Here is a 57,671-nt window from a genome sequence, read left to right as displayed (position 1 = left end):
TGTATACATTTTATTTACAAAAAAGTAACCAAGATGTTACGTTGTTTACAAGAACAGCTAAGCAAGCTGAAGAGTTAAATGAAACAGGTGTAACTTGTATTAGAGATGGAAGATGTGAAACAGTATATCCAGCTGTTTTACCGATAGAAAGTATGGTAGCGCAAAATTTAGATTATATATTTATTGCTGTGAAGCAATATCATATAGATGACATACTACCGTTTGTGGAAGGTGCATCATCATTAATCTTTTTGCAAAACGGAATGTCGCATCTTCCAAAGATGCTGCAAATAGGGAGTGAAAATATAGCTGTTGGTATTGTAGAACATGGTGCGAAAAAAGAGGGAGGGCACATCGTTCATCATACTGGAGTAGGTGTAACGAGATTTGGAGTGGTTTGTGGCCAATCTATACATTTTAAAAAAATATTTCATTCTTTTCCGGTTGCTTATTTTCCAGTTCAAATAGAAACAGATTGGGAAGAGATTATGCGCAAAAAATTAGTAGTAAATGTATGTATCAATCCGTTGACAGCGTTATTGGGAGTTAAGAATGGTGAATTAATCACGAATCGTTTTTTTTATCAAATGATGGAGCAAGTGTTTCAGGAGGTCGCATTTCTTATTAGAGGAGAAAAAGAAATGGTATGGCAAATGGTACGAAATGTGTGTGAAGGAACGTCTCGTAATACATCCTCTATGTTAGCGGATGTAAGAGCGAATAGACAGACGGAAATTAATGCGATTGTTGGGTATGTATTAGAAGAGGCTAAGAAACAGCAACGACCAGTTCCGATACTTCAATTTTTGTTCGATGCAATAAAGGGGTTAGAAACAAGAGTATAAGTGTTATTCTTTGCTTTTAAGTGAAACATTGACTACAATGTGGATTGGTGAGAGAACTGGATACGAAAGGAAGAATTATATGGAGATAAAAGAAATCTCTGTTCCGCAACAAGGTGTTGTAGCGGACTATATGAACGGTAAAAAAGAGATACAGTCATGTTTTGATTATATGTTAACAGAAGATGCTTTTAAACAACGTTTACATGATTTGCGTGAAAGGGAGTTTTTCCGCCAAGATTTAGTAGCGCATTTATTAGAATATAATACAAAATTACAAGCGGGAGAATCTACACTTCAAAATGTAAAAGCGCTTGGAGATGAAAATACATATGTTGTTATAGCTGGACAACAAGCGGGGTTATTAACTGGACCGCTTTATACAATTCATAAAGTTATTTCAATTTTACAGCTTGCAAAGGAAAAGGAAGAAAGTTTAGGAGTTAAAGTTGTCCCTGTCTTCTGGATTGCGGGTGAAGATCATGATATGGATGAGATTAACCATACTTTTGTAGCGAAAAATAAAAAGATGAAAAAAACTATTTTTTATGATCGTAATCCGAAAAAGGCGAGTGCTTCTGAGTCTGAACTTTCTGTTGAAGATTGTAGAAGTTGGATTGAAGAGATTTTTAAAACATACCCAGAAACAAATTTTACAAAGGATGTATTAAAATTTGTTGATGATGCTTTGAAAAAATCGAATACGTATGTAGATTTCTTTGCTCATCTTATTACGAAAATCTTTGCTAATTCTGGTTTAATCCTTGTTGATTCACATCATCCTGAATTAAGAAAGTTAGAAATTCCATTTTTTAAGCGAATTATAAGTAAGTATAAAGAGGTGCAAGAGGGGCTTCGTAATCAGCAGGAAGTAATTAAAGAACTAGGATACAAACCGATTATTGAAACGAAGTCTCATGCAGTGCATATATTCATGGAAATAGATAATGAACGAGTATTGCTTGAAGAGCATCAAGGTAAGTTTGTTGGAAAGGATGGGGCGCATTCCTTTTCATATGAAGAGTTGATTGAAGAAATGGAGAGAAATCCGGCACGTTTTAGTAATAATGTTGTAACGCGTCCTCTTATGCAAGAGTATGTATTTCCTACGCTCGCATTTATTGGAGGTCCAGGGGAATTAGCTTATTGGAGTGAATTACAACAAGTATTCCATACTGTCGGTTTTCAAATGCCACCTGTCGTTCCTCGTCTTACAATTACTTATGTGGAGAGAGATATAGCGACAGATTTATTCGATCTGCAATTGAGAGAAAGTGATCCGTTTTTAAATGATGTCGATAAACTGCGTGAAAACTGGTTGTCTAATCGAGTAGAGGAACCGATTGATGATCATTTTGAAAAGGCGAAAAAAGAAATTGCCGATATTCATATATCTTTACAGCAATTTGTAAAGAAAATAGAGCCAGGATTAGGTGCGTTTGCAGGGAAAAACGAATTGAAAATTAATGAACAAATTGAACTGCTGGAAAGAATGTTGAAAAGAAATGTTGAGAAAAAGTATGAGGTTCAGCTAAATAAATTCCGCCGTATACAATTCGCACTTCGTCCATTAGGTGCGCCGCAAGAACGTGTGTGGAATGTATGTTATTATTTAAATCAGTTTGGTTTGGATTTCGTTGATCGTGTAATGGAAAACCCTTTTTCTTGGGACGGAAAACATCATGTTATAAAACTATAAAATCTTGCTCTTTGGAGCAGGATTTTATTTTTATTCCGTTGAATTTACTGTGAAGTGATTTTTTTCTGAATTATCAATCAAAAAATTGTTGGATATGGTAATTGTGTTGGATACTTAAATATATGACAAAATAGCACAAAATGTAAACGTATTATTCGCTTTTTCGACAGTTTTTTATTTAAATTCCCGCAAAAGATGATAAAATTTAGTATATAATAAAAGAAAATAGCGATTTGTATAGTATGTTGCCTTTGTTGGTAAGTTAAATGAGTCGTTCTTTCGTATTATTTCATTCTCTAAGCGTGAAATATGTGCTTAGAGGAAGGGATACATTCAACATAATTAATTGGAAAAAGAGTAGGTGCAACAATGTTTAAACACGTAACAGTGCTTTTAAAGGAAACAGTAGACGGCTTAGATATAAAGCCAGATGGTACATATGTAGATTGTACACTGGGGGGAGGAGGACATAGTTCTTATTTATTATCCCAATTAACTGAAGGTGGAAAATTAATAGCGTTTGATCAAGATGAGATAGCGATTCAAAACGCGAAAGAAAAGTTCTCTTCATACGGTGAACAGTTTATAACAGTAAAGAGTAACTTCCGTTATTTAGCTGAAAAACTGCAAGAAATAGGTATAACAGAAGTAGACGGTATTTTATTTGATTTAGGTGTTTCATCCCCACAATTAGATACACCAGAACGAGGCTTTAGTTATCATCATGATGCACCGCTAGATATGCGGATGGATCAAGATGCCCCATTAACAGCGTATGATGTTGTAAATAGCTGGTCATATGAACAACTTGTAAGGATTTTCTTCCAATACGGTGAAGAGAAATTTTCAAAACAAATTGCAAGAAAAATTGAAGCTTATCGTGAGAATAAAGCTATTGAAACGACAGGAGAATTAGTAGAGCTAATTAAAGAAGGTATTCCGGCTCCTGCTCGTAGAACTGGTGGGCATCCTGCTAAGCGAGTGTTTCAGGCAATTCGTATAGCTGTAAATGATGAATTAAAAGTATTTGAAGAAGCATTGGAATCTGCTATTGAGGTGGTTAAGCCAGGTGGAAGGGTTAGTGTTATAACATTCCATTCATTGGAAGATCGTATTTGTAAAACAACGTTTAAGCGAAATAGTACAACGCCACAATTGCCGCCAGGATTACCGATTATTCCTGATGAATTTAAGCCGAAATTAAAGCTTATTACAAGAAAACCGATTTTACCTTCTGATATAGAGTTAGAAGAAAATAATCGTGCGCGTTCTGCGAAGTTGAGAATCGCTGAAAAACGATAAAAGGGAGAGAGAGGTATGACTAATTTAGCTGTAAAGTACAAACAACAAGCGCAAGAAGAGGTGCAAATTCAAACGCCCCCACAGCAGATGGCTAAGCCAAAGGTTAAAGCGAAAATTACAAGAATCGAAAAACTGTTGTATGTAGCGTTTATTGGCTTTTTATTATATGCCTGTGTCGCGTTTATTGGAAATAAAGCAGGCCTTTATCAAGTTAATGTAGAAGCAGCGACGATAGAAGAAAAAATTGTACAGCAGCAAAAAGAAAATCAAGAATTACAAGCTGAAGTAGAGAAGTTAAGTCGCTATGAACGAATCGCTGAAGTTGCAAAAAAACATGGGCTAGAAATTAATGCGAATAATGTGAAAGGCCTCAAATAAGGCAATAGGTGTGAAGGAACGATGAAGAAGAATATGACTAAATTTCATACCAATAAGGGAGCAGGTTATTTTATGATATTTTTCCTCCTGCTCTTTTTGCTGTTATTAGCCCGATTTTTTTACATACAATCAACAGGAACAGTTCATAATCAGGATTTAGATGCACTTGCTAAACAAAAGCATAGTAAAAAAGGAGTTCTTGAAGCGAACCGAGGAACCATTTATGATCAAAACGGTCATGTGTTAGCACAAGACGCAAACTCTTATAAAATAGTAGCTGCGCTAAAAGGTGCTAACTCTGTTGAGAATAAAGAAGATACTGCAAAGAAAATTGCAGGAGTACTTGGAAAAGGCGAAGAGGATATTTTAGCTTCTTTAAATAAGGAAGGTAGAAGTCAAGTCGAATTTGGAACGTTAGGCAAGGATTTGACGAAAGAAAAGAAGGAACAAATAGAAGCGTTGAAATTGCCGGGAATATCTTTTATTACAGAAAATGCAAGGGTGTATCCAAACGGTGATTTTGCATCTTACGTTATAGGTCATGCAAAACCAAATGAGAATGGAACCTCGGTAGGTCAATTTGGCATAGAAAAAAGCTTGGATAAATACTTAAGTGCTTCTAATGGAGAAGTAGCGTATACAGGTGATCGTAAAGGTGTATCCCTTGATGGTGGAAAAGTTAATGTAAAGGCACCTAAAAATGGAGATAACGCTTATTTAACAATTGATCAACGTGTCCAAAGTTATTTAGAAGACGCGATGAAAGCAGCAAGTAAGCAATATGAGCCAGAAAGTTTAATAGGGATTGTTGCAGATCCGAAAACCGGAAAAATATTAGCGATGTCTACTAAACCTAGTTATGACCCTAATGATCGTCAAATTAAATATTTCTTCAATGACGCAATTGCCAATGCATTTGAACCTGGATCAACAATGAAAATTTTCACGTTAGCGGCAGCTATTAATGAAGGTGTGTACAAAGGGCAAGATTATTATCAGTCCGGGACATATCAAGTCGGAAATAGGAAAATAAAAGATCATAACGGTGGTGCTGGTTGGGGCTCTATCACGTTTGATGAAGGGGTAGAGCGTTCTTCAAACGTAGCGTTTGCAATTTTAGGAGATCAAAAACTTGGTCCAGAACGTTTCCGAAAATATATTCATAGTTTTGGATTAGATGAAAAAACGAACATTGATTTATCAGGTGAAGGATCGAATACAATTTTATTTGATCAGCAAATACAACAAGTGACAACAGCTTTTGGACAAGGTTCCACTGTAACACCAATTCAGCTTGTACAAGCTGCAACGGCCATTGCAAATGATGGGAAAATGATGAAACCTTATGCAATTGATAAAATTGTAGATCCAATAACAGACAAAGTAAAATTAGAACATAAGCCAGAAGAAGTAGGAAAACCTGTTACAAAGGAAACAGCAGCGCAAGTAAGACAGTTATTAGAACGTGTTGTTACATCTCCGAAAGGTACAGGGACAGCTTATAAAATTGATGGATATTCAGTTGGTGGTAAAACAGGGACAGCGCAAATTCCGGATGGAAAAGGCGGCTATATGACAGGAAGACAGAATTATATATTCTCATTCTTAGGTATGGCACCAATGGACGACCCACAACTTGTTGTGTATGTAGCTGTTAAACAGCCGAAATTAAAAGATGATGAGAACGGTGCACAGCCTTTAGCTGATATTTTTAAATATGTAACAAAAAATAGTTTAGAGTATTTAAAGATTAAGCCAAATGAAGTGAAAGATCCGAAAAAACATCTGAAAGAACAACAAACTACTGTTCCGGATGTAACTGGTAAAACGATGGCTGAAGCGGGGAAAGCAATTGATAAAGCAAAACTTCGTCCAATCGTACTAGGTGAAGGGAAAGTACAGCAACAAGTACCAAAAGCGACTGAACAAACATTGAAAGGCGACCGAGTCTTCTTGGTAGGAGATAAGCCTACAATGCCAAATATACAAGGATGGGCACTGCGTGATGTTATGAATTTAGCGAAGACATTACAGCTTAACTTGAAGCCTTCTGGTACAGGATACGTAACAGAGCAAAGTGTGGCGGAAGGAACATTATTACAACCTGGTACAGAATTAGGTGTCACACTCGTACCGCCACTCGAACCACAACAAGAAGCAGAAAAGCCGTAATGGTAAAAGAGAAGAAGTTCTAATTAAATAAGTACAAGCATATATTGGAACAAGCTAGGCGTAAGGGAGGCTTGTTCCGATATGCGTGTATCAAATGTAACAGTTAGAAAACGACTTATTTTTATACTTATATCAGGTATACTTATTTTCACTATTATCGATATTCGTCTTGGATATGTGCAATTTTTTCTTGGGAATATGTTAACGGATCGTGCGAAAGATTCATGGAGTCGTAATATTACTTTTGAACCCGAACGTGGGAAAATTTTAGACCGAAATGGTGTGGAACTTGCCACGAATAAAAGTGCTCCAACTGTCTTTGTTGTACCGAGGCAAATTGAAAAACCAGCAGAGACTGCAGAGAAGTTAGCTGCAGTATTAGGTGTGGAAAAAGATGAGATTTATAAAAGAATTACAAAAAAAGAATCGATTGTAAGGTTAGATAAAGGCGGAAGGAAAATATCACATGACAAAGCGAAAGAAGTACGAGGATTAAGTTTGAAGGGCGTGTATATCGCAGAGGATTCTATCCGGTACTATCCATTTGGAAACTTTTTATCACATGTATTAGGTTTTGCAGGTAGCGATAACCAAGGTCTTATGGGGCTAGAAAAATATTATGATAAAGAGCTAAATGGGGACAAAGGTCATGTTCGTTTTTTTGCAGATGCGAAAGGACAAAGGATGCCTAATGTTGGTGATGATTTCAAAAAGCCAGAAGCCGGTTTGAATTTAGGATTAACAATCGATGCGCGTATTACAAGGATTATGGAAAGAGAAATGAATATTGCGGAGTCAACTTATAATCCAGACGGTATGATTGCAATTGCAATGAATCCTAAAAATGGTGAAATTTTAGGTATGTCTAGTCGGCCGAGTTTTGATCCAGCGGATTTTCAAAGTGTCTCTCCAGAAGTGTATAACAGAAATCTACCTGTGTGGAGTACGTATGAGCCTGGTTCAACATTTAAGATCATTACACTAGCTGCAGCATTGAATGAAAATTTAGTAGACTTAGAGAAGGATACGTTTTATGATGATGGAGCAGCTGAAGTCGGTGGAGCTAGATTGAAATGCTGGAAAGCAGGAGGTCATGGCAGTCAAACGTTTTTAGAAGTCGTTCAAAACTCATGTAACCCGGGATTTATTGAACTTGGTGATCGCCTTGGTAAAGACCGATTATTTAAATACATTCGTAATTTTGGTTTTGGGCAGAAGACTGGGATTGACTTGCAAGGTGAAGGCAGTGGGATTTTATTTAATTTAGATAAAGTTGGTCCAGTAGAGCAAGCGACAACTTCATTCGGCCAAGGGGTTTCTGTTACACCAATTCAACAAGTAGCAGCTGTAGCGGCGGCTGTAAATGGTGGAACATTGTATCAGCCGTATATAGCTAAGGAGTTTATTGATCCGAAAAATAATCAAGTTGTTAGTAAAAAGACACCTGTTGAGAAAAGAAAAGTTATTTCCAAGGAAACTTCAGAAAAAGTTCGTTATGCATTAGAGAATGTTGTAGCGAAAGGTTCTGGTAAAGGTGCTTATATTGATGGATATCGTGTAGGTGGAAAAACGGGTACTGCTCAAAAGGTGAAAGATGGTAAATATTTAGAGAATAATTATATTGTATCTTTTATCGGATTTGCTCCAGCGGATGATCCAGAGATTGTTGTGTATGTTGCTGTTGATAATCCAAAAGGGGTTACACAGTTTGGTGGAGTGGTAGCAGCTCCAATTGTCGGGAATATCCTTCGAGATGCGCTTCCTGTTATGGGAGTGAAACCGAGAAAAGAACAAGTTGAAAAAGAATATAAATGGGGCGATACACCAACTGTGGAAGTTCCGAATTTAATTGGAATGAAAAAGAAAGATTTACAAACACAACTCGTCGATTTGCAGCTTGATATAAGTGGAGATGGAGAGAAAGTAATTAAGCAATCACCAGAAGCGGGAGCTAAAGTAAAAGAAGGCTCAAAAATTAGAATTTACTTCGGGAATTAAAGGTAACATAGTACGTTTTATGGTACAATTGGTGGAAGTGAGTTCTTTATAGAACAGTTACTTAACTTGAGACAATAAGTGTCTCAGTCATAAATAGGCCAGTAGCACTTACCTCCTTATATAGGAGGTAATGTGTTGCTTACTGAAAAAAAGATAAATAAACAATGTAGAGAGGGTTTAGTGAAATGAAGTTGCATACACTTTTATCATGTTTGCATGATTTTCCAGTTGTTCCAAAAGAAAATCCAGAAATCACATCTATAGAAGCTGATTCACGTAAAGTGAAAGAAGGAAGCTTATTTGTATGTATGAAAGGACATACGGTTGATAGCCATGATTTTGCTAAGCAAGCAGCGGCACAAGGAGCGGCTGCTATTGTTGCGGAAAGACCAATTGATGTTGACGTTCCAGTTGTACTTGTGAAAAATACTTTTCGTTCGTTAGCGGTTTTAGCTGATTATTTTTATGGTCAACCGACACACAAGTTACATTTAATCGGAATTACAGGTACAAATGGAAAGACAACAACATCGCATATTATGGATGAGATTATGCGAGCACATGGTCATAAAACAGGGCTAATTGGAACGATTAATATGAAAATCGGTGATGAAACATTTGAGGTGAAAAATACAACACCAGATGCACTAACACTTCAACAGACGTTTTCAAAAATGGTTGAACAAGGTGTGGACAGCACGGTAATGGAAGTTTCGTCACATGCGTTAGATCTTGGTCGTGTACACGGATGTGATTACGATGTAGCGGTGTTTACGAACTTAACACAAGATCATTTAGACTATCATAAAACGATGGAAGAATATAAACATGCAAAAGGGTTACTATTTGCACAGCTTGGCAATAGTTATAATCATAATCGTGAAAAGTACGCTGTGCTGAATAGCGATGATAATGTAACAGAAGAGTATATGAGAAGTACTGCAGCAACTGTTGTAACATATGGTATTGATACAACAAGTGACATTATGGCAAAAAATATCGTTATGACGAGTGGCGGAACTACATTTACCCTTGTCACACCGTATGAAAGTGTAAATGTTACGATGAAATTAATAGGTAAATTTAATGTATATAACGTACTTGCAGCAACAGCAGCAGGACTTGTTTCGGGTGTGAAATTAGAAACAATCATTGCTGTTATAAAGGAACTAGCTGGGGTTCCAGGGCGTTTTGAAGTTGTTGATGGAGGACAAAATTATACAGTTATTGTTGATTACGCACATACGCCGGATAGTTTAGAAAATGTATTAAAAACTGCAAAACAATTTGCAAAAGGTGATGTGTATTGTATCGTTGGTTGTGGTGGCGATAGGGACCGAACGAAGAGACCGATAATGGCAAGTGTTGCAACAAAATATGCAACTCATGCAATTTACACATCAGATAATCCAAGAAGTGAAGATCCAGCGGCTATTTTAGATGATATGGTACATGGTGCAAGTGGAAATAATTATGAAGTGATTATTGATAGAAAAGAAGCGATACACCATGCAATCACTAAAGTGAAAGCAGATGATATCATTATTATTGCTGGTAAGGGTCATGAAACGTATCAAATTATTGGTAAAGAAGTTCATCATTTTGATGATCGAGAAGTTGCGAAAGAAGCAATTACAGGGCGTTTAAACAACGAAGAGTAACAACGTGAGAGGAGGACTACATGTGCTTGAGCAAGGTTTATTAGTAACGGCTGGGGTAGCATTCTTAATTTCTGTTGCCCTTTCGCCATTGTTTATTCCATTTTTAAGAAAATTAAAGTTCGGACAGAGTATTCGTGATGAGGGACCAAAGTCACATCAAAAAAAATCAGGGACACCGACAATGGGTGGTATCGTCATATACGTATCTATGATGGTAACTTCACTTATTATGGCGATTAAGTTTAATTATTTAGGTGCAGAGGTTTCGTTATTACTATTAGTGACGTTTGGTTACGGATTAATCGGATTTTTAGATGACTACATAAAGGTAGTTAAGAAGAGAAATCTTGGTTTAACATCAAAACAAAAATTAGTAGGGCAGCTTGTTATTGCTATTGCATTCTTTTTAATTGGAAAAGGGCAAGCGTTCCACACATACATCATGATTCCGGGAACGGATGTTAAGTTTGAATTAGGTTGGGCGTATTTTGTACTTGTACTATTTATGCTTATTGGTGGATCAAATGCAGTTAACTTAACTGACGGTTTAGATGGTTTATTATCAGGAACAGCTGCTATTGCATTTGGAGCATTTAGTATTATTGCTGTGGCACAAGAGCAATTTGGAGTAGCGATATTCTGTATGGCAGTGGTAGGAGCTGTACTTGGATTTTTAGTATTCAATGCGAATCCAGCAAAAGTGTTTATGGGAGATACAGGTTCATTAGCTTTAGGTGGAGCCATTGCAGCTGTAGCGATTTTATTAAAACAAGAATTGCTACTTGTAATTATTGGCGGAGTATTCGTCATGGAAACTTTATCGGTTATTATTCAGGTCATTTCATTTAAAACAACAGGAAAACGTGTCTTTAAAATGAGTCCATTACACCATCATTATGAATTATGTGGTTGGTCAGAGTGGCGTGTTGTTGTGACGTTTTGGTCTGCAGGATTTTTATTAGCTGTGTTAGGAATTTATATCGGGGTGTGGATGTAATTGAAAACTGTAACTGAATTTCAAAATAAGAATATTCTTGTATTAGGCATTGCAAAAAGTGGTTATGCAGCAGCTACATTGTTACAAAAGTTAGGGGCGAATGTCATTGTAAATGACGGAAAGCCTTTAGCAGACAATGTACTTGCTGCAGAATTACAAGCAAAAGGAATGGACGTTGTATGCGGTGGCCATCCTTTAGAATTATTAGAGAGAAATATTTCTCTTGTCGTTAAAAATCCAGGAATCCCGTATTCTAATCCAATATTAGTTGCTGCGAAAGAAAAGCAAATTCCAATTGTTACGGAAGTTGAATTAGCATATCGTATTTCAAAAGCGCCATTTGTTGGAATTACAGGATCTAATGGTAAAACGACGACAACAATGCTGACATTTGAAATGTTAAAAGAAGGACAAAAGCATCCTGTTATTGCAGGGAATATAGGAACTGTAGCTTGTGAAGTAGCACAGGATGCAAAAGAAAATGAAGTTGTAGTTACAGAACTTTCATCGTTCCAATTGATGGGAGTAGAATCGTTCCAACCTAAAATTGCAGCGTTCTTAAACTTATTTGAAGCCCACTTAGATTATCATGGGACGAAGAAGGAATATGGTTTAGCAAAAGCAAATGTTTTTAAAAACCAAACAGAAAACGATTATAGTGTAATAAACGTGGATGATGCAGATGTGATGGCTTTATCTGCGGATACTAAAGGTCAAAAAATCTTGTTTTCGACAACGAAAGAAATTGAAGAGGGCGCGTGTATAAAAGATAACGCTCTTTATTTCAAAGGTGAAAAAGTTGTTGAAGTAAGCGATATCGTTTTACCTGGTCAACATAATCTAGAAAATATTTTAGCTGCGATGAGTATTGCGAAATTATTAGGTACTTCTAATGAAGCAATTACGGTCGTGTTAAAACGTTTTACGGGTGTAAAACATCGTTTAGAATATGTAACAACGATTAACAACCGTAAGTTTTATAATGACTCAAAAGCAACGAATATGTTAGCGACTGAGAAAGCACTATCTGCGTTTACACAACCGATTGTGTTACTAGCAGGTGGGCTTGACCGCGGAAATGAATTCGATGATTTAATTCCGTATTTCAAAAATGTAAAAGCGATTGTAACATTTGGACAAACAGCTCCCAAACTAGTAAGAGCGGCAGAAAAAGCGGGATTAGATATAATTGAAAGTGTCGATACTTTAGATGAAGCAGTGGTGAAAGCTTATGCTCATTCTAAAGAAGGTGATGTTGTTCTTCTTTCTCCAGCGTGTGCAAGCTGGGATCAGTTTAAAACATTTGAAGAAAGAGGAGACATTTTTATACAAGCTGTGCATAAACTTATATAAAGTAAATCAAAACATCAGTAGGCTAACACCTACTGATGTTTTGTTACATAGGGCAAAAGGTTCTGCCTAAAGAGGTGGTGTTTGTGGGTAATGAAGAAAACGCCTGATTTTATGCTCATCATCGTAACACTTTCATTGTTGACAATCGGAATGATTATGGTTTATAGTGCGAGTGCAGTTTGGGCCTCTTATAAAATGGGGGACTCATTCTTTTTTGCAAAAAGACAATTACTGTTTGCGGGTCTTGGTGTAGTAGCTATGTTTTTTATTATGAAAATTGATTATTGGGTGTGGCGTACGTATTCAAAAGTAATTTTGCTAGTTTGCTTCATTCTTCTTATTCTCGTTCTTATTCCTGGAGTAGGTCTTGTTCGAGGAGGAGCACGAAGTTGGATTGGGATCGGAGCATTTTCGATTCAACCGTCAGAATTTATGAAGTTTGCGATGATTATTTTCTTGGCAAAGTTTTTAGCGGAACGGCAAAAATTGATTACATCTTTTAAACGTGGTTTATTACCGGCTCTTAGTTTTGTGTTTCTTGCTTTTGGGATGATTATGTTACAGCCAGACCTTGGGACAGGAACGGTAATGGTTGGGACATGTATCATTATGATATTTATTTCGGGAGCGAGGGTCTTTCACTTTGCAATGTTTGGTTTGATTGGTGTAGCAGGATTTGTAGGGTTAATTGCATCAGCACCGTATCGAATGAAACGCATTACATCATATTTAGATCCGTGGTCAGATCCGCTTGGAAGTGGATTTCAAATTATCCAATCATTACTCGCAATTGGACCTGGTGGATTATTTGGGCTTGGACTTGGACAAAGTAGACAAAAATTTCTTTATTTACCTGAACCACAAACTGACTTTATATTTGCGATCTTATCCGAGGAATTAGGTTTTATTGGTGGTTCATTTGTGTTATTATTATTTAGTCTATTATTATGGCGCGGGATTCGTATCGCATTAGGAGCGCCAGATTTATATGGTACGTTTTTAGCAGTAGGTATTGTGGCGATGATTGCGATTCAAGTAATGATTAATGTTGGTGTTGTAACAGGACTGATGCCTGTTACGGGTATTACCTTGCCGTTTTTAAGTTATGGTGGATCAAGTTTGACATTAATGTTAATGGCAGTAGGTGTATTATTAAATATAAGTCGCCATTCTCGCTACTAAACCCTGTTTATAAGACAGGGTTTTTCGTATGTGTGTAAAAATGCAATATGTATATAGAAATAAATATAATGGAAATAAGAAAGAGAAGCGGAGGAGTTAGTAGTGCGTGTATTAGTGAGTGGTGGGGGTACTGGTGGTCATATTTATCCAGCTCTTGCTTTAATTAGAGAAATAAAAAAGTTAAATCCAGAAGCAAGATTTTTATATATTGGTACGGAAAATGGACTAGAGAGTACAATCGTTCCAAAAGCAGGTATACCATTTCAATCTATTGTTATAAGTGGATTTAAACGAAAAATATCATTAGATAATGTGAAAACAGTAATGCGTTTTCTAAAAGGTGTACAGGATAGTAAACGATATATTCGTCGTTTTAATCCGGATATCGTAATTGGAACGGGTGGATATGTATGTGGACCAGTTGTATACGCTGCAGCCAAATTAGGTATTCCAACTATTGTACATGAACAAAATAGTGTACCAGGTGTAACGAACAAATTTTTAAGTCGTTATGTTGATAAAGTTGCTGTTTGTTTTGAAGCAGCTACAGAGCATTTTCCAGAGTCAAAAGTGGTAATGACAGGTAATCCGCGAGCATCAGAGGTAATGGATCAAAATGGAATGAAAGGGAAACGTTCAGTTGGGCTTTCTCTTCCTAAAAAGTCTGTACTTATATTTGGTGGAAGTCGTGGAGCTAGACCGATTAACGATGCCTTCGTTGAAGCAATTGAACAGTTTGGGAACAAAAGCTACGAAATACTATATGTAACAGGTGAAGTACATTATGACAAAGTGATGGAAGCCGTGAAGCAAAAAGGGAACCCGAACAATGTTATTATTAAGCCGTTCATTCATAATATGCCAGAGGTACTAACTGGTGTAGACCTTGTTGTTTCAAGGGCTGGGGCAACAACACTTGCAGAATTAACAGCGTTAGGAAAACCAAGTGTGTTAATACCGAGTCCGTACGTAACAAATAATCATCAGGAAAAGAATGCACGTTCAGTTGTTGATAAAGGAGCGGCAAAAATGTTACTTGAAAAAGATTTAACAGCTGAAACGCTTATTCGTGATATTGATGAGATTTTATTGGATGCACAAACATTACAAAATATGAAGCTAGCTGCTAAGCAACTAGGTATTCCAGATGCAGCAAATAAGCTGTATGAAGTAATGAATAAGCTTGTAAAAAAATAAAGTGAGGCTTTAATCAGTGGGGAGTGATTCTTTCTCGTTGATTATTACCTTTCACTAATCGGATGTTTACTGGCATCCCGATTCTCGCCTAACTTCTTTGTTACCGCCGAATTTTGATTTAGGAGCTGTACTGCCCGTAAATAGAGGGATAACGTTAGGTGAACGCCCTGCATATTATTGTCATAAGGAGACTTAATATGGGGGAGATTGTCTATGGAACAATTAGTAAATGAGCTTATAGAAGCAGACGTTGGTCGTGTTTTAGTTAATGAGTCGTTAGCACGTTATACAACTATGAAAATAGGTGGACCAGCGGATATTTTAATTGTGCCAAAGCATGTAGCCGGTATTGAAAAAACATTACAGTTAGTAAAGCAATACAAAACGAAGTGGACTGTAATTGGGCGCGGTTCAAACCTTCTTGTATCTGATCAAGGCATAGAAGGTGTTGTTATTCGTTTAGGAGAAGGATTAGATCACTTAGAGGTCGAAAAACATAAGGTAAGAGTTGGTAGTGGATATCCTCTTATTAAATTGTCAACTTTACTTAGTCGTCAAGGGTTAGCTGGATTGGAGTTTGCAAGCGGTATTCCAGGAAGTGTCGGTGGTGCAGTATATATGAATGCAGGTGCACATAAATCGGATATATCGAGTGTATTATCGAAGGCTCTCATTCTGTTTGAAGACGGTACAATTGACTGGTTAATGAATAAAGAACTGGAGTTTTCTTATCGGGCATCTGTATTGCAAACGAAACGTCCTGGTATTGTTTTAGAGGCGGAGTTTCAATTACAGGCGGGAAAACGTGAAGAAATTGTACGTAGCATGCAAAATAATAAAGATTACCGCCGTGAAACGCAACCATGGAATCACCCGTGTGCAGGAAGTGTATTTCGGAATCCAATCCCACATTTTGCAGGAGATTTAGTAGAAAAAGCAGGGCTTCGTGGTTATAGGATTGGTGGAGCTCAAATTTCTGAAATGCATGGCAATTTTATTGTTAATACCGGGGGAGCTTCAGCGCAAGATGTATTGTCCTTAATTGAATTAATAAAACATACAATTAAGGATAAATTTGATGTAGATATGCATACAGAAGTAGAAATCATTGGAAGATAACGGTTATTCGTTCCGCTCATTATCATTTATGTTATAATAAGAAGATAAGAACGGCATGAGGAACATGCCGTTCTTTATGTTACATAGGGGGATCGTACATGAATAATAGTAAAGTGATTAAACTACAAGATCGTGTACCAAAATTGAAAAATCAAAAGAAAAAAAACAAAAAAAATGTTAATCATCGATTGATTTTATACATATCAATTTTATTTTTATTAGTGCTCTTTTTAATTTATTTTCGGTCTCCGCTTAGTAATATAAAAAAGATTAGTGTGTTTGGAAATCACTATATGACGGATGAGCAAGTAATGAAGGATTCAGGCGTGACATATGATACAAGTTATTTCCGAGTGACAGCACATAAAGCTGAAGAAAACTTAACGAAGCGAAAAGAAATTAAAGCAGTAAATGTAAAAAAACGTTTTCCAAACAAGATTGATATTCATATCGAAGAATATTTAACGATTGGTTATATAAATAAAGAGGGAAAATTACAACCGTTATTAGAAAATGGAAAAACGCTTGATGTACTACCTAATGGAAAACTTCCTGTTGCAGCACCGATTTTCGAACCTTTTAAAGAAGAGAAAATGAAGGAGTTAATCGCTGAACTAGAAAAATTAACACCAGCTATTTTAAAATCTATTTCGGAGATTCGCTATTCACCAACGAATGCGAATGAAGATCATCTTACTTTATATATGAATGAAGGTTATGAAGTGAGCACTACGATTCAAAATTTTGCAAAACGTATGGAAGCCTATCCGCTTATTTTAAAAACAATTGAGCCAGGTAAGAAGGTATTAATTGACTTAGAAGTAGGTGCATATACGAAAGAATTAGGTGCGGAAGAAAAAAAAGAATAGAATGGTAGTTTTCGTTGATTATAGCAGAAAAAACGAAACGAATGTTCTATTATATGTATACGAATTTAGAAGAATGGTTCATTTGATGAAAAATATGTAAAAATTCTTAGATTCATACTAGTATTGGTACAAGTTTCACTTTTCTATGAGTACATCTTAGTGTAGACTTATACTTGGCGGTAAACTTTACACTCGAAATAGAATTATTTCAAGATAAGCAGTTATTCATAGTTTACTGCGATATTCTTAATTGAATGCTAAATAAAAATAAGAAAAATATAGGGTTAAAAAAGGGAAACGTATAAAGACGTTGAATATTTTTCTTATAAATAGTAAAGTTGCGATTGTTGTTCCATATATTGAGTTGTATGGTATAAATAAAGAAGGAGGTGCCAAAGAATGAACAGCAATGAAATATATGTTAGTCTTGACATCGGTACATCCAATGTTAAAGTCATCATTGGTGAAATGGTTAATGACAGCTTAAACATTATTGGTGTTGGAAATGTAAAATCAAATGGTTTAAAGAAGGGATCGATAGTTGATATAGACGAGACTGTTCGATCAATTAAAAAAGCAATTGAACAAGCTGAGCGCATGGTGGGAATCCACATTGAGCAAGTTGTAGTAGGTGTCAATGCAAACCAGGTACAGCTACTTCCTTGTCACGGAGTAGTCGCTGTTTCAAATGAAGATCGTGAAATCGGGAATGAAGATGTCTTACGCGTTCTAGATGCAGCACAAGTTGTGTCAATTGCTCCAGAACGTGAGTTTATTGATGTGGTACCTCGACAGTTCATCGTAGACGGTCTTGACGAGATTAACGATCCACGCGGGATGATCGGTGTAAGATTAGAAATGGAAGGTACACTTATTACAGGCTCGAGAACTTTACTACATAACCTACTTCGTTGTGTAGAAAAAGCAGGTCTTGAAATTGTTGATATTTGTCTTCAACCTTTAGCGGCTGCAACAGTTGCTATATCTTCAGATGAAAAAAATAGAGGAGTAGCCCTTGTTGATATGGGGGGAGGATCTACAACTTTATCTATTTTTAAAGATGGAGAGTTACAAGCGACGAGCGTATTACCATTAGGTGGAGACCATATAACGAAGGATATTGCGATTGGGTTGAAAACTTCAACAGAAAATGCAGATCAAATTAAGTTGAAATATGGACATGCTTTTTATGATACAGCATCTGAAGAAGAGATGTTTACGGTTCCTATTATGGGAAGTGATCAAACAGAACAATATTCTCAGTTGGAATTATCGGATATAATAGAGGCTCGTGTAGAGGAAATTTTAATGTTTGTTCAAGATGAAGTGCGTAAGTTAGGAGTAAAGCAAGTGGCTTCTGGTTATGTACTAACTGGTGGAATTGCTTCTATGCCAGGTGTTCTTGACCTTGCATATGATATTTTACATGAAAATGTTCGTGTAGCAACTCCTGATTATATTGGTGTGCGTGAGCCCCAATATACAAGTGGAGTTGGATTAATTAAACATTCTTATCAAAAAGCTAAATTACGTGGGAAAAATGTGCAGGAAAAGCAAGAGCATTTTGAACCAGTACCAGCACCAGCACCAACGCCGGTACAACAGCAACCTGCAAAACAAAAAACTCGTAATCAAAACAATAATAATCAAAATGATGACCGCATGATGTCAAAAGTAAAACGTGTATTCCGTTATTTATGGGATTAAAATTGGACACGAAAAATGAGGTTCTAGGGGGATTTCGACATGTTAGAGTTTGATACTACTCAAGATCAATTAGCGAATATAAAAGTTATCGGTGTCGGCGGTGGCGGAAACAATGCTGTAAACCGTATGATTGAACACGGTGTACAAGGTGTAGACTTTATCGCTGTGAACACTGATGCACAAGCATTAAATCTATCAAAAGCTGAAACGAAAATGCAAATTGGTGGAAAATTAACGCGTGGACTTGGTGCAGGCGCAAACCCTGAAGTAGGGAAAAAAGCTGCAGAAGAAAGTAAAGAACAGATCCAAGAAGCGCTTCGTGGTGCGGATATGGTCTTCGTAACTGCCGGTATGGGCGGTGGAACTGGAACTGGTGCAGCTCCAGTTGTTGCTCAAGTTGCAAAAGAATTAGGTGCTTTAACAGTTGGTGTTGTAACACGTCCATTTACTTTTGAAGGACGTAAGCGTGCGACGCAAGCAGCATCTGGTATTGCAGCATTTAAAGAAAATGTAGATACTCTTATTGTAATTCCAAATGATCGCTTATTAGAGATTGTTGATAAAAATACGCCAATGTTAGAAGCATTCCGTGAAGCTGATAACGTATTACGTCAAGGTGTTCAAGGTATTTCGGATTTAATTGCAACACCAGGTTTAATTAACTTAGACTTTGCAGACGTAAAGACAATTATGTCTAATAGAGGTTCTGCTTTAATGGGTATTGGTTCTGGTAACGGGGAAAATCGTGCTGCAGAAGCTGCGAAAAAAGCGATTTCTAGTCCATTACTAGAAACATCTATTGATGGAGCTCAAGGTGTTATCATGAACATTACGGGTGGCGCTAACTTAAGCTTATATGAAGTACAAGAAGCGGCAGATATCGTAGCTTCAGCTTCAGATCCAGAAGTAAATATGATCTTCGGTTCTGTTATTAACGAAGGATTAAAAGATGATATCGTTGTAACTGTAATTGCAACTGGTTTTGATGATAGCATTGCAACTCAACCACCAAAACCAATTATTCGTCCGAATGCGAACCACACGCAACAACAGCAACAACCAGTAGCTCAACCTTCAAAACAACGTGAAGTAAAGCGTGAAATGAAGCGTGAAGAGCCAGTTGTACATGAGCGTCATTCAGATTCAGATGATATCGATATTCCAGCATTTTTACGTAACCGTCGTAGACGATAAAAAAAGGAGCTTTCATGCTCCTTTTTTGTTTTTTAAATGGAAAAGACCTGCTAAGCAGGTCTTTTTTTATTTCGTATATTTCAATATATTTTGTTGGTGAAAATAAGAGTATATCATTCTATGAATTTGTACTTTTATTTTTTACCGACAGATTATGTCTAGAAATCACAAAATAACAAAAAAACACCTCCGCAAATTGACACACTTTCCTATTGGATATGCATTATACTAGTCTCAACTTGAAAAAAGAGGTGAATTGTTTGGTTGTTTACGCCGACGTTGTTTGGTTGTTAAACGCCTGCATTGATTTTCTTTTGCTTTTATTAACAGCTACCGTGTTAAAAAAGAAGATCAAAAGATGGAGGCTTGTGTTAGGGGCATTTATAGGTTCAACTATTGTTATTTTTGCCTTTACTCCTTTTGCTTCTATGATGATACATCCAATTATGAAACTACTGTACTCGTTACTTATTGTGTATACAGCATTTGGGTTTACAACATTTAGAAATTATGCACAAACTGTTTTTACTTTTTACTTTGTAACCTTTATGGTTGGCGGAGGATTAATTGGAACTCATTTCTTTTTGCAAACGAATGAAATGGTAAATGGATTGGTTCAATCTCAGTCAATTTCTTACGGCGATCCAATTAGTTGGTTATTTGTTATTTTTGGTTTTCCGGTAATTTATTATTTTTCTAAAAAGCGTATTGAAAGCGTAGAGGTCACGAAAATACACTATGACCAAATTGTAAAAGTAAAAATTCAATTAGCCGAAGAAGAACTAGAACTGGCAGGTCTTATTGACAGTGGGAACCAACTTTACGACCCATTAACAAAAACACCCGTTATGATTATGCATGTTTCATCATTAGAACATTGCTTACCATCTTGGTTAACAGAACAAATTTATTCCAAAACAGAAATTCCTCAAATACCAGAAAATGATTCTGGTTGGGCGACAAAATTACGTTTAATTCCTTTCCGTGCAGTAGGAGTAGAAAGTCAATTTTTGTGGGCAATTAAGCCTGACAGTGTGCAAGTTGATCATGAAGGTAGTTCTATTGTTGTAAACAAAGTATTAATTGGATTAAATACACAACAACTGTCTACTAATGGGGAGTATCAATGTATTGTGCATCCAAAAATGTTGATTTCACAAAAAATGGTGATCGCTTAATAATGAGAGGCGGGATAATATGATGAAATTAAAATTTTATTTAGTATACCTTTGGTATAAAGTATTGCTGAAATTAGGAATTAAGACCGATGAAATTTATTATATTGGTGGAAGTGAAGCGTTGCCACCACCGTTAACGAAAGAAGAAGAGGAAGTTCTTTTGAATAAATTGCCAAAAGGAGATCAGGCAGCAAGGTCATTACTTATTGAACGCAACTTAAGGCTCGTTGTATATATAGCAAGAAAGTTTGAAAATACAGGGATAAATATTGAAGATTTAATTAGTATAGGAACAATCGGCCTTATTAAAGCGGTAAATACATTTAATCCAGAAAAGAAAATAAAATTAGCAACATATGCATCGCGTTGTATAGAAAATGAAATTTTAATGCATTTACGTCGGAATAACAAAAATCGTTCGGAAGTTTCTTTTGATGAACCGCTAAACATTGATTGGGATGGGAATGAACTATTGTTGTCTGACGTGTTAGGTACAGATGATGATATTATTACAAAAGATTTAGAAGCTACTGTAGATCGTCACCTTTTAATGAAAGCATTACACCAATTAAATGATCGTGAAAAACAAATTATGGAACTTCGGTTTGGGCTTGCTGGAGGAGAGGAAAAGACGCAAAAAGATGTGGCGGATATGCTTGGGATTTCACAGTCATACATTTCGCGTTTAGAAAAAAGAATTATAAAAAGATTACGAAAAGAATTTAATAAAATGGTGTGAAGAATAAGACCAGCCGTTATGTAGGCTGGTCTTATTCTATTTAGTTGTATTAGGAAAGATAATTTAAATGAAAAATAGTGAAAAAACCATATGCATAAAATCCCCTTCAAAGGAAATACTTTACACTGTACAGCAACTCCCGATAGGAGGGAACACTTTGACGAGAAACAAAGTAGAAATTTGCGGTGTTGATACAGCTAAACTTCCAGTATTAAAAAATGAAGAGATGCGTAAATTATTTCGTGAAATGCAAAGTGGAGAGATAAGCGCAAGAGAAAAATTAGTGAATGGAAACTTACGTCTTGTACTGAGCGTCATCCAAAGATTTAATAACAGAGGAGAATATGTTGACGATTTATTCCAAGTTGGTTGCATCGGACTTATGAAATCAATTGATAATTTTGATTTAGGCCAAAATGTAAAATTTTCAACGTATGCTGTGCCGATGATTATTGGGGAAATACGCAGATATTTGCGTGATAATAATCCGATTCGCGTATCGCGCTCATTGCGAGATATTGCGTATAAAGCTTTGCAAGTAAGAGAGAAGTTAATTGCAGAAAATTCAAAAGAACCAACAGCAATGGATATTGCAAAAGTGCTAGAAGTAACTCATGAAGAGATAGTATTTGCTTTAGATGCGATTCAAGATCCAGTTTCATTATTTGAACCGATTTATAATGATGGAGGAGATCCTATCTTTGTTATGGATCAGTTAAGTGATGAAAAACAAAAGGACGAGCAGTGGGTTGAAGAACTAGCATTGAAAGAAGGAATGAAGCGTTTAAATGATCGAGAGAAAATGATTATTAGAAAACGTTTCTTCCAAGGAAAGACACAGATGGAAGTTGCAGAAGAAATTGGGATTTCCCAAGCGCAAGTATCACGTTTAGAGAAGTCAGCCATTAAACAAATGAATAAAACGATTCAAGGATAAGGTCTCACCAATTATGGTGAGACCTTTTTATATGTAATATGGTTTGTGCTCATAGTAGGGGATTAGTGTTCATATAATGAAACTAGCATGGTGTTTCGTATAGGTGGCTTCCTGTAAATATGAGAAACAGCTTCCAATTCGTCATATAAGGGGGAGAGGGTAAAAATGGTGATACGAATTTCAGAGTTACAGATGAAGGATGTTATAAATATTTCAGATGGAAAAAGGATTGGGAATATTGGAGATATTGAAATTGATATGAACACAGGGCAAGTTTGTTCTGTTATTATTTCCAAACAGACACGTATGCTAGGTATTTTTGGAAAAGATGTTGAGATTGTAATTCCTTGGAAGGAAATTGTGAAAATTGGGGAGGATGTCATACTTGTAAGAGTAGATCCTGTTAATACTGTAACAGAATCAATACAAACACCGACAATTTCATAAAGAATATTACAAATTCCTCTTTTTTTTCTGTTAGGATTATGAAAAAATAAAAGTATGGTAAAATAGACAGGAAGTACCATGCTTTTTTCTGTTATTTTAATTAAAAGGAGCCGCTTTATTATGAGAGAACCATTTAAATATGTGGACGGTATACTGTATTTACAAGCGTGGAAAGAACTTGGAAACATTACTGCTGGATTTACGACAAAAGATGGTGGGATAAGTACGGGCTCCTTTCATGCGATGAATTTAGGATTACATGTGAATGATATCGTGGAGAACGTTCATGAAAACAGACGCATTTTAGCAAATAAGTTACAAAAACCATTAGAAAACTGGATTTGCTCTGAACAAGTTCATGATCATCATGTTGAAAAAGTAGGGCAACAGGAAAAAGGAAGTGGCGTTTATTCATATGAGGACGGCATTTCAAAAACAGATGGCATTTATACGAGTAATGAAGATGTTCTGTTAACGTCTTGTTACGCGGATTGTGTTCCGCTCTATTTTTATGCACCATCACATGGTATGATAGGACTTGCGCATGCTGGATGGAAAGGCACTGTACAAGAGATTGCAAAGGAAATGATTCAAAAGTGGAATGCAGAAGGTATTTCAAGTGATGAAATTCATGTTGCAATTGGACCGTCGATTGGATCTTGTTGTTATGTTGTGGATGATCGTGTATTAACAGCAGCACAGAAAGTAATTAACGGTGCTGTTCCTCATCAAAAAATTTCTGACGGGCAGTACGCAATTAATTTAAAAGAAATTAATCGTATATTATGTGTACAAGCAGGCATAAAAGAAGAGCATATTGTAATGTCATCTCTTTGTACAAGCTGTGAAGAGCAACTATTTTTCTCTCATCGTCGTGATCAAGGTAAGACAGGAAGAATGTTGAGTTTCATAGGTTTTAAGGAGGAAGGAAGCAAGTGACAGTACAAGAAAATTTAGTAATTGTAAACGAAGCTATTAAAGAATCTTGCGTTCGAGCTGGACGTTCGTTGCAAGATATTAAACTTGTTGCAGTGACAAAAACTGTAGGGATTGAAAAAACAAACGAAGTAATTGAAACTGGAATTATCGATTTAGGTGAAAATAGAAATGAAGGTTTCTTACAGAAATATGAGCATTTCGGTTCAAAAGTTAATTGGCACTTTATTGGCTCATTACAAACGAGAAAAGTAAAAGAAATCATTAATGAAATTGATTATTTACATTCGTTAGATCGTCTTTCCCTGGCGAAAGAAATTCAGAAACGTGCTGATAAGAAAGTGAAATGCTTTATTCAAGTGAAAACCTCATCTGAAGAATCGAAGCAAGGATTAGCAATAGAAGAGGTTGTTTCTTTTATTCAAAGTTTGCAAGAATTCGATAAAATTGAAGTGGTTGGACTAATGACGATGGCTCCATTTACAGAAGAAGAGGAAGAAATCAGACGCTGTTTTAAGGAATTACGTATGTTGCAAACAAAGGTGCAGGAGCTAGAGTTATTACATGCGCCATGTAAAGAATTATCAATGGGAATGTCCAACGATTACACGATTGCAATTGAAGAAGGGGCTACATATATTCGTTTGGGAACGATTTTAGTAGGAAAAGCGTAAAAGGAAGGAGAATCTTATTATGAGTTGGTCAAAAGTAAAATACTTCTTTTTTGATACACCGGAAGAAAAAGAAGCAGCTCAATATGGTTATGAAAAGGAGCAAACAGACATGAAAAAGCAGCAAGATCCACCAGAACAACAAGATGTTACGTTTCCAAAAGCGCAACCGAAGCAAAATGTTGTGAGTATTGAAACAGCAAAACAATCTTCAAAAGTTGTTTTATTAGAACCACGCACATATTCGGAAGCACAAGGGATTGCGGACCACTTAAAAGGTAGACGAGCTGTTGTAATTAATTTGCAGAGAATGTCTACTGATCAAGCGGTACGTATCGTTGACTTTTTAAGTGGTACTGTATACGCTATAGGCGGGGACATTCAAAAAATAGGACCGAAAACATTTATGTGTACACCTGAAAATGTTGATATTGTTGGTGCAATTTCAGAGTTATTCGGTGAAGAAGAAGAAACAAATATAAAGAGGTGGTAATACGCCATGACAACAGTTTTAATGGTGTTAAGTTCTGCTATCGAGATTTACTCGTGGGCACTGATTATTTACATTCTCCTATCATGGTTTCCTGGTGCAAAGGAATCATCTTTTGGAGAGTTCTTGGCGCGAATTTGTGAACCGTATTTAGAACCATTCCGCAGATTTATTCCGCCGCTTGGTATGATTGATATTTCTCCACTCGTTGCGATTTTTGCGTTAAAACTTGCTAAAAGTGGTTTGTTCAGTTTGTTCAGCTATTTCTTATAGTAAGAGGTTAAATACATGAGCATTTACGAACATTTTAGGCCTGATGAAGAGGTCTTTGTAGATAAAGTGCTGGAGTGGAAGCGAACAGCGGAGTACCATCAAGTGAAATTAACAGATTTCCTTGATCCAAGACAGCAACAAATTGTTTCTATGGTAATTGGACAAGGAGATGTCGCTGTGCAATTTGGTGGTGCAACGCCTAATGCAGAGCGTAAAAGAGCACTCATTTATCCAGACTATCTAGAATTAAATGAAGAAGAATTTCAAGTAGAAGTATTAGAAATTGACTATCCTTCCAAGTTTTATACGCTAGAACATAGGCAAATATTAGGTACATTTATGTCTCTTGGTTTAACGAGAGAAAAATGTGGTGATATTTTGCTGCAAGAAAATCGTGCCCAAATTGTAGTTGCGAAAGAAATCGTATCGTACATTGAGATGAACTTACAAGCAATAGGAAAAGTAAAAGTCTCCTTATCAGCAGTACAAGGAGAACAAATTCTACAAATACATGAAACGTGGGGGGAGAAATCTGGAACGGTTTCTTCACTTCGTTTAGATGTTATGTTAGCTGAAATGTTACATTTATCTAGACAGAAAGTACAACCTTTCATAAAAAATGGTTTAGTAAAAGTCAATTGGAAAACAGTGGAGCAAACTTCTTATGAATGTTATCCAGGAGATGTTTTTTCTGTTAGAGGATATGGCCGAAGTAAATTATTTTCTGTAGAAGGTAGAACAAAACGCGACAAATGGAGAATTTTGTATGGTATACTAAAATGATTGGTTTTTTAGAAGGAAATCCTCCTATTTTGTCGAAGAAAAGATATAATTGAAAGAGGAAATTTAGATAACTACTTGGAGGTGGCGTTGTGCCGTTAACACCATTAGATATTCATAACAAAGAATTTGGTCGCGGATTCCGTGGCTATGATGAAGATCAAGTAAATGAGTTTCTTGATCAAATTATCAAAGATTATGAATTGGTCATTCGTGAGAAAAAAGCTTTAGAAGAAAAAGTTGCGCAGTTAGAAGGGAAGTTAGATCATTTCTCTAATATTGAAGATACGTTAAACAAATCTATCGTTGTTGCGCAAGAAGCAGCGGAAGAAGTAAAACGTAATGCGCAAAAAGAAGCGAAATTAATTGTGCGTGAAGCTGAAAAGAATGCTGATCGTATTATTAACGAAGCATTAGTAAAATCAAGAAAAGTTGCTTTTGATATTGAAGAGCTAAAGAAACAAGCGAAAGTATTCCGAACTCGTTTCCGTATGTTATTAGAAACACAGCTTGAAATGTTAAACAACGATGATTGGGATAAACTAATTGAGTTAGAAGACGAAGTAGATGAACTGTTGAAAAAAGAAGAAACAGTGTAAGCTTGACGTTTTTCTCATTATTACATATAATTTTAAACAACATATTTATTAAGAAAAACGAAGATAGGGATAAGTACCTTTTCAAACCTTATATAGCGAACTGAGGATGGTGTAAGCTCAGGATAAGGAGATAGTGGGAATATCACCCTGGAGTTCCGCGCTGAACAAATAGAGTAAGCGTAGGCGTGTATTCGCGTTAAGAATATAAAGAGGATTCTATACATATGTATATGATCTACTAGGGTGGTACCGCGGGAGACTTTCTCGTCCCTTTTTGGGATGAGAAAGTCTCTTTTTTATTCCGTTTTTTAAGTATTTCTTTTATACATGTAAGGAGGAATTGAGCATGGAGTACAAAAATACATTACTGATGCCGAAAACAGAGTTCCCAATGCGTGGGAACTTACCAAAACGTGAGCCTGCAATGCAAGAAAAATGGGCTGAAATGAATATTTACGAAAAAGTACAAGAACATACAAAAGGTCGTCCTTTATTTGTATTGCATGATGGACCTCCATATGCGAATGGTGACATTCATATGGGACATGCATTAAATAAAGTATTAAAAGACTTTATTGTTCGTTATAAATCAATGACTGGTTTTAGTGCGCCATATGTTCCAGGATGGGATACGCACGGTTTACCAATTGAACAAGCTTTAACAAATAAAGGCGTAAAACGTAAAGAAATGACAGTTGCTGAGTTCCGTAAGTTATGTGCAGAGTATGCATATGAACAAGTAGAACGTCAACGTGAACAATTTAAGCGTTTAGGTGTACGTGCAGATTGGGATAATCCATATATTACTTTAGAGCCAGCTTATGAAGCACAACAAATTAAAGTGTTTGGTGACATGGCGAAAAAAGGTTATATCTATAAAGGTCAAAAACCAGTTTACTGGTCTCCAACGAGTGAATCTGCTTTAGCAGAAGCTGAAATTGAATATCAAGATAAAAAATCAGCATCTATTTACGTAGCATTCCCTGTAAAAGATGGAAAGAATGTATTAGAAGGTGATGAAAAGTACATCATTTGGACAACAACACCTTGGACATTACCTGCAAACTTAGGTATTTCTGTTCACCCAGAGCTTGAATATAGTATTGTAAAAGTAAATGATGAGAAATTTATCATTGCTTCTGAGCTGTTTGAGACAGTTGCAAAAACGTTAGAGTGGGAAAATGCTGAAGTTGTGAAAACAGTAAAAGGTAGCGAACTTGAGTACACAGTTGCAAAACATCCATTCTACGATCGTGATTCATTAGTTATGCTAGGAGATCACGTAACAACAGATGCAGGTACAGGTTGTGTTCATACAGCACCAGGACACGGGGAAGATGACTTCGTTGTTGGTAAAAAGTATGGATTAGAAGTACTTTGCCCAGTCGATGATAAAGGTGTATTAACAAATGAAGCACCTGGATTTGAAGGCTTATTCTATGATAAAGCTAACAAGCCAATTACAGAAAAATTAGAAGAAGTAGGCGCGTTACTGAAACTAACATTCATTACACATTCATACCCACATGATTGGAGAACGAAAAAACCAATTATTTTCCGTGCGACAGCACAGTGGTTTGCATCTATTGAAGCATTCCGTAAAGAATTAATAGAAGCTGTAGCGGAAACGAAATGGGTACCAGCATGGGGAGAAACTCGTCTTCATAATATGGTTCGTGACCGTGGTGACTGGTGTATTTCTCGTCAGCGTGCATGGGGTGTGCCAATTCCGGTATTCTATGCTGAGAATGGTGATCCAATTATTACGGATGAAACAATTAACCATGTAGCAGATTTATTCCGTGAACACGGTTCTAACGTATGGTTCGAGCGTGAAGCGAAAGATCTATTACCAGAAGGATTTACACATCCGGGTAGCCCAAATGGCGAATTCCGTAAAGAAACAGACATCATGGATGTATGGTTCGATTCAGGTTCTTCTCACCAAGCGGTATTAGAAGAGCGCGAAGATTTACAGCGTCCAGCTGATTTATATTTAGAAGGATCTGACCAGTATCGTGGTTGGTTTAACTCTTCATTATCAACAGCAGTTGCTGTAACAGGTAAAGCTCCATATAAAGGCGTATTAAGTCACGGTTTCGTATTAGATGGTGAAGGACGTAAAATGAGTAAGTCGATTGGAAACATCGTCGTACCGAAGAAAATTATGGATCAATTAGGCGGAGACATTTTACGCTTATGGGTATCTTCTGTTGACTATCAATCTGACGTACGTATTTCAGATGATATTTTAAAACAAGTAGCAGAAGTGTATCGTAAAATCCGTAACACATTCCGTTTCTTATTAGGAAACTTAGACGACTTTAAGCCAAGTGAAAATGCAGTAGCTGTAGCTGAACTTCGTGAAGTAGATCGTTACATGTTAGTGAAATTAAATGACTTAATTACAAAAGTTAAAGAAGCATATGAGACATACGACTTCGCTGCTGTGTATCATGCAATTCATAACTTCTGTACAATTGATTTAAGTTCATTCTACTTAGACTTTGCAAAAGACATTTTATACATTGAAGGTGCAAATCACGAAGATCGTCGTGCAATTCAAACTGTATTATATGATGTTCTTGTTGCGTTAACAAAACTTGTAACACCAATCTTACCGCATACAGCTGATGAAGTATGGCCATACATTCCAGGCGTAACAGAAGAAAGTGTACAATTAACTGATATGCCAGAAGCTGTACAATTAGATGACGCGGAAGCGTTAAAAACAAAATGGGATGCATTTATGACATTACGTGATGACGTGTTAAAAGCACTAGAAGTAGCTCGTAATGAAAAAGTAATCGGTAAGTCATTAAATGCAAGCATTACGCTATATCCAACTGCAGAAATGAAAGCTATGTTAGAGTCTATTAGCGAAGACTTAAAGCAATTATTCATCGTTTCTGAGTATAAACTTGGTGGTATGATGGATGAAGCGCCAGCAGATGCACCGAAGTATGAACATACAGCGGTTGTTGTTGCGCAAGCAACTGGTGAAACATGTGAACGTTGTTGGGTAGTTTCAGAAACAATTGGTAAAGATGCTGAACATGAAACATTATGTGAGCGTTGTGCAACAGTTGTTAAAGAAAACTATGTAAAATAATAAAAAACTGACTGCTATTCATGCAGTCAGTTTTTTTTGTTGATGGCATATCAAAAAAACTTTTCAGACTCTTTCCTGTGAAGGAAAAATGTGTGTGAGGTAAGCAAATAAATTTCGGACACACTAACTGTACATTACAGCTAGGAGGAATGTACACGTGAATGAAATTTACATGGAAATAAAAGAAGAATTGCAATTGATGAGAAAAGAGTTGCAAGAGAGACTAGCTAAAGAAGTAATGCACAAATATGATGTCGAGTTCAGCCAAGAGCTTGGATATGAAATTAAGGAAGAGATAAAGAAAAAATTGCTATTACATGATATAAAAGAGGATTTAAAGGATGTAGAACGCGCATTATTTAAAATGGAAATAGACATGTACGGTATTTGTGAAGAGACGGGGAGATTAATTTCGACAAAGCAAATGAAGACAATGCCCACTGCTCGTACGATTCATGAATTCTTCTATGAAAAGGTAAATGTATGAATACGCACAACGATATTATATTACCTTTTTTTAATTTATTTTATTCTTCTATAAAGGTTCATTGTGAAAAGGTAGCAGCTATGCTAAAATTTTGAGGTACACTGTCTTTGTGGGGGAAATGAAAATGATATATTATGTAATAGCGTTATTTGTCATTGCTATCGATCAAATATCGAAGTGGTTAATTGTAAAGAACATGGAATTGGGTACGAGTATTCCGATTATCGACAATGTATTATACATAACATCACATCGAAATAGAGGCGCTGCTTGGGGTATTTTAGAAAATAAAATGTGGTTCTTCTACATTATTACAGTTGTTTTTGTAGTGTTTATCGTATTTTATATGAAAAAGTATGCGAAAACAGACAAGCTTCTAGGTATTTCGTTAGGTCTAATTTTGGGCGGGGCAATTGGTAACTTTATTGATCGTTTATTTAGACAAGAAGTAGTGGATTTCATTCACGTGTATATTTTCTCGTACAACTATCCAGTATTCAATATAGCTGATTCAGCATTATGTATTGGTGTTGTATTAATTATTATTCAAACATTATTAGAAGGCAAGAAAGCGAAGGAGTAATTGAATGAGTGAAGTAGTACAAGTAACAGTTGCAGCAGAGCAAAAAAACGAGCGAATTGATAAATTCGTTACAGGGATAAATAACGAATGGTCACGTTCACAAGTACAGCAATGGATTAAAGATGATGTTGTGACAGTGAACGGGAAAGCAGTAAAAGTGAATTATAAAGTAAAAGAAGAAGATGAAATTACAGTAACGATTCCTGAGCCAGAAGCGCTAGATATTCAACCAGAGGATTTAAATTTAGAAATTTATTATGAAGATGCAGATGTGCTTGTTGTAAATAAGCCACGTGGCATGGTTGTACATCCAGCACCAGGGCATACAAGTGGTACACTTGTAAACGGCCTTATGCACCATTGTACAGACTTATCAGGCATTAACGGTGTAATGCGTCCAGGTATCGTGCATCGTATTGATAAAGATACATCTGGACTATTAATGGTTGCTAAAAATGATATGGCACATGAATCGCTTGTAAATCAGCTTGTAGCCAAAACAGTAACGAGACGTTACAAAGCGATTGTACACGGTGTGATTCCGCATGATAAGGGAACTATCGATGCACCAATTGGTCGTGATAAGAAAGAGCGTCAAAGTATGACAGTTGATGAAAATGGTAAGAACGCTGTTACGCACTTCCAAGTGTTAGAACGTTTTAAAGACTTTACACTTGTAGAATGTCGCTTAGAAACGGGACGTACGCACCAAATTCGTGTTCATATGAAATATATTGGCTATCCACTTGCAGGAGATCCGAAGTATGGTCCGAAGAAAACATTAGATATGAATGGACAAGCACTTCATGCGGGTATTTTAGGCTTTGATCATCCTCGTACTGGTGAATATATTCAGTTTGAGGCACCGATTCCAGAAGTGTTTGAAGACGCATTAAATATTTTACGAAAATAGTATTGACAAATCATAAGAAAACTGAGATACTGACAACAGTTAAATAATGATCCTTTAACACAGCCCCGTGAGGTTGAGAAGGTAACGGTTTGAAATACTTAGGGTATGTTGTACCCTTTTTTCAAAAGTCCTCTCGCACACGCTGAGAGGACTTTTTTTATACCATTACTCTCACGCAAGAAAAAAAGCTTGGAGGTGTAGAGCATGCAAGAGAAAGCTGTCGTTTTAGATGACCAAATGATTCGCCGCGCTTTAACACGAATTAGTCATGAAATCGTGGAACGAAATAAAGGTGTCGATAATTGTGTTCTTGTCGGAATTAAAACTCGTGGAATTTTTATTGCACAACGTTTGGCAGAACGAATTGGTCAAATTGAAGGAAAAGAAATGGAAGTTGGAGAGTTAGACATTACGTTATATCGTGATGATTTAACACTACAATCCAAAAATAAAGAACCACTTGTAAAAGGTTCTGATATCCCTGTAGATATTACGAAGAAAAAAGTTATCCTCGTTGATGACGTATTATATACAGGAAGAACAGTTCGAGCAGCAATGGATGCTCTTATGGATTTAGGTAGACCATCTCAAATTCAATTGGCGGTTCTTGTTGATAGAGGTCATCGTGAATTACCAATTCGCGCTGATTATGTAGGAAAGAACATTCCAACATCAAGTGAAGAGCGTATCGAAGTTGATTTGCAAGAGACAGATCAACAAGATCGAGTAAGCATATACGATAAGTAAAGCCCTTTTAAATGTAGTCCTGTGAGGCTGCCAAAGGGTCTTGGCTTTCATATGTCAAATTTGGCATACGAAAGTATAGGACTCTTTGTGCACAGGCACAAAGAGTTTTTTTATTGCAAAGATTTAAACTGAAGGAGGATGTAACAATGGAACAAAAGCCAGTGTTAGACGTTAATGAAGTACCGAAACCGGGAAAATGGTTATTTTTAAGTATACAACATTTGTTCGCGATGTTTGGATCAACAGTGCTTGTTCCGTTTTTAACAGGATTGAATCCATCAGTAGCATTAATATCAAGTGGATTAGGAACGCTAGCGTTTCTTCTTATAACGAAAGGTCAAGTACCAGCATATTTAGGATCATCATTCGCCTTTATCGCACCGATTATAACAGCGAAAACGGCAGGTGGGCCGGGAGCAGCAATGCTTGGTGGTTTGCTAGCAGGGCTTGTGTACATCTTAATCTCACTCGGAATTAAGAAATCAGGATCAGAGTGGATTATGAAACTACTACCACCAATCGTAGTTGGTCCAGTAGTAATGGTAATCGGTCTAGCTTTAGCACATACAGCAGTTAACATGGCGATGAACGGTGCGGATGGCAAATACAGCTTTACACATTTTTCAGTAGCATTAGTAACATTAGCAATTACAATCATTTGCTCGATATTCGGAAGAGGATTTTTCAGTATCATACCAGTGTTACTTGGCATTATCGGCGGATATATCTTCGCTTACTTCCAAGGGCTAGTAGACTTAAAGCCGGTAGCTGAGGCAAAATGGTTTGTTGTACCAGATTTCACAGTACCATTTGTAACATACACACCAGAGTTTTCATGGAAGATTGTACTCTTGATGGTACCAGTTGCACTAGTAACGATATCAGAACATATCGGACATCAAATTGTACTTGGAAATGTTATTAAAAGAGATTTAATTGAAAAACCAGGTTTACACCGTTCGATCTTCGGTGACGGAGTAGCAACATTAATTGCATCACTAATCGGTGGGCCACCGAATACAACGTATGGTGAAAACATCGGTGTGCTAGCAATTACGAGAGCATACAGTGTATACTTATTCATCGGTTCAGCAGTATTCGCAATCATGTTCGGATTTATCGGTAAGATTTCTGCACTGATTCATTCGATCCCAACACCAGTTATGGGCGGGGTATCAATCTTACTATTCGGTGTAATCGCATCAAGCGGATTACGCATGATGGTAGATGATAAAACAGATTTAAGTGACAAACGAAACTTAATGATTGCATCAGTAATACTAGTAATCGGTATTGGTGGAGCGGTACTTCACGTAGGGGATTCATTCCAAGTCGAAGGAATGGCGCTTGCAGCAATTGTAGGTGTACTGTTAAATCTACTACTACCAGAATCAAAACAAGAAAAACATACAAAACAATCTAAGCAGATTGCTTCATAAAAATAACCTTTTAATTCAGTCCTGTGAGACGGAAAAGGGTGGCTTCTTCCTTGCACCCTAGTCTTACATGACTAGGGTATTTTTATGCAAAGGTTGTTATAAAAATACAAAAGTGGTAACATAAAAATCAGAAAGATGAGGGATGACGATGAGCCATTTGTTAACGATGAGTGAATTATCGGAAGTAGAAATTTCAGAAATCCTAAAAGACGCAGAAGATTTTGCGAATGGAAAAGAGAGCAAAACGACAGAGCAAACTTTTGTTGCAAACTTGTTCTTTGAGAATAGTACGAGAACGAGATTTAGCTTTGAAGTTGCTGAGAAGAGATTAGGACTAGATGTTTTAAACTTTTCAGCTGATGCATCTAGCGTACAAAAAGGAGAAACTTTATACGATACGATAAGAACACTAGAATCAATCGGAACAAAAGCAGTGGTCATCCGCCATGAGCAAGATCGCTACTTCGATGAACTAAAAGATCAGGTGAATATCCCGATCTTAAACGCTGGAGATGGATGTGGAAACCACCCAACGCAGTGCCTACTCGACCTTCTTACAATTAAACAAGAGTTTGGAAGATTTGAAGGTTTGAAGATTGCAATAGTAGGAGATGTTCGTCATAGCCGAGTAGCACGTTCTAATGCAGAAGCATTAACGAAGCTTGGTGCAACAATTTACTTTGCAAGTCCAGAAGAGTGGAAAGGTGAAGACAAGACATTTGGAACATACAAACCATTAGATGAACTTGTTCCAGAAGTGGATGTAGTGATGTTACTCCGTGTACAACATGAGCGTCATGATCATTATGAAACAGACATTATGAAAGAATATCATGAGAAACACGGATTAACAGTAGAAAGAGAAAAGCGTATGAAAGAAGGAAGCATTATTATGCATCCAGCTCCCGTAAACCGTGATGTTGAAATTGCAAGTGAACTTGTTGAGTGTGAGCGTTCACGCATATTTAAACAAATGGAAAATGGAGTTTACGTAAGAATGGCTGTACTAAAACGCGCCTTACCAAATGTATTAGGAGGAATGAAACATGAATTACTTGTTTAAAAATGGTCGTTATATGAATGAAGAAGGAAAAATTGTAGCAACAGATCTTCTCGTACAAGACGGTAAAATCGCTAAGGTAGCAGAAAATATTACGGCAGATAATGCTGAAGTAATCGATGTGAACGGAAAGTTAATCGCACCTGGATTAGTAGATGTACACGTACATCTTCGTGAACCAGGTGGTGAACATAAAGAAACAATTGAAACAGGTACACTAGCAGCGGCAAAAGGTGGATTCACTACAATTTGTGCAATGCCAAATACACGTCCGGTACCAGATTGCAGAGAACATATGGAAGACTTGCAAAATCGTATTAAAGAAAAAGCACATGTCAACGTACTACCATACGGAGCAATTACAGTACGTCAAGCTGGTTCTGAAATGACAGATTTCGAAACATTAAAAGAACTTGGAGCATTTGCTTTCACAGATGACGGCGTAGGCGTACAAGATGCGAGCATGATGTTAGCGGCTATGAAACGTGCAGCAAAATTAGATATGGCAGTAGTTGCGCACTGTGAAGAGAATACGCTTATTAATAAAGGTTGTGTACATGAAGGGAAGTTTTCTGAGAAACACGGATTAAACGGTATCCCATCAGTATGTGAATCTGTACATATTGCAAGGGATATATTGCTTGCGGAAGCAGCAGATTGTCACTATCACGTATGTCACGTAAGTACGAAAGGTTCAGTACGTGTAATCCGTGATGCGAAACGCGCTGGAATTAAAGTAACAGCAGAAGTAACACCACATCACCTAGTGTTATGTGAAGATGATATCCCATCAGCTGATCCTAATTTTAAAATGAACCCACCGCTTCGTGGAAAAGAAGACCATGCAGCATTAATTGAAGGTTTATTAGATGGAACGATCGATATGATCGCAACTGACCATGCACCGCATACAGCGGAAGAGAAAGCACAAGGAATTGAAAGAGCACCATTCGGAATTACTGGTTTTGAAACAGCATTCCCGCTTCTATACACAAACCTTGTGAAAAAAGGAGTTATTACGCTAGAACAATTAATTCAATATTTAACAGAAAAGCCAGCTGATACATTTGGCTTAGAAGCAGGTCGCCTGAAAGAAGGTAGAACAGCTGATATTACAATCATTGATTTAGAACAAGAAGAAGAGATTGATCCAACAACATTCTTATCAAAAGGAAAAAATACACCATTCGCAGGTTGGAAATGCCAAGGATGGCCGGTAATGACAATCGTTGGTGGTAAGATCGCATGGCAAAAGGAGAGTGCATTAGTATGAAAAGACAACTTATCTTAGAAGATGGAACAGTATTAATTGGAAAAGGTTTCGGAGGAGAAATCGAAAAGTCAGGTGAGGTTGTATTTACAACAGGAATGACTGGATATCAAGAAACATTATCTGATCCATCATATTGCGGTCAAATCGTAACATTCACGTACCCATTAATCGGAAACTACGGCATTAACCGTGACGATTTCGAATCGATTCACCCATCTGTAAATGGTTTAATCGTAAACGAAATTTGTGATCATCCATCAAACTTCCGTAATGAAATTTCGTTAAATGATTACTTAAAAGAAAGAAACATCCCGGGATTAGCAGGAATTGATACGAGAAAATTAACGAGAAAAATTCGTCAATACGGTACATTACGCGGACGCCTTTGTAACATGGATGCAGATGTAGAATACATCGTGAGCCAATTAAAAGCGACAGTATTTACAGATCACGTGAAACGCGTATCAACGAAAGATCCATACCCAAGTCCAGGACGCGGACACCGAGTTGTACTTGTAGACTTCGGAATGAAACATGGTATTTTACGAGAATTAAATAAGCGTGACTGTGATGTAATTGTAGTTCCTTACAACACAACAGCAGAAGAAATTTTACGCCTTAGCCCAGATGGAATTATGTTAAGTAACGGACCTGGGGATCCAAAAGATGTACCAGAAGCAATTGAAATGTTAAAAGACATTATCGGTAAAGTTCCTTTATTCGGAATTTGCCTAGGACATCAATTGTTCGCTCTAGCATCTGGTGCAAATACAAGTAAGTTGAAATTCGGTCACCGTGGTTTAAACCATCCAGTAAAAAATCTTGCAACTGGAAAAGTAGCAATTACATCTCAAAACCATGGTTACGCAGTAGAAGAAGAATCAGTTGAAAATACAGAGCTTGAAATTACACATGTTGCTTTAAATGATGGAACAGTAGAAGGTCTTCGTCATAAGAAGTTCCCAGCATTTACAGTACAATACCATCCAGAAGCTTCAGCAGGACCTGAAGATGCAAATGATTTATTCGAAGATTTCTTAGCAATGATTGAAAACTTCAAGAAAGAAGGGGAAGAGTTATGCCAAAACGCCTAGACATTAACACAATTTTAGTAATCGGATCAGGACCAATTGTAATTGGGCAAGCAGCGGAGTTTGACTACTCTGGTACACAAGCTTGTCAATCTCTAAGAGAAGAAGGTTACAAAGTAATCCTTGTTAACTCTAACCCAGCAACAATTATGACAGATACTGCAACAGCAGATAAAGTATATATCGAACCATTAACATTAGAATTCGTAAGCCGTATTATTCGTAAAGAACGTCCAGATGCAATCTTACCAACATTAGGTGGTCAAACAGGGTTAAATATGGCTGTTGAACTTGCGAAATCAGGCATACTTGAAGAATGCGGAGTTGAAATTTTAGGAACGAAATTATCAGCCATCGAGCAAGCGGAGGATCGCGATTTATTCCGTACATTAATGCAGGATTTAAATGAACCAATTCCATCTAGTACGATCATTCATACGCTGGAAGAAGCACATGAATTTGTAAAAGAAATTGGTTATCCAGTTATTGTTCGCCCAGCATTTACAATGGGAGGAACAGGTGGCGGAATTTGTAGTAATGAAGAAGAACTAATTGAAATCGTATCCGGTGGATTAAAACATAGTCCAGTAACACAATGTTTATTAGAAAAGAGCATTGCTGGTTGTAAGGAAATTGAATATGAAGTAATGCGTGATTCGAATGATAACGCGATTGTAGTATGTAACATGGAAAACATCGATCCAGTTGGGGTTCACACAGGTGATTCTATCGTAGTAGCACCAAGCCAAACATTAAGCGACCGTGAATATCAAATGTTACGAAACACTTCATTACGAATTATTCGTGCATTAGGAATTGAAGGTGGATGTAACGTTCAGCTTGCACTAGATCCACATAGCTTCCAATACTATGTAATCGAAGTAAACCCACGTGTAAGTCGTTCATCTGCACTAGCATCTAAAGCGACTGGATATCCAATTGCAAAATTAGCAGCGAAAATTGCAGTCGGCTTAACATTAGATGAAATCATAAACCCAGTAACACAAAAAACTTACGCTTGCTTCGAGCCAGCATTAGACTATGTTGTTTCAAAAATTCCACGCTGGCCATTTGATAAGTTTGAATCAGCAAACAGAACACTTGGTACACAAATGAAGGCAACTGGTGAAGTTATGTCAATCGGACGTAACTTAGAGCAATCATTATTAAAAGCGGTTCGTTCTTTAGAGCTTGGCATTTATCACTTAGAATTAGACCACTTAAAAGAACTTGATAAAGAAACAATGAAAAAACGCATTATTAAAGCAGACGATGAGCGACTGTTTATTGTAGCAGAAGCAATTCGTCAAGGTGTAACGAAAGAAGAAATCAACGAATGGTGTGAAATGGACTTCTTCTTCTTACAAAAAATTGAAAACATCGTAAATATGGAACGCGAAGTAAAAGCGAATGTAGGAAATATGGAAGTACTACAAGCTGCGAAAGAAATGGGCTTCAGTGATCACTACATTGCAGCTGCTTGGAACAAAACGGAGCGTGAAATTTACGATATGCGTAAAGAAAGCAATATAACTCCTGTTTATAAAATGGTAGATACTTGTGCGGCAGAGTTTGAATCTGCAACACCATACTACTACAGCACATATGGTGATGAGAATGAATCGGTTATAACAGATCGTAAGAGTGTTGTTGTACTAGGGTCTGGTCCAATCCGTATCGGTCAAGGGGTTGAGTTTGACTATGCAACAGTTCACTCTGTATGGGCAATTAAAGAAGCTGGATATGAGGCAATCATTGTTAATAACAATCCAGAAACAGTTTCAACAGACTTCAGTATTTCTGACAAATTATACTTTGAACCATTAACAATCGAAGATGTAATGCACATCATTGATTTAGAAAAACCAGAAGGCGTTATTGTTCAGTTCGGTGGACAAACGGCAATTAACTTAGCGGCGAAATTAGAGGCTCACGGTGTGAAAATCTTGGGAACATCACTTGAAGACTTAGACCGTGCAGAAGATCGTGATAAATTTGAAGCTGCTTTAACAAAACTTGGTATCCCGCAACCAGTTGGTAAAACAGCAACGACTGTAGAACAAGCGGTAGCAATCGCAGAAGAAATTGGTTATCCAGTATTAGTAAGACCATCTTACGTACTAGGTGGACGTGCGATGGAAATCGTATATCGTCAAGAAGAACTGCTGCACTACATGAAAAATGCAGTTAAAGTTCATGCAGATCACCCAGTATTAATCGACCGTTACATGGTTGGTAAAGAAATTGAAGTAGATGCAATTTCAGATGGTGAGAATGTATTCATTCCAGGTATTATGGAACATATTGAACGCGCTGGAGTTCACTCTGGTGACTCAATTGGAGTATATCCACCACAAAGTTTATCTGAAAAACTAAAAGAACAAATCATTGAACATACAATTGCACTTGGAAAAGGATTAAACATTGTTGGATTACTAAATATCCAGTTTGTAGTATTCAAAGATCAAGTGTACGTAATTGAAGTAAACCCACGTGCAAGCCGTACAGTACCGTTCTTAAGTAAAATTACAGGCGTACCGATGGCGAATGTTGCAACGAAAGTTATTTTAGGGCAAGACCTAGTAGAGCAAGGATACGGAACGGGCTATCACCCAGAAGAGAAAGAAGTATATGTAAAAGCTCCGGTATTCTCATTCGCGAAACTACGTTCAGTTGATACAACATTAGGACCTGAAATGAAATCAACAGGGGAAGTAATGGGTAAAGACTTAACGCTTGAAAAAGCATTATATAAAGGATTAGTTGCTTCAGGAATTAACATCCCAACGCACGGATCAGTAATCATTACTGTAGCGGATAAAGATAAAGAAGAGGCGATGGAAATTGCAAAACGTTTCCACGAAATCGGCTATAACTTATTAGCAACAGCTGGAACAGCACAATCATTAGAAGAGCAAAATATCCCAGTACAAGTTGTAAACAAAATTGATTCTGAAGACTACAACTTACTAGATATTATCCGTCAAGGAAAAGCACAGTTTGTAATTAACACATTAACAAAAGGTAAACAACCAGCGCGTGATGGTTTCCGCATTCGCCGTGAATCAGTAGAAAATGGTGTGGCTTGCTTAACATCACTTGATACAACAAGAGCAATCTTACGAGTATTAGAATCTATGACATTCTCAGCTCATTCAATGAAAGAAATTACGCAAACAAAGCGTCACGAGGTGGTACATGCATGATGCAAAAGCAAAATATGATCGTCGTTAATCAAAAAGAAATCGCAAAAAACATTTACGAGTTAGTGCTTCAAGGAACTTTAGTACAGCAAATGAACGAACCAGGGCAGTTTGTACACATTAAGGTAGCAGAGGGCATTGCGCCCCTTCTGCGCCGCCCGATTAGTATTTGTAATGTAGATCAAGAGAAGAACGAATTTACAATGCTATATCGTGCGGAAGGACAAGGGACAAAAACATTAGCAACTAGAAAACAAGGTGAAATGGTAGACGTACTAGGACCACTAGGACACGGTTTTCCTGTAGAAGAAGCAGAAGCTGGTCAAACAGCTTTACTAGTAGGCGGGGGGATTGGTGTACCACCACTTTATGAACTATCACAGCGCCTCGTTGCAAAAGGTGTACGTGTAATTCACATCTTAGGTTTTCAAACGAAAGATGTAGTTTTCTATGAAGAAAAATTTGCAGAACTTGGTGATACGTACGTTGCGACAGTAGATGGTACACACGGTACAAAAGGATTTGTCACAGATGTAATTGATAATTACGGAATTGACTTTGATATTCTTTATTCATGTGGTCCGTTAGCGATGCTTCGTGCATTAGAAGGACGTTACAAAGAGAAAAAAGCCTATATTTCATTAGAAGAACGTATGGGCTGCGGTATTGGAGCTTGTTTCGCATGTGTATGCCACTTACAAGAAGATCCAAGTGGACATTCTTACAAGAAGGTGTGTAGCGACGGACCAGTATTTCCAATCGGGGAGGTTGTACTATGAACAGATTGCAAGTTGAATTACCAGGATTATCATTAAAAAATCCAATTATACCGGCATCTGGATGCTTTGGATTTGGTCGTGAATATGCACAGTTTTACGATTTAAGTGTACTAGGATCAATCATGATTAAAGCGACGACAGAACAACCACGCTATGGAAATCCAACACCTCGTGTTGCTGAAACACCGGGCGGCATGTTAAATGCGATCGGACTTCAAAACCCAGGGTTAGAAAAAGTAATGAATTCTGAATTACCATGGTTAGAACAATTTGACCTTCCAATCATTGCTAACGTTGCAGGCTCACAAGCTGAGGATTATGTAGCGGTTGCAAAGGAAATTTCTAAAGCGCCTAATGTCCATGCACTAGAATTAAATATTTCTTGTCCGAACGTAAAAACAGGTGGTATCGCCTTTGGTACAAATCCTGAAATTGCTGCTGATTTAACGAAGCGAGTAAAAGAGGTTTCTGAAGTACCTGTATACGTGAAGTTGTCACCAAACGTGGCAAACATAGTGGAAATTGCAAAAGCGATTGAAAATGCAGGTGCAGATGGTTTAACGATGATTAATACATTGCTTGGTATGCGTTTAGATTTAAAAACAGCTAAACCAATTTTAGCAAACCGTACAGGCGGATTATCAGGTCCTGCGATTAAGCCAGTAGCAATTCGTATGGTACATGAAGTAAGCCAAGCGGTTAACATTCCAATTATCGGAATGGGTGGTATTGAAACAGCGGAAGATGTAATTGAATTCTTCTACGCTGGCGCAAGCGCAGTTGCAGTAGGTACAGCGAACTTTATCGATCCGTTCGTATGTCCGACAATTATTGAAGAGTTACCAGCATTACTAGATGAATTAGGATTTGATCACATTTCGGAATGTCAAGGAAGGAGCTGGAAGCAAACATGTCACAGTCGTTAATCGTTGCACTAGATTTTCCAGGGAAACAAGATGTAGAACAATTCTTGCGCCACTTTGAAGGGGAAGAGTTATTTGTCAAAGTTGGTATGGAGTTATTTTACAAAGAAGGCCCTGCAATTATTACGTACTTAAAAGAAAAAGGACATAAGATTTTTCTAGATTTAAAACTTCATGATATTCCGAATACAGTAAAAAGCGCTATGCGTAGCCTAGCTAGTCTAGATGTTGATATGGTAAATGTTCATGCTGCTGGGGGAAGCAGCATGATGAAAGCTGCGATTGAGGGATTAGAGGAAGGTAAGCAAGAAGGAAAAGAGAGACCGATTTGTATTGCAGTTACACAACTAACAAGCACTTCGGAAGCTATGATGAAAAAAGAGATTGGCATTGAGAAGACGTTAGAAGAAGCGGTTGCTCATTATGCAAAACTAACGAAAGAAAGTGGACTTGATGGCGTTGTTTGCTCAACGCTTGAAGTTCCAAAATTACGTGAAGTATGCGGGAATGAATTTGTAACAGTAACACCGGGGATTCGTCTTGCAAGCGATGATGTAAATGACCAGGTGCGCGTAGCAACACCGAAACGTGCGAGGGAACTTGGCTCAAGCTACATCGTAGTTGGACGTAGTATTACAAAAGCAGAAAATCCGCTTGAAGCGTATAAAACAGTAAAACAACAGTGGGAAGGTGTAACAGTATGAAAAAAGAAATCGCATCGCATTTATTAGAAATTGGAGCAGTATTTTTACAACCGAATGATCCATTCACATGGTCTTCAGGTATGAAATCACCAATTTATTGTGATAACCGTTTAACTTTATCTTATCCAAAAGTACGTCAAGCGATTGCAGCTGGATTAGAAGAGTTAATTAAAGAGCATTTCCCAACTGTAGAAGTTATTGCAGGAACAGCAACTGCTGGTATTGCGCACGCTGCATGGGTAAGCGATCGTATGGATTTACCAATGTGCTACGTACGTAGTAAAGCAAAAGGCCACGGTAAAGGGAATCAAATTGAAGGAAAAGCTGAAAAAGGTCAAAAAGTTGTAGTAGTAGAAGACTTAATTTCAACTGGCGGAAGTGCAATTACATGTGTAGAAGCACTTCGCGAAGCTGGCTGTGAAGTATTAGGAATCGTATCAATCTTCACATACGAGCTAGAAGCAGGAAAAGAAAAGCTAGAAGCAGCTAACGTAGCATCATATTCTTTAAGTGATTACAGTGCATTAACTGAAGTTGCAGCAGAAAAAGGTATGATCGGACAAGCTGAAACGAAAAAATTACAAGAGTGGCGTAAAAATCCAGCTAACGAAGCTTGGATCACAGCGTAACATGAAAAAAATGACCGCGGGGGAACGCGGTCGTTTTTTATATTATTGTTAAAACTTCATGTAAAGAACAGATAGTAGGAATATCGTACTTGAGTTGTGAGTTATCTCGATTTAACCATATCCCTTGCATCCCAGCTGCTGTACTACTAATCGCATCAGTCTCTAATCGATCGCCAATATAATAGCAATCTTTCATTTCAAGGTTCGATTGTAATACGGTTCTGTGAAAAATTTCAGGATCTGGTTTCGATATACCAAGTTCACTAGAAGTAAATATATATTTAAAATGTTTTAGAATGTTTAGGGCAGTTAATTTTTCGACTTGTTGTTCATAGTTACCATTACTAATGATACCTAATGAGTGACCGCCTTGCTGCAAGTTCTGTAATGTATAGTGTACATCTTCAAACGCGGTCCAGTTGTTCTTATGTAGTTCTATATATTGATTGAATCTATGCTGAGATTCTTTGGGTGATAGGTTTACTCCATATGTTTTAAATAAATGATACATTCGCATTACTTGTTGTTCTTGAAAAGATAATTTCCTGGATAAAAATTTGTTGAAATATTCTTCTGATAATTCATGCCAGACTTTCGTTGCCTCTAATTCATTGCCTGAAAAAATAGTATTATATATTTGAAAAAAATCTATAATACCATTTCTTTCAGCAGCCTCATAATCAAGTAAAGTTCCATCAATATCAAAGAAAATCATATTGCTGTCTCCTTGCTAACAACTATTTAGCGTTTTCAGCAACCTCATATCCTTTCACAAACAATAGCGTCATATAAGAAACGATAAACGAGAAGATGCTGTACATGCCAACCCAAAAGAAAAATTTTGGAGTAAAGGCGATAACACCTATTATTAAAAAACTAGCAAACGTTACAATCGGCATTACGTAATACGTTTTCGTTTTGCGTGTTCCAATAACAGATACGATAAAGATAAATAATGGACAAATTAATAAGACGAAAATCAATTCATTCATAGGTATGTCCCCTTTTCTAATTGCAGTAATCTGTTTCTCGTAAACGTTTTGAAATAATTACTCTCCTAATATAATTTCGCTAAGTAATAACGAATCCCTCTTGAAAACTGATAATTCATGATGAATTTTACAAGCAAAAAACGTAAGCAAGAGAACACTTGCTTACGTTATAGGATAAACATCGCAACGATCGTGGTGACAATTAAACCGATAACAACCGGTAAAAAGTTTCGGCGTGCAAGTTCAAATGGATCGACTTTACAAATCGCAGCAGCAGGAATAAGTGCCCAAGGAATTAACGTCCCGCCCCCGGTCCATATAGCTGCAATTTGCCCGAGTGCTGTTAATGTAGCTGTTCCATGGCCAAGTGCTGTTCCAAAAAGATTGGCAATGGAACCAGCAAGTGATATACCTGAAAAACCTGATCCATCTAAGCCGGTAATGACACCAACGATGGTTAATGTCCCTGCCGATACATATTGATTTAAAGGAACAGTTTGAGATAAAGCGATGCCTAAGTCGTTAATGATTCCATGTGAATCTTTCGGTAAATAGTCCCCGATAATTTTCACAAAGCCACTATCTCCTAAATAAAAGAGTGCAGCGATAGGAATAACTGGTCCGAAAATTTTAAAGCCAAATTGGAGCCCTTCTATGAAATAATCGGTCGTTTTATTCAGTCCATTACCTTTGTAGGCGATGAGAGAAATGATGAAAATCATAATAACAGTTGTTCCGCCGATAAGTGCAGTTGCGTCGCTTCCTTGTAGTTGAAATTGAATCATGCAAAGGATATCAATGATATATACGATAGGGATACAAATAGCGAGCCATTTCTTTGTGCGAGGAGATAATGAAGTGAGCGTTTTAGAAGACTCAGTTGATAGAATAGATTCTTGTATAGCTAAGCCTGTATGAAACTCTTTTCGTAAGAAGAAAAAAGCGACGGAAGTTGTCACAACGCCCATAACGATAACGAGTGGAACACTTGCAGATACGACGCTGGAAACAGGGAGACCAGCAGCGTCTGCGGTTAATTTTGGTGCGCCTTGTATAACGAAGTCGCCGGATAAAGCAATCCCATGACCGAATAAGTTCATAGCAATTGCTACTCCAATTGGAGGAAGACCGACACGTACAGCAACCGGTAATAAAATAGCTCCCATTAAGGCGACAGCGGGAGAAGGCCAAAAGAAGAAAGAAATTGTCATCATCAAAAGGCCAATAATCCAGTAGGCGAGGGTAGGGGTACGGATCATCTTTGTAAATGGTGAAATCATCGTATCATTTATGCCGGTATGAACGAGTAGGTTACTCATCGATACGATAATAGAAATGATTAATATAGTTGGTAATAGCTCAGTAATGGCGTAAATAAAACTTTGAAAAATGCCGCTAACGGCAAGAGGGATAGAACTTGTAGCAGTTAATGCTAATAAAAAGATAAAAACGATACAAATAATTGTAGTATCTTTCCGGAGAATAAAAAAGGTAATAATAGTGAGTAAACAAATAACATAGAGAGCGTGTAATAGCGTTAATTCAACTCCCATAACATTCACATCCTTAGGCAATCGTGTAGTTTATTGTATGAAAGTAGGGAAAGTATGTGAGTATAAGAAACAGAAAAAAAGGTAAAATTTCATGTACTGCAATGGTAAGGATAGAAAATGGATGTTACAATACAATTAATCCCAAAAATGGAATTCGAGGAGGGCTTATGCACAAAAAAATTGGATTTTGGGGATTTATCATATCTTGTAGTCTATTAATCATTTTAAAGCTATTTACAAACAATGAATGGATAAGTATTATACCTGTTTTCGGGTTTGTATTTATACTTTTATATAACTGGGATGGTATGAAACAATATAGTAAGAAAAGTATTGGAATTATGATAGGTATCATTGTTGTTTGCTCATTGTTCGCAGGGGTTATTTTAATAGAGGGTCAGAAACAAATGGAGAAAATGTCTATTTTTCAAGAATGGATGTCTTCTGCAAACGGTCTTTATCTTGTAATTATAGTTGTTATTTTTCTAAGAATTGTTATAAGTATAGCAAGTTACATATTAAAGGAGAAGTAGAATGGGGGAGTACGAATGAGAGAAAAAATAGGATATTATGGTGTGCTAGTTTGTTTACTATTATCAGTTATTTCAGGACAATTTCTTAACAGTGAATGGGTACCAGTTATATTATGTATAGGAGTATTGATTTTTGCTCCTATGTATCGCTGGAATGAATGGAAAGCATATAGTCGAAAAAAGAAAATGGTTTTCAGCATCGAATTTGTCATTATAATCAGTACAATTCCGTTTTTGTTATGGAAAGGAAATGAGATAATAGATGGAATTGTAATGTTTCAAGGGTGGTTGTTTATTGCGAAAATGCTATATTTAATATGCATTTTAATGTTGGTAGTGGTAGTCACTAAAATAGTAAACGAAAAGCTATTCGTTAATGAATAAAAGAAAATGCCACCTTATTCGGTGGCATTTCCTCATTTTACTGCATGAGCTTTTTGCATCTTTTTAATTAAACGAATTTGTCCACGATGATTGATTTCATCTTCAAAAACGTGAAACCACTTAAAATAGTTATTTGCTGGTTTGTCATACCAAAAGTCTGTCGTTTTAAATAACCATTCATCAGGTAACGATTGAAAAGTCTCGATTGTTTTGGAACGTACTTCTTGTAATGTATTTATGTAAAATTCTATAGCGTTTCCTTTTATTTTCTCACGTCCAAGATCGCCTAATTCAATGCCAGGTAACCAGCGTTCTAATTCAGCCTCCGTTGGTTCACGGTCTTCAAAAGTATGAATCTGGTAGTAAAATTCAATAGCAGCCATATGATACAATAACATGCCAATTGAATTTGCTTCCTTATCATATAAATAATCAAGTTCTTCAATTGTTAAACTTTCCACTGCTTGCATTGTTGTATAGCGAGCGTAATTCATCATGGAAACAAGCTTTGAAAATTCTACATGTAAACCCTTCAATTTATCAATTACAAAATTCAATTAAAATTCCCCCTCTTTAAATGAATACTCCAGAGAAGGAATTCTATGTGCAAAAAAGTTTTGTTTAAACCTTCATAATATTAACAAGGGATTATAATTAGTTCTCTATTTGATTTTGTAATAACGTCATAACCATCTTTGGTGATGACAATATCATCTTCGATTCTACAACCGCCCCAGTTCGGTATGTAAATGCCCGGCTCAACTGTAACAACCATACCTTCTTGTAAAGTTGCCTTGCTTTCTTGGGATAAGCGAAGTGGTTCATGTATTTCTAACCCAAGACCGTGCCCGGTAGAGTGGCCAAAGTATTGACCGTATCCATGTTCTGTAATGTAATTCCTCGTTATATCATCGATACTTTTCGCAGTTTCTCCAGGCTTAATTGCTTCAGTCCCACGCTTTAACGCTTCTCGTACAACATTGTATATTTTTTGGAATTCTTCCGATGGTTCCCCGATTGCTACGGTACGTGTTATATCGGAACAATATCCGTCGTAAAGTGCACCGAAGTCTAATGTAACGATATCGCCTCGTTCGATTATTTTATTTGATGCAACTCCATGGGGAAGTGAAGAACGAACGCCTGAGGCTACAATGATTTGGAATGAAGAAGATGTAGCCCCTTTTTTTCGCATGAAAAATTCTAACTCATCTCGAACGTCAGTCTCGCTTATTCCAGGCTTTAGAAATGTAACAATATGGTGAAATGCTTCGTCAGCGATTGTAGCTGCGATTTTCATTGTTTCTATTTCAGATGTGTCTTTAATAAGTCGAATATCTTCAATAATCTCACACACTGGAACCATTTCTGTATGTATATATTTTTGTAGTTTCTTAAATTGTTGCAAAGTCATATTATTGTCTTCTATACCAAGTTTTTGAATGTTTAATTTTGATACTTGATTTGCAACTTCTTCTTCTAAATTTCCTTTATGCATAATAATTTCTGCTGCTTTTATTTCCGTTTTTGCTTGATCTACGTAACGGAAATCAGTAATGAAAATAGCTTTATGCGCAGCGATTAAGACAACGCCTGCGCTACCTGTAAAGTTTGTTGCGTATTGACGGTTTTCTTTTTTTGTAATAAGTAACCCGTCGATTCCGTAATTATGTAGTTGTTTTTGGATGTTAGTTATTCTTACATTCATTTTAATTCCTCCTTTTTACATTAATAAAGCAAGAATTGTGCCAGTATATTTATTTAGAATAAAAGAGAAGAGGGTAGCTGTGTGTCAAAAAAACTAGACGAATGTAAAATAAATATATATAAAATTTTTACAGTAAGTTTTTATGTGACTGAACAATAATATAAACTCGCAAACGAAAATCTTTTTAATTTAAATATTATATTTTTTTATAAATGGATTAAGTTAATTGGTATAATAAGGGATTGTTACGTTTTTTATAGGTAAAGAGATGTAACGAAAAAAACTGGGTTAAGGAATGTGAGTGTATGAAGAAATTAAGTAAAGTAAAGTAAAGTAAAGTAAAGTAAAGTCATTTTGTTTGGCCGCTAGTATGCTTGTTATAACGGGGTGTGAAACAAGTGAACACAAAGTTCAAGTAAATGAAACGATTGAACAGCTTGATGAAGCGCCAGAAGTGACAGAAAAAGAAGCGAAAAAGATTGTAAGAAAGAGTGTAGATGGAATAGCAAATGCGTTTAGTGAGATGGAAAAAGAAAATGAATGGAGCCGAAATAATCCTGGGGATTTAGAGACAGCTAAAAAAGGAGTTAAAGGATTGGTTTCAGAAAAGTTTGTAGAGAATCAGCTTCCTGAATTGCTTGCTAACTTTAATAGATCGAGAGAGACTGATATGTTACCATTCCCAAATTATTTTCAAACTGAAATAAGATTTTCTTCTTCACAAGATAAAGAAAATTTAACGGTACATACATTAAGTTTAGAAGATGAAATAGGTCATGCGGCCCAAGATTGGGAATTTCATTTGGTGTATAAAGAAGGGGAATGGTTAATGGATAAATGGTCATTCGTTTTTCCTGAAGATTTAAAACTTACAAAAGAAGAAGCAAATAGAATTTTAAAAATGCCAGACGATAAGAATGTGTCATTTGTAAGTGAAGAAAATAGTGGCGATAAGAAATACATATTCAAAGATAGTAACGGATTAATTACTGTAAATGCGAAAACATCTCTTATTTCATACAATGTAGATAAAAATAGGTATGAAAAGGTAACGAAAGAAAGAAATATTCAAGAAACAGAACAAGTACAGAGAAAGGATTCGAGTGCGTATACAGGCTCAAAAGAAGAGAAACAATCGCAAAAAGAATCTTCTTCAAAGATAGATAGAGCAAATGTTTTAAGTGAATTAGCTGCTATAGATAAACAAGAAAAACATACGAATGCTATGTCAACCAATGATATAGTAAATGAAATAGAAGGAAATTATGAACTGTGGGATAATAAACTAAATGAAATTTACAGTACATTAAAAAGTACGATGTCACCTGATGCGTTTTAGTCGTTAAAAACGAAACAAATTGCGTGGGTTAAAGAAAAAGAAAGTAAAGTTAAAGCAATTGGTACTGATACAAATAACGGAACGATGAGGCGTATAGAAGCTTCAGAAGAGAAATATAAGATGACAAAAGCAAGATGTTATGAATTAGTAAATGGGTATATGAACTAGTGTGAACGAATATAAAAAATGCGTTGCTTATAAGCAACGCATTTTTGTATTTACGCTTTTAATTTCATTACAATATCAGCATCTGGTGTTACATATACGGTTTGCTGATTGTCGTACGTAACAAAACCAAGTTTTGCACCACTCGGTTTTTTCACATGGCGTATTTTAGTGAAATCAACAGGTACAGAGCTAGACTCTTTCGCTTTACTGTAATAAGCGGCAATTTTGGCAGCTTCTAGTAAAGTTTCTTCAGCAGGCTCTAAAGAACGAATGACAACGTGAGAGCCAGGTATGTCTTTCGTATGTAACCAAATTTCATCACGGCGGGCAAACTTCGTTGTTAAATAATCATTTTGTTTATTGTTTTTACCAACGAAAATCTCTGTGCCATCACTTGCTAAATATTTATCTAATACTGGCTTAGTAGGCTTTTTCTTTGCGTTTTTCGTTTTGCGATTGCGCACATAACCTTCTTCAGCTAATTCCTCACGAATTTCTTCAATATCTTTTGAAGAAGCAGCTTCCATTTGTTGAAGTAAGCTATCAAAATAAAGAATTTCTTCATTGGTTTTTTCGATTTGTTCTTCTACAACAACAACTGAATTTTTTGCTTTTTGATACTTTTGGAAATAGCGTTGTGCATTTTCAGATGGTGTTTTTAAAGGATCTAATGTGATTTTTACAGTTCCGCCATTTTCATCGTAATAATTAACGACCTCAATATCTTTATCGCCTTTTTTCAAAGCGTACATATTAGCTGTAAGTAGCTCTCCAAATAGTTGATATTTATCTGCTTTTCCAGCATCTTGCAGTGTTTTTTCGAGTTTAATGAGTTTTTTCTCGTTTTTATTTTTTTCATTTTGCATAAAGCGTTCTAAATCATGAGCTTGTTGTTTTACACGATCGCGCTCTGCTTTTCCGAAAAAGAAACGATCAAGCAATTCACTAACAGATGAGAACGTCTTATCTTCTCCTTGCAAGTGTGCAAGAGGGAAAAGATAAAAGAATTCTTTCCCATTTGAAGTAGTCATCGCTGGTGAATATGTATGAGTTAATAATGGTTTTTGTATGGAGAAAAATGCATCCGCTAATGCTTTTTCATTTACCATACCAGCTTTTTTCACTACTTCTTTTGCGAATAACGGGGATATTCCCGTAAAGGTGCCGACAAGCTGTTTATCCATGTTTCCAGATAGAAAGTCTAGTGGTCTAATAAATTCATCATTTGTTTCAATCTGAAGTGGGTTAATTTTATGTTGTGCTGGTGGTGCAATATATTCAGCTCCAGCGTATACAGTACGATGGCGGTTTACCGCTAAAGATATGTGTTTTAAGCTATCTAAAATAACGTTTGTTTTCGTATCTACTAAGATAATGTTACTATGTCGGCCCATTATTTCGATTACTAATGTTTTTAATGATTCGTCTCCAATTTCATTCCGACTGCGAACTGTAATTTGAATAATACGTTCTAAGTCAATTTGTTCAATTTTTTCAATAAACCCACCTTCTAAATGTTTACGAAGAAGCATACAAAACATTGGCGGTATTGCTGGTGAATCGTAGTTTTGATTCGTTAAGTGCAGACGCGCATATGTAGGGTGAGACGAAAGAATTAGTTTTTGGTTCTTTCCGTTTGCTCGAATATGTAATAAAATCTCATACTTTGAAGGTTGATATATTTTGGAAATTCTTCCTGTGTAAAGAGAATTTGCAATTTCATGTGTAATTGCTCTTGTAAATAATCCATCGAATGCCATAAATGAACACTCCTTTCTAACTAAAAGTTAATTATAGCATTTTTTTGGACGAGGCTGAATAAGCTTTCAATAGAGTATGTCTGGAATCAGGAGGTCGATGGCAGGATGAACTGGTATGGAATGCGGGCACATGAAGTGGAAGAAAGAACGAATACGAATGTAAAGGTTGGACTTACAGAGAAAGAAGCAGAAGGGCGCGTAAAGAAATTTGGTACTAATGAATTAGAAGAAGCAAAAAGGCCTTCTGCACTAATGGTATTTTTAGCACAGTTTAAAGATTTCATGGTACTCGTTTTGTTTGGAGCAACAATTGTTTCTGCGTTTTTAGGTGAATACATTGATTCTATTGCTATTGTTGCCATTGTTATTATCAATGGTATTCTCGGATTTTTTCAAGAAAGAAAAGCTGAAAAATCATTGGAAGCTTTAAAGGAACTAGCCGCTCCACAAGTTACTGTAATGCGGAATGGAAAGTGGGTAAAAGCACCATCTAAAGCACTTGTTTTAGGTGATATTATTAAGTTTTCCAGTGGTGATCGTATTGGGGCTGATGTGCGTCTTGTTGAAGCATCAAGTTTATATATTGAAGAGTCTGCTTTGACAGGGGAGTCCGTACCTGTACAAAAGAAGGTAGAAGCATTGCAAGGGCAAGATGTTGCAATTGGTGATCAAAAAAATATGGCTTTTATGGGGACAATGATTACGCGAGGATCTGGTACAGGAGTCGTTGTAGCAACTGGTATGAATACAGCGATGGGGCAAATTGCAAATATGTTACAAAATGCAGAGCAAATGGAAACACCACTGCAAAGAAGGTTAGAACAGCTCGGAAAAATATTAATTATTGTGGCTCTTATTTTGACAGCACTCGTTGTATTAGCTGGTGTGTATCAAGGGAATGAAGTATATCATATGTTTTTAGCTGGTGTGTCTCTGGCTGTTGCGGCTATTCCAGAAGGGTTGCCAGCAATTGTTACAGTAGCTTTATCACTTGGTGTACAGCGTATGATAAAAAAGAGAGCAATTGTACGAAAGTTACCAGCCGTAGAAACGTTAGGTTGTGCTTCCGTTATATGTTCTGATAAAACGGGAACAATGACGCAAAACAAAATGATGGTAACACATATGTGGTCAGGCGGAGAATTGTGGAAAGTGACAGGGCAAGGATATGAACCTAATGGCTCTTTTATGAAAGGTGAAAAAGAAGTGAATCCAGCTAAGACAAAAGCACTTTATCAGCTACTTACATTTGGTTCACTATGTAACAATGCAAATATTATTCAAAAGAAAAAGGCGTACGTATTAGATGGAGATCCAACAGAGGGAGCGCTTGTAGCTGCAGCAATGAAAGCTGGGATAACACGTGAGGCATTGAAAGGGAAATTTGAAGTTATTCGTGAATTTCCATTTGATTCAACTCGAAAAATGATGAGTGTTATTGTACGAGATCGAGAGGGGAAAAAGTTTATTGTTACGAAGGGAGCACCGGATGTTCTTTTACAAATGAGTCAAACGATTTTATGGGGGGATAAGCAACAGCCGTTAAGTGAGCTATATAGAAAAGAAGTACAGGCGGCTATTCATAGCTTAGGTAGTCAAGCGCTTCGAACAATTGCAGTTGCGTTTAAACCTTTAAAAATAACGGATTCTATTGAACATGAAAGAGACGTTGAAAAAGATTTTATGTTGGTTGGGATACAAGGTATGATTGACCCACCAAGACCAGAAGTGGCGCAGGCGGTAAAAGAGTGTAAAGAAGCTGGTATTCGAACAGTAATGATTACAGGTGATCATAAAGTGACAGCAATGGCGATTGCTGAACAATTAGGAGTTTTGCCACCAGATGGACGCGTTGTTGAAGGAGTAGAACTCGCGAATATGGATGTGGAGGAATTAGAAAATGTTGTAGAAGATACGTATGTATTCGCTCGTGTATCACCTGAACATAAATTAAAAATTGTTAAGGCACTGCAAAATCAAGGGCATATAGTAGCGATGACAGGTGATGGAGTGAACGATGCTCCAGCTATAAAAACAGCGGATATTGGGATAGCGATGGGGATTACAGGGACAGATGTTGCAAAAGAAGCCTCTTCACTTGTTTTACTAGACGATAATTTTGCTACAATTAAGTCAGCGATTAAAGAAGGAAGAAATATATACGAGAACATACGTAAGTTCATCCGATATTTATTAGCATCAAATGTTGGAGAAATTTTAGTTATGTTATTTGCGATGTTACTTGCATTACCCCTGCCGATGGTTCCTATTCAAATTTTATGGGTGAACTTAGTTACTGATGGTTTACCAGCGATGGCATTAGGTTTGGATAAGGCTGAAGGAGATGTGATGAAGAGAACGCCGCGCCACCCGAAAGAAGGGGTATTCGCTAGAGGGCTTGCGTGGAAAATAATAAGTCGAGGTTTTTTAATTGGGGCAGTGACGTTAGTAGCGTTTATTATTGCGTATAACCAACATCCAAATGAACTGAAATATGCACAAACTGTAGCGTTCGCGACGTTGGTACTTGCTCAGCTTATTCATGTATTTGATTGTCGTAGTGAGCATTCTGTCTTTCATCGTAATCCATTTGGGAACGTGTATTTAGTAGGGGCGGTTATCATTTCATTACTACTCATGCTAGTGGTGATATATTATCCACCGTTACAACCGATTTTTAGCACAATGCCGATACAAGCAAGAGATTGGTTATTAATTGGAGGTTTGTCATCAATTCCGACTTTCTTACTAGTAGGTTCTTTATTAACAGGGAAAAAGGCGAAAAAGAAAAAGCCAATGTTATATAAGAAGGGATTAAACTTGAAATAGTCAATGTTATGAAAATGTGATATAATTTACAGAAGGTAGTAGAGCCTTGTCTCTATTACCTTTTTCATTGAGTTATTTTATGGCTTGGATGTGATAAAAATGATTTCTAGTATGACAGGGTTTGGAAGATCGAAAGTAGAAAGTGATACTTTTCAAATTACAGTAGAAATGAAATCGGTGAACCACCGTTTTTTAGAGATGAGTATTCGACTTCCTAAGCAAATGATGGTATTTGAGGACAAAATTCGTAAAATAATTGCACAGCAAGTTCGACGTGGACGCATTGAAGTGTCTATTAGTATAGCAGGTGAAGGACTTGTTGAAAGAAAATTAAGTGTGAATTGGTCACTTCTTGAGCAGTACCAATCGATGATGGAAGATATAAAAGGAAAGTTTCAATTACAAGATTCTATTACACTCGAGCAATTAATGGCAATGCCAGAAGTAACAGCAATTGAAGAAATAGAAAATGTAAATGAACATTTTGAGAACAGTTTATATGAGGCTGTTCGTCAAGCTGCTCATATGTTGAAAACGATGAGAGATGACGAAGGAGAACGATTACATAAAGATATAGCGTATCGTTTACAAGAGATTAGCAATTGTGTAAATGCAATTATTCCACATGCACCAATTGTTACACAAAAATATCGTGAACGATTAGAAAATCGCTTAAAAGAATTACATAATCAAGAGTTAGATGAACAAAGATTGCTAACAGAAGTCGCAATCTTTGCAGAGCGTTGTGATATTCATGAAGAGTTAGTTCGTTTGCAAAGTCATTTAGAGCAATTTCGTGAAACATTGCAGATTGAAGAGCCTGTTGGAAGGAAAATGGATTTCATCGTGCAAGAGATGCATAGAGAAATTAATACGATTGGTTCTAAGGCAAATGACTTAACAATTTCAAAATATGTTGTAGAAATGAAAAATAACCTTGAAAAAATTCGTGAACAAGTACAAAATATTGAGTAGCTTTCAAAAAATATATAAAGTTATACGTGGTGGAGAAATCGGATAGACTTACTAGGAGGCGCAAACTATGGCCATGCGGTTTTTAAATATTGGATACGGAAATATTGTATCTGCTCATCGAATTATTGCTATTGTAAGTCCGGAGTCAGCTCCTATTAAACGAACAGTACAAGAAGCACGCGAACATAATGCTTTGCTTGATGCTACGTATGGGAGAAAAACAAGGGCGGTTATTGTTATGGATGATGGGCATGTTGTATTAAGTCCAATTCAACCAGAGACGATTGCACATCGTTTGAATAATAAAGAAGATTTAAGTGAGGAAGGGTAGGTTTTACATATTTATGAGAAGTAGAAGAGGATTGCTCATCGTTCTTTCAGGGCCTTCTGGGGTTGGAAAAGGAACGGTTCGTAAAGAGCTGTTTAGCCATGAGGATACACGTTTTCAGTACTCTATTTCAGTAACGACACGTAAGCCGCGTGAAGGTGAAGTAGATGGTGTGGATTATTTCTTTAAAGAAAGAGAAGAATTTGAGGAAATGATTCGTAATGAAAGATTACTTGAGTGGGCTGAGTTCGTAGGTAATTATTACGGAACACCAATTGACTATGTTGAAAAAACATTACAAGAAGGAAAAGATGTATTCTTAGAAATTGAAGTGCAAGGAGCAATTCAAGTTAAGAAAGCTTTCCCAGAAGGTGTATTTATTTTCTTAGCACCTCCAAGTTTATCTGAACTAAAGAGCCGTATTGTCGGACGTGGTACAGAGACTGAAGATGTTATTGAAAATCGTTTAACTGTAGCGAAAGAAGAAATCGAGATGATGGACGCTTACGACTATGTAGTAGAAAACGATCAAGTTGAATTAGCTTGTGATAGAATTAAAGCAATTGTGGTTGGCGAACATTGCCGCCGCGAAAGGGTAGCAAAATATTATAAAGAAATGACGGAGGGTCTATAATTATGTTAAATCCATCAATTGACTCATTACTACAAAAAATCGATTCTAAGTACACATTAGTAACAGTGGCTGCAAAACGCGCACGTGAAATGCAACTTGCTAATAACTGTGTTGTAGAGCAACCTGTTTCTCATAAATGTGTAGGTAAAGCATTAGAAGAAATCGATGCAGAAGCATTAAGCTACGTACCAAGTGAAGATAAAGTAGCTGAATAAGCCTTTGCCTTCGACAAAATAAAACATAGACTTTATAATTTTCTATGTAACGGTAACAACCTATTTACAAGTAGGTTGTTATTTTTTTACGAAAGGAATGAAATATTGGTACTGACGAGCTGGGAATTCTATTTCAGTATTATAAGTTTGAAAAAGAAAGAGGACGAGTCATATGCTAAAAGGGAAAAAGATACTTCTATGTGTAACAGGAGGCATTGCGGTTTTTAAAGCAGCTGCGTTAACGAGTAAATTGACACAATCTGGCGCGATTGTAAAAGTAATGATGAGTGAGTCGGCAATGAAGTTTGTTACGCCTCTTACATTCCAAGCGCTTTCTCGCCATGATGTATATACGGATACGTTTGATGAGAAAGACTCGGCTGTTATTGCTCATATTGATTTAGCAGATTGGGCGGATGTTGTACTTGTCGCACCTGCTACTGCCAATTGTATTGGAAAGTTAGCTGGTGGTATTGCAGATGATATGATTACAACTACTCTGTTAGCTACTACAGCCCCGGTATGGATTGCGCCTGCTATGAATGTGCATATGTATGAAAATAAAATTGTTCAAAAAAATATGATGACAT

The 57,671-nt window shown here is 36.7% G+C and carries 53 protein-coding genes, 1 pseudogene and 1 other annotated feature (2 of these 55 cut by a window edge); of the genes and pseudogenes, 48 read left to right on the top strand and 6 right to left on the bottom strand.

Features of this window, described 5'->3' with window-relative positions; all coding sequences use genetic code 11:
• From panE to pyrE, 39 genes are all read left to right on the top strand, one after another.
• On the top strand, positions 1-845 hold the 3' portion of the coding sequence (gene panE / locus DN400_RS20540) for a 2-dehydropantoate 2-reductase (protein ID WP_002094123.1). It extends 40 nt beyond the left edge of the window; 845 of the gene's 885 nt are visible here — the last part of the coding sequence; its start codon lies off the left edge, out of view; it ends in the stop codon at positions 843-845.
• 79 nt (positions 846-924) lie between these two features.
• Entirely contained in the window at positions 925-2,541 is a 1,617-nt protein-coding gene (gene bshC, locus DN400_RS20535) for a bacillithiol biosynthesis cysteine-adding enzyme BshC (protein ID WP_000403042.1), read from the top strand.
• Positions 2,542-2,910: 369 nt separating this feature from the next.
• Positions 2,911-3,843, top strand: a complete 933-nt coding sequence (rsmH, locus tag DN400_RS20530; protein WP_086410077.1) for a 16S rRNA (cytosine(1402)-N(4))-methyltransferase RsmH — start codon at positions 2,911-2,913, stop codon at positions 3,841-3,843.
• A 15-nt stretch (positions 3,844-3,858) separates the two neighbouring features.
• Positions 3,859-4,221, top strand: coding sequence for a cell division protein FtsL (gene ftsL / locus DN400_RS20525; protein ID WP_000182804.1), 363 nt, complete (start codon positions 3,859-3,861; stop codon positions 4,219-4,221).
• 21 nt (positions 4,222-4,242) lie between these two features.
• The gene (locus tag DN400_RS20520) at positions 4,243-6,393 is read left to right on the top strand and encodes a penicillin-binding protein (protein WP_000739955.1); all 2,151 of its coding nucleotides are present in this window, start codon (positions 4,243-4,245) and stop codon (positions 6,391-6,393) included.
• 81 nt (positions 6,394-6,474) lie between these two features.
• Positions 6,475-8,391, top strand: coding sequence for a stage V sporulation protein D (locus DN400_RS20515; protein WP_001266235.1), 1,917 nt, complete (start codon positions 6,475-6,477; stop codon positions 8,389-8,391).
• A 185-nt stretch (positions 8,392-8,576) separates the two neighbouring features.
• Entirely contained in the window at positions 8,577-10,052 is a 1,476-nt protein-coding gene (murE, locus tag DN400_RS20510; RefSeq protein WP_147801899.1) for a UDP-N-acetylmuramoyl-L-alanyl-D-glutamate--2,6-diaminopimelate ligase, read from the top strand.
• 22 nt (positions 10,053-10,074) lie between these two features.
• Positions 10,075-11,049, top strand: coding sequence for a phospho-N-acetylmuramoyl-pentapeptide-transferase (gene mraY, locus DN400_RS20505; protein WP_000893060.1), 975 nt, complete (start codon positions 10,075-10,077; stop codon positions 11,047-11,049).
• Positions 11,050-12,402, top strand: a complete 1,353-nt coding sequence (gene murD, locus DN400_RS20500; RefSeq protein ID WP_147801898.1) for a UDP-N-acetylmuramoyl-L-alanine--D-glutamate ligase — start codon at positions 11,050-11,052, stop codon at positions 12,400-12,402.
• Positions 12,403-12,492: 90 nt separating this feature from the next.
• A complete protein-coding gene (gene spoVE, locus DN400_RS20495) occupies positions 12,493-13,584 on the top strand; it encodes a stage V sporulation protein E (RefSeq protein ID WP_000753524.1) in 1,092 nt (363 codons plus the stop codon).
• Between the two features lie 102 nt (positions 13,585-13,686).
• Positions 13,687-14,781 carry an undecaprenyldiphospho-muramoylpentapeptide beta-N-acetylglucosaminyltransferase gene (murG, locus tag DN400_RS20490; protein ID WP_024927913.1) on the top strand — a complete coding sequence of 365 codons (1,095 nt, stop codon included), beginning with the start codon at positions 13,687-13,689 and terminating at the stop codon, positions 14,779-14,781.
• A gap of 213 nt (positions 14,782-14,994) precedes the next feature.
• A complete protein-coding gene (murB, locus tag DN400_RS20485; protein ID WP_000437027.1) occupies positions 14,995-15,900 on the top strand; it encodes a UDP-N-acetylmuramate dehydrogenase in 906 nt (301 codons plus the stop codon).
• A 98-nt stretch (positions 15,901-15,998) separates the two neighbouring features.
• Positions 15,999-16,769 (top strand): cell division protein DivIB, encoded by a 771-nt coding sequence (divIB, locus tag DN400_RS20480; protein WP_001065789.1) that lies wholly within the window; start codon positions 15,999-16,001, stop codon positions 16,767-16,769.
• Between the two features lie 399 nt (positions 16,770-17,168).
• Entirely contained in the window at positions 17,169-18,476 is a 1,308-nt protein-coding gene (gene ftsA / locus DN400_RS20475) for a cell division protein FtsA (RefSeq protein ID WP_001087557.1), read from the top strand.
• A gap of 39 nt (positions 18,477-18,515) precedes the next feature.
• Positions 18,516-19,670, top strand: coding sequence for a cell division protein FtsZ (gene ftsZ / locus DN400_RS20470; protein WP_000888984.1), 1,155 nt, complete (start codon positions 18,516-18,518; stop codon positions 19,668-19,670).
• A 260-nt stretch (positions 19,671-19,930) separates the two neighbouring features.
• Positions 19,931-20,848 carry a sigma-E processing peptidase SpoIIGA gene (spoIIGA, locus tag DN400_RS20465; protein ID WP_147801897.1) on the top strand — a complete coding sequence of 306 codons (918 nt, stop codon included), beginning with the start codon at positions 19,931-19,933 and terminating at the stop codon, positions 20,846-20,848.
• A gap of 19 nt (positions 20,849-20,867) precedes the next feature.
• On the top strand, positions 20,868-21,587 hold the full coding sequence (gene sigE, locus DN400_RS20460) for an RNA polymerase sporulation sigma factor SigE (RefSeq protein ID WP_000976948.1): 720 nt from the start codon (positions 20,868-20,870) through the stop codon (positions 21,585-21,587).
• Between the two features lie 157 nt (positions 21,588-21,744).
• Entirely contained in the window at positions 21,745-22,524 is a 780-nt protein-coding gene (gene sigG, locus DN400_RS20455; RefSeq protein ID WP_000197755.1) for an RNA polymerase sporulation sigma factor SigG, read from the top strand.
• A gap of 165 nt (positions 22,525-22,689) precedes the next feature.
• The gene (locus tag DN400_RS20450; RefSeq protein WP_000236749.1) at positions 22,690-22,971 is read left to right on the top strand and encodes a YlmC/YmxH family sporulation protein; all 282 of its coding nucleotides are present in this window, start codon (positions 22,690-22,692) and stop codon (positions 22,969-22,971) included.
• Positions 22,972-23,091: 120 nt separating this feature from the next.
• A complete protein-coding gene (gene pgeF / locus DN400_RS20445) occupies positions 23,092-23,910 on the top strand; it encodes a peptidoglycan editing factor PgeF (protein ID WP_001209012.1) in 819 nt (272 codons plus the stop codon).
• Entirely contained in the window at positions 23,907-24,581 is a 675-nt protein-coding gene (locus tag DN400_RS20440) for a YggS family pyridoxal phosphate-dependent enzyme (RefSeq protein WP_000218011.1), read from the top strand. Before pgeF ends, DN400_RS20440 begins: the two co-directional genes overlap by 4 nt.
• Before the next feature lie 19 nt (positions 24,582-24,600).
• The gene (locus tag DN400_RS20435; RefSeq protein WP_000119129.1) at positions 24,601-25,071 is read left to right on the top strand and encodes a cell division protein SepF; all 471 of its coding nucleotides are present in this window, start codon (positions 24,601-24,603) and stop codon (positions 25,069-25,071) included.
• A 6-nt stretch (positions 25,072-25,077) separates the two neighbouring features.
• Complete coding sequence (locus DN400_RS20430) at positions 25,078-25,341, top strand: YggT family protein (protein WP_000214324.1); 264 nt, start codon at positions 25,078-25,080, stop codon at positions 25,339-25,341.
• A gap of 15 nt (positions 25,342-25,356) precedes the next feature.
• Positions 25,357-26,124, top strand: a complete 768-nt coding sequence (locus DN400_RS20425; RefSeq protein ID WP_000029713.1) for a YlmH family RNA-binding protein — start codon at positions 25,357-25,359, stop codon at positions 26,122-26,124.
• 89 nt (positions 26,125-26,213) lie between these two features.
• A complete protein-coding gene (gene divIVA, locus DN400_RS20420; protein ID WP_001131611.1) occupies positions 26,214-26,720 on the top strand; it encodes a septum site-determining protein DivIVA in 507 nt (168 codons plus the stop codon).
• A gap of 51 nt (positions 26,721-26,771) precedes the next feature.
• Positions 26,772-26,995: a binding site (T-box leader), on the top strand.
• A gap of 71 nt (positions 26,996-27,066) precedes the next feature.
• Positions 27,067-29,832: an isoleucine--tRNA ligase gene (gene ileS2, locus DN400_RS20415; protein WP_000455947.1), complete on the top strand. Its 2,766-nt coding sequence runs from the start codon at positions 27,067-27,069 to the stop codon at positions 29,830-29,832.
• Positions 29,833-29,989: 157 nt separating this feature from the next.
• A complete protein-coding gene (locus DN400_RS20410; protein ID WP_001002956.1) occupies positions 29,990-30,319 on the top strand; it encodes a TraR/DksA C4-type zinc finger protein in 330 nt (109 codons plus the stop codon).
• Between the two features lie 124 nt (positions 30,320-30,443).
• Complete coding sequence (gene lspA / locus DN400_RS20405; RefSeq protein ID WP_071713511.1) at positions 30,444-30,902, top strand: lipoprotein signal peptidase LspA; 459 nt, start codon at positions 30,444-30,446, stop codon at positions 30,900-30,902.
• A 4-nt stretch (positions 30,903-30,906) separates the two neighbouring features.
• Positions 30,907-31,815: an RluA family pseudouridine synthase gene (locus DN400_RS20400; RefSeq protein WP_000005832.1), complete on the top strand. Its 909-nt coding sequence runs from the start codon at positions 30,907-30,909 to the stop codon at positions 31,813-31,815.
• Between the two features lie 204 nt (positions 31,816-32,019).
• Positions 32,020-32,562, top strand: coding sequence for a bifunctional pyrimidine operon transcriptional regulator/uracil phosphoribosyltransferase (pyrR, locus tag DN400_RS20395; protein WP_001156491.1), 543 nt, complete (start codon positions 32,020-32,022; stop codon positions 32,560-32,562).
• Between the two features lie 146 nt (positions 32,563-32,708).
• Positions 32,709-34,001, top strand: a complete 1,293-nt coding sequence (gene uraA, locus DN400_RS20390; RefSeq protein WP_000435927.1) for a uracil permease — start codon at positions 32,709-32,711, stop codon at positions 33,999-34,001.
• A 148-nt stretch (positions 34,002-34,149) separates the two neighbouring features.
• The gene (gene pyrB, locus DN400_RS20385) at positions 34,150-35,064 is read left to right on the top strand and encodes an aspartate carbamoyltransferase (protein ID WP_147801896.1); all 915 of its coding nucleotides are present in this window, start codon (positions 34,150-34,152) and stop codon (positions 35,062-35,064) included.
• Positions 35,048-36,334, top strand: a complete 1,287-nt coding sequence (gene pyrC / locus DN400_RS20380) for a dihydroorotase (protein ID WP_001108371.1) — start codon at positions 35,048-35,050, stop codon at positions 36,332-36,334. The genes pyrB and pyrC overlap by 17 nt, the downstream gene beginning before the upstream one ends.
• A complete protein-coding gene (locus tag DN400_RS20375) occupies positions 36,331-37,428 on the top strand; it encodes a carbamoyl phosphate synthase small subunit (protein ID WP_000828670.1) in 1,098 nt (365 codons plus the stop codon). Before pyrC ends, DN400_RS20375 begins: the two co-directional genes overlap by 4 nt.
• Positions 37,413-40,631, top strand: coding sequence for a carbamoyl-phosphate synthase large subunit (gene carB / locus DN400_RS20370; RefSeq protein WP_001126128.1), 3,219 nt, complete (start codon positions 37,413-37,415; stop codon positions 40,629-40,631). The genes DN400_RS20375 and carB overlap by 16 nt, the downstream gene beginning before the upstream one ends.
• Positions 40,628-41,407 (top strand): dihydroorotate oxidase B electron transfer subunit, encoded by a 780-nt coding sequence (gene pyrK / locus DN400_RS20365; RefSeq protein WP_000983359.1) that lies wholly within the window; start codon positions 40,628-40,630, stop codon positions 41,405-41,407. The genes carB and pyrK overlap by 4 nt, the downstream gene beginning before the upstream one ends.
• On the top strand, positions 41,404-42,333 hold the full coding sequence (pyrD, locus tag DN400_RS20360) for a dihydroorotate oxidase B catalytic subunit (RefSeq protein WP_001081057.1): 930 nt from the start codon (positions 41,404-41,406) through the stop codon (positions 42,331-42,333). Before pyrK ends, pyrD begins: the two co-directional genes overlap by 4 nt.
• The gene (gene pyrF, locus DN400_RS20355) at positions 42,318-43,034 is read left to right on the top strand and encodes an orotidine-5'-phosphate decarboxylase (RefSeq protein ID WP_000083496.1); all 717 of its coding nucleotides are present in this window, start codon (positions 42,318-42,320) and stop codon (positions 43,032-43,034) included. The genes pyrD and pyrF overlap by 16 nt, the downstream gene beginning before the upstream one ends.
• Positions 43,031-43,663, top strand: coding sequence for an orotate phosphoribosyltransferase (gene pyrE, locus DN400_RS20350; RefSeq protein ID WP_000711449.1), 633 nt, complete (start codon positions 43,031-43,033; stop codon positions 43,661-43,663). The genes pyrF and pyrE overlap by 4 nt, the downstream gene beginning before the upstream one ends.
• Positions 43,664-43,700: 37 nt before the next feature.
• Here pyrE and DN400_RS20345 read toward each other — a convergent pair whose 3' ends face one another.
• The 3 genes from DN400_RS20345 to DN400_RS20335 form a co-directional block, all read right to left on the bottom strand.
• A complete protein-coding gene (locus DN400_RS20345; RefSeq protein ID WP_065229277.1) occupies positions 43,701-44,378 on the bottom strand; it encodes an HAD family hydrolase in 678 nt (225 codons plus the stop codon).
• Between the two features lie 22 nt (positions 44,379-44,400).
• Positions 44,401-44,655, bottom strand: coding sequence for a YbeF family protein (locus DN400_RS20340; protein WP_001003915.1), 255 nt, complete (start codon positions 44,653-44,655; stop codon positions 44,401-44,403).
• A 167-nt stretch (positions 44,656-44,822) separates the two neighbouring features.
• Entirely contained in the window at positions 44,823-46,208 is a 1,386-nt protein-coding gene (locus DN400_RS20335; RefSeq protein WP_065229276.1) for a hypothetical protein, read from the bottom strand.
• Positions 46,209-46,309: 101 nt separating this feature from the next.
• On the opposite strand from DN400_RS20335, the gene DN400_RS20330 reads away from it, so the two are divergent.
• Both DN400_RS20330 and DN400_RS20325 read left to right on the top strand, forming a co-directional pair.
• Positions 46,310-46,741: a YoqO family protein gene (locus DN400_RS20330; RefSeq protein ID WP_139062887.1), complete on the top strand. Its 432-nt coding sequence runs from the start codon at positions 46,310-46,312 to the stop codon at positions 46,739-46,741.
• Between the two features lie 15 nt (positions 46,742-46,756).
• Positions 46,757-47,125 (top strand): YoqO family protein, encoded by a 369-nt coding sequence (locus tag DN400_RS20325; protein ID WP_002181188.1) that lies wholly within the window; start codon positions 46,757-46,759, stop codon positions 47,123-47,125.
• Between the two features lie 32 nt (positions 47,126-47,157).
• Here DN400_RS20325 and DN400_RS20320 read toward each other — a convergent pair whose 3' ends face one another.
• Complete coding sequence (locus DN400_RS20320) at positions 47,158-47,682, bottom strand: DinB family protein (RefSeq protein WP_065229275.1); 525 nt, start codon at positions 47,680-47,682, stop codon at positions 47,158-47,160.
• An 80-nt stretch (positions 47,683-47,762) separates the two neighbouring features.
• On the bottom strand, positions 47,763-48,833 hold the full coding sequence (locus DN400_RS20315) for a M24 family metallopeptidase (protein WP_001102865.1): 1,071 nt from the start codon (positions 48,831-48,833) through the stop codon (positions 47,763-47,765).
• A gap of 370 nt (positions 48,834-49,203) precedes the next feature.
• On the opposite strand from DN400_RS20315, the pseudogene DN400_RS20310 reads away from it, so the two are divergent.
• Positions 49,204-50,340 (top strand): annotated as a pseudogene (locus DN400_RS20310) (lysozyme inhibitor LprI family protein).
• A gap of 50 nt (positions 50,341-50,390) precedes the next feature.
• Here DN400_RS20310 and DN400_RS20305 read toward each other — a convergent pair.
• A complete protein-coding gene (locus DN400_RS20305; protein WP_000863271.1) occupies positions 50,391-52,100 on the bottom strand; it encodes an Rqc2 family fibronectin-binding protein in 1,710 nt (569 codons plus the stop codon).
• A 105-nt stretch (positions 52,101-52,205) separates the two neighbouring features.
• Between DN400_RS20305 and DN400_RS20300 the strand changes: the two genes are divergently transcribed.
• From DN400_RS20300 to coaBC, 6 genes are all read left to right on the top strand, one after another.
• Complete coding sequence (locus tag DN400_RS20300) at positions 52,206-54,929, top strand: calcium-translocating P-type ATPase, SERCA-type (protein ID WP_001104774.1); 2,724 nt, start codon at positions 52,206-52,208, stop codon at positions 54,927-54,929.
• A gap of 99 nt (positions 54,930-55,028) precedes the next feature.
• Entirely contained in the window at positions 55,029-55,904 is an 876-nt protein-coding gene (locus DN400_RS20295; RefSeq protein ID WP_000625865.1) for a YicC/YloC family endoribonuclease, read from the top strand.
• Positions 55,905-55,971: 67 nt separating this feature from the next.
• On the top strand, positions 55,972-56,235 hold the full coding sequence (gene remA, locus DN400_RS20290) for an extracellular matrix/biofilm regulator RemA (protein WP_001251456.1): 264 nt from the start codon (positions 55,972-55,974) through the stop codon (positions 56,233-56,235).
• Positions 56,236-56,248: 13 nt separating this feature from the next.
• Positions 56,249-56,866, top strand: a complete 618-nt coding sequence (gene gmk, locus DN400_RS20285) for a guanylate kinase (RefSeq protein ID WP_001257742.1) — start codon at positions 56,249-56,251, stop codon at positions 56,864-56,866.
• Positions 56,867-56,868: 2 nt separating this feature from the next.
• Positions 56,869-57,081 (top strand): DNA-directed RNA polymerase subunit omega, encoded by a 213-nt coding sequence (rpoZ, locus tag DN400_RS20280; RefSeq protein WP_000933961.1) that lies wholly within the window; start codon positions 56,869-56,871, stop codon positions 57,079-57,081.
• A 172-nt stretch (positions 57,082-57,253) separates the two neighbouring features.
• On the top strand, positions 57,254-57,671 hold the start of the coding sequence (gene coaBC / locus DN400_RS20275) for a bifunctional phosphopantothenoylcysteine decarboxylase/phosphopantothenate--cysteine ligase CoaBC (RefSeq protein WP_000911748.1). Its footprint extends 788 nt past the window's final position; 418 of the gene's 1,206 nt are visible here — the first part of the coding sequence; the start codon lies at positions 57,254-57,256; its stop codon lies off the right edge, out of view.

It is taken from the genome of Bacillus sp. AR8-1 (genome assembly GCF_008042345.1).
GTDB classification, from domain to species: Bacteria; Bacillota; Bacilli; order Bacillales; family Bacillaceae_G; genus Bacillus_A; species Bacillus_A cereus.
This window is presented reverse-complemented; position numbering and strand designations above follow the sequence as displayed.

Excerpts from the sequence above, each read along its gene's own strand:
- bshC (WP_000403042.1), top strand. The coding sequence starts at position 925 with ATGGAGATAAAAGAAATCTCTGTTCCGCAACAAGGTGTTGTAGCGGAC.
- rsmH (WP_086410077.1), top strand. The coding sequence starts at position 2,911 with ATGTTTAAACACGTAACAGTGCTTTTAAAGGAAACAGTAGACGGCTTA.
- ftsL (WP_000182804.1), top strand. The coding sequence starts at position 3,859 with ATGACTAATTTAGCTGTAAAGTACAAACAACAAGCGCAAGAAGAGGTG.
- DN400_RS20520 (WP_000739955.1), top strand. The coding sequence starts at position 4,243 with ATGAAGAAGAATATGACTAAATTTCATACCAATAAGGGAGCAGGTTAT.
- DN400_RS20515 (WP_001266235.1), top strand. The coding sequence starts at position 6,475 with ATGCGTGTATCAAATGTAACAGTTAGAAAACGACTTATTTTTATACTT.
- murE (WP_147801899.1), top strand. The coding sequence starts at position 8,577 with ATGAAGTTGCATACACTTTTATCATGTTTGCATGATTTTCCAGTTGTT.
- spoVE (WP_000753524.1), top strand. The coding sequence starts at position 12,493 with ATGAAGAAAACGCCTGATTTTATGCTCATCATCGTAACACTTTCATTG.
- murB (WP_000437027.1), top strand. The coding sequence starts at position 14,995 with ATGGAACAATTAGTAAATGAGCTTATAGAAGCAGACGTTGGTCGTGTT.
- divIB (WP_001065789.1), top strand. The coding sequence starts at position 15,999 with ATGAATAATAGTAAAGTGATTAAACTACAAGATCGTGTACCAAAATTG.
- ftsA (WP_001087557.1), top strand. The coding sequence starts at position 17,169 with ATGAACAGCAATGAAATATATGTTAGTCTTGACATCGGTACATCCAAT.
- ftsZ (WP_000888984.1), top strand. The coding sequence starts at position 18,516 with ATGTTAGAGTTTGATACTACTCAAGATCAATTAGCGAATATAAAAGTT.
- sigE (WP_000976948.1), top strand. The coding sequence starts at position 20,868 with ATGATGAAATTAAAATTTTATTTAGTATACCTTTGGTATAAAGTATTG.
- DN400_RS20450 (WP_000236749.1), top strand. The coding sequence starts at position 22,690 with ATGGTGATACGAATTTCAGAGTTACAGATGAAGGATGTTATAAATATT.
- pgeF (WP_001209012.1), top strand. The coding sequence starts at position 23,092 with ATGAGAGAACCATTTAAATATGTGGACGGTATACTGTATTTACAAGCG.
- DN400_RS20435 (WP_000119129.1), top strand. The coding sequence starts at position 24,601 with ATGAGTTGGTCAAAAGTAAAATACTTCTTTTTTGATACACCGGAAGAA.
- DN400_RS20430 (WP_000214324.1), top strand. The coding sequence starts at position 25,078 with ATGACAACAGTTTTAATGGTGTTAAGTTCTGCTATCGAGATTTACTCG.
- DN400_RS20425 (WP_000029713.1), top strand. The coding sequence starts at position 25,357 with ATGAGCATTTACGAACATTTTAGGCCTGATGAAGAGGTCTTTGTAGAT.
- ileS2 (WP_000455947.1), top strand. The coding sequence starts at position 27,067 with ATGGAGTACAAAAATACATTACTGATGCCGAAAACAGAGTTCCCAATG.
- lspA (WP_071713511.1), top strand. The coding sequence starts at position 30,444 with ATGATATATTATGTAATAGCGTTATTTGTCATTGCTATCGATCAAATA.
- DN400_RS20400 (WP_000005832.1), top strand. The coding sequence starts at position 30,907 with ATGAGTGAAGTAGTACAAGTAACAGTTGCAGCAGAGCAAAAAAACGAG.
- pyrR (WP_001156491.1), top strand. The coding sequence starts at position 32,020 with ATGCAAGAGAAAGCTGTCGTTTTAGATGACCAAATGATTCGCCGCGCT.
- uraA (WP_000435927.1), top strand. The coding sequence starts at position 32,709 with ATGGAACAAAAGCCAGTGTTAGACGTTAATGAAGTACCGAAACCGGGA.
- pyrB (WP_147801896.1), top strand. The coding sequence starts at position 34,150 with ATGAGCCATTTGTTAACGATGAGTGAATTATCGGAAGTAGAAATTTCA.
- pyrC (WP_001108371.1), top strand. The coding sequence starts at position 35,048 with ATGAATTACTTGTTTAAAAATGGTCGTTATATGAATGAAGAAGGAAAA.
- DN400_RS20375 (WP_000828670.1), top strand. The coding sequence starts at position 36,331 with ATGAAAAGACAACTTATCTTAGAAGATGGAACAGTATTAATTGGAAAA.
- carB (WP_001126128.1), top strand. The coding sequence starts at position 37,413 with ATGCCAAAACGCCTAGACATTAACACAATTTTAGTAATCGGATCAGGA.
- pyrK (WP_000983359.1), top strand. The coding sequence starts at position 40,628 with ATGATGCAAAAGCAAAATATGATCGTCGTTAATCAAAAAGAAATCGCA.
- pyrD (WP_001081057.1), top strand. The coding sequence starts at position 41,404 with ATGAACAGATTGCAAGTTGAATTACCAGGATTATCATTAAAAAATCCA.
- pyrF (WP_000083496.1), top strand. The coding sequence starts at position 42,318 with ATGTCACAGTCGTTAATCGTTGCACTAGATTTTCCAGGGAAACAAGAT.
- pyrE (WP_000711449.1), top strand. The coding sequence starts at position 43,031 with ATGAAAAAAGAAATCGCATCGCATTTATTAGAAATTGGAGCAGTATTT.
- DN400_RS20345 (WP_065229277.1), bottom strand. The coding sequence starts at position 44,378 with ATGATTTTCTTTGATATTGATGGAACTTTACTTGATTATGAGGCTGCT.
- DN400_RS20340 (WP_001003915.1), bottom strand. The coding sequence starts at position 44,655 with ATGAATGAATTGATTTTCGTCTTATTAATTTGTCCATTATTTATCTTT.
- DN400_RS20335 (WP_065229276.1), bottom strand. The coding sequence starts at position 46,208 with ATGGGAGTTGAATTAACGCTATTACACGCTCTCTATGTTATTTGTTTA.
- DN400_RS20330 (WP_139062887.1), top strand. The coding sequence starts at position 46,310 with ATGGTAAGGATAGAAAATGGATGTTACAATACAATTAATCCCAAAAAT.
- DN400_RS20325 (WP_002181188.1), top strand. The coding sequence starts at position 46,757 with ATGAGAGAAAAAATAGGATATTATGGTGTGCTAGTTTGTTTACTATTA.
- DN400_RS20315 (WP_001102865.1), bottom strand. The coding sequence starts at position 48,833 with ATGAATGTAAGAATAACTAACATCCAAAAACAACTACATAATTACGGA.
- DN400_RS20305 (WP_000863271.1), bottom strand. The coding sequence starts at position 52,100 with ATGGCATTCGATGGATTATTTACAAGAGCAATTACACATGAAATTGCA.
- DN400_RS20300 (WP_001104774.1), top strand. The coding sequence starts at position 52,206 with ATGAACTGGTATGGAATGCGGGCACATGAAGTGGAAGAAAGAACGAAT.
- DN400_RS20295 (WP_000625865.1), top strand. The coding sequence starts at position 55,029 with ATGATTTCTAGTATGACAGGGTTTGGAAGATCGAAAGTAGAAAGTGAT.
- remA (WP_001251456.1), top strand. The coding sequence starts at position 55,972 with ATGGCCATGCGGTTTTTAAATATTGGATACGGAAATATTGTATCTGCT.
- gmk (WP_001257742.1), top strand. The coding sequence starts at position 56,249 with ATGAGAAGTAGAAGAGGATTGCTCATCGTTCTTTCAGGGCCTTCTGGG.
- rpoZ (WP_000933961.1), top strand. The coding sequence starts at position 56,869 with ATGTTAAATCCATCAATTGACTCATTACTACAAAAAATCGATTCTAAG.